This window comes from Idiomarina zobellii (assembly GCF_900100855.1).
Lineage (GTDB): Bacteria > Pseudomonadota > Gammaproteobacteria > Enterobacterales > Alteromonadaceae > Idiomarina > Idiomarina zobellii.
In genome coordinates this window covers 1-57671 of record NZ_FNCB01000003.1, presented here as the reverse complement: position 1 = coordinate 57671, position 57671 = coordinate 1, and the positions used below count along the sequence as shown (strand labels likewise).

The 57671-nt window shown below is 47.4% G+C and carries 54 protein-coding genes, 1 other RNA gene and 1 pseudogene (1 of these 56 running past the window's edge); 39 read left to right on the top strand and 17 right to left on the bottom strand.

The window, feature by feature from the left end; genetic code table 11:
- The 5 genes in view from mlaD to murA are tightly spaced (at most 35 nt apart) and all read left to right on the top strand, a layout consistent with a single transcriptional unit that may run on beyond the window.
- A protein-coding gene (gene mlaD, locus BLT32_RS04290) for an outer membrane lipid asymmetry maintenance protein MlaD (protein ID WP_053953064.1) crosses the window boundary here: on the top strand, window positions 1-459 show its 3' portion. Its footprint begins 9 nt before the window's first position; only the last 459 of its 468 coding nucleotides appear in the window; its start codon lies beyond the left edge, outside the window; it ends in the stop codon at window positions 457-459.
- Window positions 460-475: 16 nt separating this feature from the next.
- A complete protein-coding gene (locus BLT32_RS04285; RefSeq protein WP_053953063.1) occupies window positions 476-1147 on the top strand; it encodes an MlaC/ttg2D family ABC transporter substrate-binding protein in 672 nt (223 codons plus the stop codon).
- Window positions 1147-1449: an STAS domain-containing protein gene (locus BLT32_RS04280; protein WP_053953062.1), complete on the top strand. Its 303-nt coding sequence runs from the start codon at window positions 1147-1149 to the stop codon at window positions 1447-1449. Before BLT32_RS04285 ends, BLT32_RS04280 begins: the two co-directional genes overlap by 1 nt.
- 35 nt (window positions 1450-1484) lie before the next feature.
- Window positions 1485-1739, top strand: a complete 255-nt coding sequence (locus tag BLT32_RS04275) for a BolA family protein (protein WP_053953061.1) — start codon at window positions 1485-1487, stop codon at window positions 1737-1739.
- Window positions 1740-1752: 13 nt separating this feature from the next.
- Complete coding sequence (gene murA, locus BLT32_RS04270; RefSeq protein WP_053953060.1) at window positions 1753-3015, top strand: UDP-N-acetylglucosamine 1-carboxyvinyltransferase; 1263 nt, start codon at window positions 1753-1755, stop codon at window positions 3013-3015.
- A gap of 1 nt (window position 3016) precedes the next feature.
- Here the strand turns inward: murA and BLT32_RS04265 are convergent, their stop codons facing one another.
- The 3 genes from BLT32_RS04265 to BLT32_RS04255 form a co-directional block, all read right to left on the bottom strand.
- Window positions 3017-4057: a trypsin-like peptidase domain-containing protein gene (locus tag BLT32_RS04265; RefSeq protein WP_053953059.1), complete on the bottom strand. Its 1041-nt coding sequence runs from the start codon at window positions 4055-4057 to the stop codon at window positions 3017-3019.
- Window positions 4058-4129: 72 nt separating this feature from the next.
- A complete protein-coding gene (locus BLT32_RS04260) occupies window positions 4130-5491 on the bottom strand; it encodes a DegQ family serine endoprotease (RefSeq protein ID WP_053953058.1) in 1362 nt (453 codons plus the stop codon).
- 87 nt (window positions 5492-5578) lie between these two features.
- The gene (locus BLT32_RS04255; protein ID WP_053953057.1) at window positions 5579-6040 is read right to left on the bottom strand and encodes a Z-ring associated ZapG family protein; all 462 of its coding nucleotides are present in this window, start codon (window positions 6038-6040) and stop codon (window positions 5579-5581) included.
- A gap of 119 nt (window positions 6041-6159) precedes the next feature.
- Here BLT32_RS04255 and zapE point away from each other — a divergent pair, with 119 nt between their 5' ends.
- From zapE to BLT32_RS04215, 8 genes are all read left to right on the top strand, one after another.
- A complete protein-coding gene (zapE, locus tag BLT32_RS04250; RefSeq protein WP_053953247.1) occupies window positions 6160-7254 on the top strand; it encodes a cell division protein ZapE in 1095 nt (364 codons plus the stop codon).
- A gap of 197 nt (window positions 7255-7451) precedes the next feature.
- On the top strand, window positions 7452-7880 hold the full coding sequence (rplM, locus tag BLT32_RS04245) for a 50S ribosomal protein L13 (RefSeq protein ID WP_053953056.1): 429 nt from the start codon (window positions 7452-7454) through the stop codon (window positions 7878-7880).
- Between the two features lie 17 nt (window positions 7881-7897).
- Entirely contained in the window at window positions 7898-8290 is a 393-nt protein-coding gene (rpsI, locus tag BLT32_RS04240; RefSeq protein ID WP_053953055.1) for a 30S ribosomal protein S9, read from the top strand.
- Window positions 8291-8515: 225 nt separating this feature from the next.
- Window positions 8516-9106, top strand: a complete 591-nt coding sequence (gene petA, locus BLT32_RS04235) for a ubiquinol-cytochrome c reductase iron-sulfur subunit (protein ID WP_053953054.1) — start codon at window positions 8516-8518, stop codon at window positions 9104-9106.
- Window positions 9106-10374 carry a cytochrome b gene (locus BLT32_RS04230; RefSeq protein WP_053953053.1) on the top strand — a complete coding sequence of 423 codons (1269 nt, stop codon included), beginning with the start codon at window positions 9106-9108 and terminating at the stop codon, window positions 10372-10374. Before petA ends, BLT32_RS04230 begins: the two co-directional genes overlap by 1 nt.
- A complete protein-coding gene (locus BLT32_RS04225) occupies window positions 10371-11105 on the top strand; it encodes a cytochrome c1 (RefSeq protein ID WP_053953052.1) in 735 nt (244 codons plus the stop codon). Before BLT32_RS04230 ends, BLT32_RS04225 begins: the two co-directional genes overlap by 4 nt.
- An 81-nt stretch (window positions 11106-11186) precedes the next feature.
- The gene (gene sspA, locus BLT32_RS04220) at window positions 11187-11810 is read left to right on the top strand and encodes a stringent starvation protein SspA (RefSeq protein WP_053953051.1); all 624 of its coding nucleotides are present in this window, start codon (window positions 11187-11189) and stop codon (window positions 11808-11810) included.
- A gap of 37 nt (window positions 11811-11847) precedes the next feature.
- Window positions 11848-12279: a ClpXP protease specificity-enhancing factor gene (locus BLT32_RS04215; RefSeq protein ID WP_053953246.1), complete on the top strand. Its 432-nt coding sequence runs from the start codon at window positions 11848-11850 to the stop codon at window positions 12277-12279.
- Window positions 12280-12293: 14 nt separating this feature from the next.
- Here the strand turns inward: BLT32_RS04215 and dolP are convergent, their stop codons facing one another.
- Genes dolP through BLT32_RS04195 form a run of 4 tightly spaced genes read right to left on the bottom strand, consistent with a single transcriptional unit; the run spans window position 12294 to window position 15612 of the window.
- Window positions 12294-12872, bottom strand: coding sequence for a division/outer membrane stress-associated lipid-binding lipoprotein (gene dolP / locus BLT32_RS04210; protein ID WP_235443954.1), 579 nt, complete (start codon window positions 12870-12872; stop codon window positions 12294-12296).
- 1 nt (window position 12873) lies between these two features.
- Window positions 12874-13416, bottom strand: a complete 543-nt coding sequence (locus BLT32_RS04205) for an SIS domain-containing protein (protein ID WP_235443953.1) — start codon at window positions 13414-13416, stop codon at window positions 12874-12876.
- Between the two features lie 2 nt (window positions 13417-13418).
- On the bottom strand, window positions 13419-13769 hold the full coding sequence (locus BLT32_RS04200; protein ID WP_053953050.1) for a YraN family protein: 351 nt from the start codon (window positions 13767-13769) through the stop codon (window positions 13419-13421).
- Complete coding sequence (locus BLT32_RS04195; RefSeq protein WP_053953049.1) at window positions 13747-15612, bottom strand: penicillin-binding protein activator; 1866 nt, start codon at window positions 15610-15612, stop codon at window positions 13747-13749. Before BLT32_RS04195 ends, BLT32_RS04200 begins: the two co-directional genes overlap by 23 nt.
- A 76-nt stretch (window positions 15613-15688) precedes the next feature.
- Between BLT32_RS04195 and rsmI the strand changes: the two genes are divergently transcribed.
- Window positions 15689-16540: a 16S rRNA (cytidine(1402)-2'-O)-methyltransferase gene (gene rsmI, locus BLT32_RS04190; RefSeq protein ID WP_053953243.1), complete on the top strand. Its 852-nt coding sequence runs from the start codon at window positions 15689-15691 to the stop codon at window positions 16538-16540.
- 35 nt (window positions 16541-16575) lie between these two features.
- Window positions 16576-16925, top strand: an RNA gene (gene rnpB, locus BLT32_RS04185) — RNase P RNA component class A.
- A gap of 5 nt (window positions 16926-16930) precedes the next feature.
- Here the strand turns inward: rnpB and BLT32_RS04180 are convergent.
- Entirely contained in the window at window positions 16931-19072 is a 2142-nt protein-coding gene (locus BLT32_RS04180) for a putative bifunctional diguanylate cyclase/phosphodiesterase (protein ID WP_053953048.1), read from the bottom strand.
- A 222-nt stretch (window positions 19073-19294) separates the two neighbouring features.
- Between BLT32_RS04180 and mraZ the strand changes: the two genes are divergently transcribed.
- From mraZ to lpxC, 16 genes are all read left to right on the top strand, one after another.
- Complete coding sequence (gene mraZ, locus BLT32_RS04175; protein ID WP_053953047.1) at window positions 19295-19753, top strand: division/cell wall cluster transcriptional repressor MraZ; 459 nt, start codon at window positions 19295-19297, stop codon at window positions 19751-19753.
- Window positions 19753-20700, top strand: coding sequence for a 16S rRNA (cytosine(1402)-N(4))-methyltransferase RsmH (gene rsmH, locus BLT32_RS04170; RefSeq protein WP_053953046.1), 948 nt, complete (start codon window positions 19753-19755; stop codon window positions 20698-20700). Before mraZ ends, rsmH begins: the two co-directional genes overlap by 1 nt.
- A complete protein-coding gene (gene ftsL / locus BLT32_RS04165) occupies window positions 20693-21007 on the top strand; it encodes a cell division protein FtsL (RefSeq protein WP_053953045.1) in 315 nt (104 codons plus the stop codon). Before rsmH ends, ftsL begins: the two co-directional genes overlap by 8 nt.
- A complete protein-coding gene (locus BLT32_RS04160; protein ID WP_053953044.1) occupies window positions 21001-22734 on the top strand; it encodes a peptidoglycan D,D-transpeptidase FtsI family protein in 1734 nt (577 codons plus the stop codon). The genes ftsL and BLT32_RS04160 overlap by 7 nt, the downstream gene beginning before the upstream one ends.
- Window positions 22731-24197, top strand: coding sequence for a UDP-N-acetylmuramoyl-L-alanyl-D-glutamate--2,6-diaminopimelate ligase (gene murE, locus BLT32_RS04155; RefSeq protein ID WP_053953043.1), 1467 nt, complete (start codon window positions 22731-22733; stop codon window positions 24195-24197). Before BLT32_RS04160 ends, murE begins: the two co-directional genes overlap by 4 nt.
- Complete coding sequence (locus tag BLT32_RS04150; protein WP_053953042.1) at window positions 24194-25597, top strand: UDP-N-acetylmuramoyl-tripeptide--D-alanyl-D-alanine ligase; 1404 nt, start codon at window positions 24194-24196, stop codon at window positions 25595-25597. The genes murE and BLT32_RS04150 overlap by 4 nt, the downstream gene beginning before the upstream one ends.
- Window positions 25591-26673: a phospho-N-acetylmuramoyl-pentapeptide-transferase gene (gene mraY, locus BLT32_RS04145; RefSeq protein WP_053953041.1), complete on the top strand. Its 1083-nt coding sequence runs from the start codon at window positions 25591-25593 to the stop codon at window positions 26671-26673. The genes BLT32_RS04150 and mraY overlap by 7 nt, the downstream gene beginning before the upstream one ends.
- A gap of 5 nt (window positions 26674-26678) precedes the next feature.
- Window positions 26679-28055 carry a UDP-N-acetylmuramoyl-L-alanine--D-glutamate ligase gene (gene murD, locus BLT32_RS04140; RefSeq protein ID WP_053953040.1) on the top strand — a complete coding sequence of 459 codons (1377 nt, stop codon included), beginning with the start codon at window positions 26679-26681 and terminating at the stop codon, window positions 28053-28055.
- Window positions 28039-29265: a cell division protein FtsW gene (gene ftsW / locus BLT32_RS04135; protein WP_053953039.1), complete on the top strand. Its 1227-nt coding sequence runs from the start codon at window positions 28039-28041 to the stop codon at window positions 29263-29265. The genes murD and ftsW overlap by 17 nt, the downstream gene beginning before the upstream one ends.
- A complete protein-coding gene (murG, locus tag BLT32_RS04130) occupies window positions 29262-30350 on the top strand; it encodes an undecaprenyldiphospho-muramoylpentapeptide beta-N-acetylglucosaminyltransferase (protein ID WP_053953038.1) in 1089 nt (362 codons plus the stop codon). Before ftsW ends, murG begins: the two co-directional genes overlap by 4 nt.
- The gene (murC, locus tag BLT32_RS04125; protein WP_053953037.1) at window positions 30343-31809 is read left to right on the top strand and encodes a UDP-N-acetylmuramate--L-alanine ligase; all 1467 of its coding nucleotides are present in this window, start codon (window positions 30343-30345) and stop codon (window positions 31807-31809) included. Before murG ends, murC begins: the two co-directional genes overlap by 8 nt.
- On the top strand, window positions 31799-32728 hold the full coding sequence (locus BLT32_RS04120; RefSeq protein WP_053953036.1) for a D-alanine--D-alanine ligase: 930 nt from the start codon (window positions 31799-31801) through the stop codon (window positions 32726-32728). Before murC ends, BLT32_RS04120 begins: the two co-directional genes overlap by 11 nt.
- 2 nt (window positions 32729-32730) lie before the next feature.
- Entirely contained in the window at window positions 32731-33477 is a 747-nt protein-coding gene (locus BLT32_RS04115; RefSeq protein WP_053953035.1) for a cell division protein FtsQ/DivIB, read from the top strand.
- A 6-nt stretch (window positions 33478-33483) separates the two neighbouring features.
- Window positions 33484-34716: a cell division protein FtsA gene (gene ftsA / locus BLT32_RS04110; RefSeq protein WP_053953034.1), complete on the top strand. Its 1233-nt coding sequence runs from the start codon at window positions 33484-33486 to the stop codon at window positions 34714-34716.
- 37 nt (window positions 34717-34753) lie between these two features.
- Window positions 34754-35947 carry a cell division protein FtsZ gene (gene ftsZ, locus BLT32_RS04105; RefSeq protein ID WP_053953033.1) on the top strand — a complete coding sequence of 398 codons (1194 nt, stop codon included), beginning with the start codon at window positions 34754-34756 and terminating at the stop codon, window positions 35945-35947.
- A gap of 150 nt (window positions 35948-36097) precedes the next feature.
- Window positions 36098-37018 carry a UDP-3-O-acyl-N-acetylglucosamine deacetylase gene (gene lpxC / locus BLT32_RS04100; protein ID WP_053953032.1) on the top strand — a complete coding sequence of 307 codons (921 nt, stop codon included), beginning with the start codon at window positions 36098-36100 and terminating at the stop codon, window positions 37016-37018.
- On the opposite strand, the gene BLT32_RS04095 is transcribed toward lpxC, so the two are convergent.
- Window positions 37019-37459, bottom strand: coding sequence for a DUF721 domain-containing protein (locus BLT32_RS04095; protein WP_053953031.1), 441 nt, complete (start codon window positions 37457-37459; stop codon window positions 37019-37021).
- A gap of 35 nt (window positions 37460-37494) precedes the next feature.
- Between BLT32_RS04095 and BLT32_RS04090 the strand changes: the two genes are divergently transcribed.
- The 3 genes from BLT32_RS04090 to mutT all read left to right on the top strand — a co-directional run bounded on the left by BLT32_RS04090 (window position 37495) and on the right by mutT (window position 41644).
- The gene (locus tag BLT32_RS04090; protein WP_053953030.1) at window positions 37495-38421 is read left to right on the top strand and encodes a M23 family metallopeptidase; all 927 of its coding nucleotides are present in this window, start codon (window positions 37495-37497) and stop codon (window positions 38419-38421) included.
- An 85-nt stretch (window positions 38422-38506) separates the two neighbouring features.
- A complete protein-coding gene (gene secA / locus BLT32_RS04085; protein WP_053953029.1) occupies window positions 38507-41221 on the top strand; it encodes a preprotein translocase subunit SecA in 2715 nt (904 codons plus the stop codon).
- 6 nt (window positions 41222-41227) lie between these two features.
- Window positions 41228-41644, top strand: a complete 417-nt coding sequence (gene mutT / locus BLT32_RS04080; RefSeq protein ID WP_053953028.1) for an 8-oxo-dGTP diphosphatase MutT — start codon at window positions 41228-41230, stop codon at window positions 41642-41644.
- Window positions 41645-41653: 9 nt separating this feature from the next.
- Here mutT and yacG read toward each other — a convergent pair whose 3' ends face one another.
- From yacG to nadC, 8 genes are all read right to left on the bottom strand, one after another.
- On the bottom strand, window positions 41654-41848 hold the full coding sequence (gene yacG, locus BLT32_RS04075) for a DNA gyrase inhibitor YacG (protein WP_053953027.1): 195 nt from the start codon (window positions 41846-41848) through the stop codon (window positions 41654-41656).
- A complete protein-coding gene (zapD, locus tag BLT32_RS04070; RefSeq protein WP_053953026.1) occupies window positions 41845-42609 on the bottom strand; it encodes a cell division protein ZapD in 765 nt (254 codons plus the stop codon). Before zapD ends, yacG begins: the two co-directional genes overlap by 4 nt.
- Before the next feature lie 40 nt (window positions 42610-42649).
- Complete coding sequence (gene coaE / locus BLT32_RS04065; protein WP_053953025.1) at window positions 42650-43258, bottom strand: dephospho-CoA kinase; 609 nt, start codon at window positions 43256-43258, stop codon at window positions 42650-42652.
- A gap of 2 nt (window positions 43259-43260) precedes the next feature.
- Window positions 43261-44121, bottom strand: coding sequence for a prepilin peptidase (locus tag BLT32_RS04060; RefSeq protein ID WP_053953024.1), 861 nt, complete (start codon window positions 44119-44121; stop codon window positions 43261-43263).
- Between the two features lie 19 nt (window positions 44122-44140).
- Entirely contained in the window at window positions 44141-45313 is a 1173-nt protein-coding gene (locus BLT32_RS04055; RefSeq protein ID WP_053953023.1) for a type II secretion system F family protein, read from the bottom strand.
- Window positions 45306-46589: a GspE/PulE family protein gene (locus BLT32_RS04050; protein WP_082343155.1), complete on the bottom strand. Its 1284-nt coding sequence runs from the start codon at window positions 46587-46589 to the stop codon at window positions 45306-45308. Before BLT32_RS04050 ends, BLT32_RS04055 begins: the two co-directional genes overlap by 8 nt.
- Window positions 46589-47047 (bottom strand): pilin, encoded by a 459-nt coding sequence (locus tag BLT32_RS04045; protein ID WP_053953022.1) that lies wholly within the window; start codon window positions 47045-47047, stop codon window positions 46589-46591. Before BLT32_RS04045 ends, BLT32_RS04050 begins: the two co-directional genes overlap by 1 nt.
- An 86-nt stretch (window positions 47048-47133) precedes the next feature.
- The gene (gene nadC / locus BLT32_RS04040) at window positions 47134-47991 is read right to left on the bottom strand and encodes a carboxylating nicotinate-nucleotide diphosphorylase (protein WP_053953021.1); all 858 of its coding nucleotides are present in this window, start codon (window positions 47989-47991) and stop codon (window positions 47134-47136) included.
- 66 nt (window positions 47992-48057) lie between these two features.
- Between nadC and ampD the strand changes: the two genes are divergently transcribed.
- From ampD to BLT32_RS12805, 5 genes and pseudogenes are all read left to right on the top strand, one after another.
- Window positions 48058-48606, top strand: coding sequence for a 1,6-anhydro-N-acetylmuramyl-L-alanine amidase AmpD (ampD, locus tag BLT32_RS04035; protein ID WP_053953241.1), 549 nt, complete (start codon window positions 48058-48060; stop codon window positions 48604-48606).
- Window positions 48607-48616: 10 nt separating this feature from the next.
- Window positions 48617-49453 carry a beta-lactamase regulator AmpE gene (gene ampE / locus BLT32_RS04030; RefSeq protein ID WP_053953020.1) on the top strand — a complete coding sequence of 279 codons (837 nt, stop codon included), beginning with the start codon at window positions 48617-48619 and terminating at the stop codon, window positions 49451-49453.
- A 289-nt stretch (window positions 49454-49742) separates the two neighbouring features.
- A complete protein-coding gene (locus BLT32_RS04025) occupies window positions 49743-51557 on the top strand; it encodes an InlB B-repeat-containing protein (RefSeq protein WP_053953019.1) in 1815 nt (604 codons plus the stop codon).
- 25 nt (window positions 51558-51582) lie between these two features.
- Window positions 51583-56472 (top strand): RHS repeat domain-containing protein, encoded by a 4890-nt coding sequence (locus tag BLT32_RS04020; protein WP_161802656.1) that lies wholly within the window; start codon window positions 51583-51585, stop codon window positions 56470-56472.
- Between the two features lie 509 nt (window positions 56473-56981).
- Window positions 56982-57583 (top strand): annotated as a pseudogene (locus BLT32_RS12805) (IS3-like element ISIba1 family transposase); the annotation flags it as partial.
- Window positions 57584-57671: the final 88 nt, after the last annotated feature.

Sequence of the window (57671 nt, the reverse complement as noted above, 5' to 3'; positions counted from 1 at the left end):
AGAAAAACACAGTTATGGGTAGGTATTTTTGTTGTACTGGGCGTGTTGGCGCTGTCCTTTATCGCTTTACGAGCGGCCAGCGGCACCATGACAACATCAGGTGAAACCTACACGCTTTACGCAAAATTCGACAATATTGGTAGCTTGAAAGTACGTTCACCAGTGAAAGTAGGTGGTGTCGTTGTTGGTCGTGTTACCGATATTTCGTTGGCTGGTGACTACTATGAACCGTTGGTAGAAATGTCTATCAGTAAAGAGTATGACGAATTTTCCGAGACCAGTTCAGTTTCTGTTCTGACATCGGGCCTGCTAGGCGAGCAATACTTAGGCTTGCAACCGGGCTTTATTGACGACAGTGTCAGCATGCTTGAAGACGGCGATTCAATCACGGACACGAAGTCGGCGTTGGTTTTAGAGAATCTAATTGGTCAATTCTTATTTAGTCAGGGCAATGATTAGTTTAAAGGAGTCAATCATGTCATTTAAAAAGTGGCTGCTAGCGCTTGTCGCGATGGTCGTTGTGAGCTCAGCAGCAAATGCGGAACTTATTCGTAATGACGACCCGTACGAGTTGTTAAAAGAAGTAGCCGAAGTCACTTTTGAGCGTATTGAGAACGAGCGAGGCAAAATTGACGAAGACCCAAACCACTTAAAAGTTATCGTTAAAGACGAGCTTATGCCTTATGTGGATAGCTTGTATGCATCTAAAAAGGTGCTTGGTCGTTACTTAAGAGATACAACAAAAGAACAGCGTGAAGCTTTTTACCGTGCTTTTTATGATTATCTAGTGGCGACATATGCACGCGCATTTACACAGTACGACGAGAGTAAACATACCGTTTCTTTTGAGCCGGCAGCTGAGCTTCCGGACGACGCGCGGACGGCGGTTGTAAAAACACGAGTTAAGGAAACTGGACGCCCTGAGATACGCCTGGACTTTCGTATTCGTTATGACCGGGATGAAGACCTTTGGAAGGCTTATGACTTAGTGGTTGAAGGCATTAGTTTATTAAATAGCAAGCAAAGTGAAATTTCTGCTGTGATTCGTTCAAACGGCATTGATAAAACGATTGAGCTTATTGAACAAAAAGCTCAAGAGCCTATCAAAGCTGACGAAGAAATTGATAATCCAGCTGAGGGAATATAATGAGCACGGCACAGGCATCGGTGAGTCGAACAGAAGACAGTGTTATTGCCTTTAAAGGCTCGCTGACGCGTAACAGTGTCCCGACCTTGTGGAAGACCCGCGGACAGTGGCTTGGCGATGAGTTAGTGTCTGTCGACGTCAGCCAGGTTGAGGTTATTGATACTGCCGGTGTTGCGTTTCTACTGGAAGTAATGAAAGCAACGCAAGGTACTAATGCGCCACTAAAATGCATCGGTGCCTCTGAACAATTAAAGCAGATTGCCTCAGTCAGTGGCGTTGAGTCGCTGCTTTCGTTAAGCTAGTCGCCTTTGAAAGGAACATAAGCGGTTTATTAGATATGAATGAAGAACAGTTAAAAACATTGCTCAATGACGCATTAAACCTGAGTGAACTCTACGTAAAAGTTGACGGTGCTAATGTTGATATTATCGCGGTCAGTGATGACTTTGAAAGTATGAGCAAAGTGAAGCGTCAGCAAGCTATCTACGCACCGCTGAATCCTCATATTTCAAGCGGTGAAATCCATGCGGTATCAATAAAAGCGTACACGCCGGATGACTGGGCGCGTGATAAAAAACTGATGATGCCTTAAGGCCTGATTGTTGATGGATAAGTTTAAAATTAGAGGTGGGCAGGCGTTGTCCGGCACAGTAACTATTTCTGGTGCTAAAAACGCTGCACTACCTATTCTTATGGCAACGGTTTTGCCATCCGATAAAGTGACGTTATCGAACGTGCCGAATCTGCACGACGTCGATACTACTCTGGAACTGTTAGATTGCCTTGGCGTAACACACCGCCGTGTCGGCGAGACTGCAGTATGTATCGACCCAACTACCTTGAACCACTATAAGGCGCCTTATGAGCTCGTAAAAACAATGCGTGCGTCAATTTTGGTGTTAGGTCCTCTGCTGGCTAAAACAGGTAAAGCTGAAGTGTCATTACCCGGTGGCTGCGCAATAGGCGCGCGGCCTGTTAACTTGCACATTGAGGGCCTGAGAAAAATGGGCGCTCACATTGATGTCGAAAATGGCTATATAAAAGCATCGGTCAATGGACGCCTTAAAGGTGCCGAGATTCTTCTTGATACCGTCAGCGTTACAGGTACTGAAAACCTAATGATGGCAGCGGTGTTAGCTGATGGGCAAACGGTCATTGAGAATGCAGCCCGTGAGCCGGAAATTGTAGATTTAGCGAACTTTCTGAATGCACTGGGCGCAGATGTCAAAGGCGCAGGCAACGACACTATTTATATTAATGGCGTTGAATCTTTGTCTGGCGGTGAATACAGCGTAATGCCAGATCGTATAGAAACCGGGACTTTTCTCGTTGCGGCATTGGCCACAGGGGGATCAGTTCGCTGTGAGAATACGGACCCTTCCGCTTTAGATGCCGTTATTAAAAAGCTTGAAGAAGCCGGAGCAGACATTAAAAAAGGTGATAACTGGCTGTCTTTGAAAAGCACTAAACGACCTAAAGCGGTTAACATTATTACAGCACCTCACCCAGGGTTCCCGACAGATATGCAAGCGCAATTTTGCACGCTCAATGCCATTGCTGAAGGAACTGCCAATATTCGTGAAACGATATTTGAGAACCGTTTCATGCATATCCCTGAGCTGAGACGCATGGGGGCCAATGTCGACTCAGAAGGTAACACCGCTATTTGTCATGGCGTTGATAAGTTAACTGGCGCCGAAGTTATGTGTACCGACTTGCGTGCATCTGCCTCACTGGTTATTGCAGGGCTTGTTGCGACAGGCGAGACCACGGTTGAACGGATTTACCATATCGACCGTGGTTATGAGTCTATTGAGAAAAAACTACAAGCGCTTGGTGCGGACATTGTCCGCGTTAGCGAGAAGTAAATTATCGAGGGAGTTCAGAAACGGTGACGGTTGTTGCCATTTTTTGTTCTCCTCGGTAAAACTCGACTTCAAGTTCTTCGCCTGGCGGGGTGCTCGCCACTTTATCCAGTCCTTCTGGAGCAGAGCGAACCGGCTGGCCACCAATAGAGACAATAAAGTCATTACGTCTTAGCCCGGCTAAAGCGGCAGGACTGCCTCTTTCTACACCGGTGACATAAATACCGGACAAAGACTGCTGCTCACTAAAGTTAGGGTTCACAGTTATACCAATGTAGCCCCGTACCACTTCGCCTTCACGGATTAACGTATCCATTACCGATTGTGCGGTTGCATACGGCACTGCAAAATAAATGCCTTCACCTCCGTCATCCATTGACGAGTTGTATCGCGCGTTATTAATACCAATAAGTTCACCAGCAGTATTTACTAAAGCACCACCCGAGGCACCTTGATTGATAACTGCGTCCATCTGAATAAGGTCGGAATAGGAGTTGCTCACGCCCACGCGTCCGCCGGTTGCGCTAATGATGCCCTGAGTAATGGTCTGGCCAATATTGTAGGGGTTACCAATGGCTAAAACGATATCACCCACTTGCACACGGCGGCTTGACTGCACCGGAATGACCGGCAAGTTATTGGCATCTATTTTAAGCACTGCAAGATCGGTATATCTGTCACTACCAATGAGTTGCGCTGCGTATCGACGGCCGTCCTGTAGTGCGACTTCGATCTTATCGACGCTATCGACAACGTGATGAGCGGTAAGAATGTAGCCGTTAGAGTCCATGATAACGCCCGAGCCCAATCGCCAAACGCGCGATGACTGAGGCTGGTAGTAAGAGCCTTGAATTTCACCCATGCTGTAAATGTTGACGACAGCTGGCGCGGCCTTTTTGACGGCCTGGCTAAAAGAAATAACGTCGTTTTGTGACTGGCGGAAAGAGTTGCTTTGTCCCCAAAGGGGTTGAGTCAGTAAAACAATGGCGGCAACGACAAGACCTAAACCAACCGATTGAAACAAAAACCGTACTATTGGAGACACGCGTTACTCGCTTTTTATATTTATTATTAGGTGGCATCAGCATAGCACTGATGCCACTGAAATGTCACAACCTCAGTTTGCGTTACGCAGTACAATAAAGAGTGAACTGTCGCCACGCTTAACGTTGAGGGCTATGACCCCTTGCTTGTCTTCTATTGCTGCTCTTAGGTCTGCCACACTAGTGACTCGTTTGCGGTTAACACCTTGAATAATATCGCCTTCCTCAAGACCTATGCGGGCAGCGGGTGAACGCTCCTCGAGCTCGGTTATTTCAATGCCCTGCTGACCACTAGCCACCGCAAGGGTTGCTCCCTCAAGGGCGGGGTGTATGGCGGCAGCAGTAACAGCGGTATCTTGCGAGCCTAAGGTGACATCAACGGTCATCTCTTCGCTGTCGCGGATAATACCAAGCTCTATGTCCTGACCAGAACCAATGGATCCGACTAAAGCGCCTAACTCAGAGAATGAGCGAATGGCCTGACCGTTGACTTCAATAATAACGTCACCGGATTCAATACCAGCCTCTGCTGCGGCGCTACCCGGAATTACTTGAGACACAAAAGCGCCCCGGTTAACAGGAATATTCAGCGCCTGCGCAACATCGTGAGTGAGGTCGTTACCGCGTACGCCAAGCACCCCTCGACGCACTTCACCGAATTCAATAAGTTGTTGAACCAGGTTATTCATCATGTCTGAAGGAATAGCAAAGCCAATACCTATATTGCCTCCATTCGGTCCTAAAATAGCGGTGTTAATTCCTATCAGCTTGCCGTCTAATGTCACCAGGGCGCCGCCAGAGTTACCGCTGTTAATAGCAGCGTCGGTTTGAATGAAGTTTTCTAACTCTTCAATGCCTAAACCACCGCGACCTAACGCACTGACAATGCCTGAAGTGACGGTTTGGCCTAATCCAAATGGATTACCGATAGCGACAACAAAGTCTCCAACACGAAGTTCTGATGACTTGCCCAGTTCAATTTCGCTGAGACCTTCAGCGTTTTCGATTTTTAATAACGCAACGTCTGAACGCTCATCGGTACCTATCACCTTAGCATCCAATTCGCGGCCGTCTTTTAAAGTCACCAAAATCTCTGTTGCGTCATCAATAACGTGATTGTTAGTGACAACGTAGCCGTTCTCGGCATCAATAATGACGCCTGAGCCTAGTCCTTGAAAAGGGTGCTCGCGAACTTGTTCACGTGGTGCGTTGGGACCGAAGAAAAAGCGCAAGGCATCGGGCAGGCGCTGTCTTACTTCGCGTTTACCTTTTACTGAAATATTAACAACGGCAGGTGTGACTTCTTCAAGCATGGGAGCAAGCGTTGGCTGCTCGTCGTTTTTACCGAAAAATGGAATACCTGCACTTACGGGAGAGCTCAAGGTTGCCGATGTAACAATAACAAAAGCACTGAATAAGGCTAAGACTCGTTTCATGATTAGAGTAACTCCTTAAATAATCACCAACAAACGGTTCGTGTTTATGACCGCTTGTCAGTGATATGAGTTCACTCTAAAAATGTTTCAAGATATGTTGGACGTATCTTTTTTGTCGGACTCACGGCGATCATCAGAGAAAAGACTGCTTGAACCTTCCGTATAGTCACGCGGAATTTGTTCAGCCTCACGGCCATCTCGACCTGAGCGGTGATCTTGATTTAATGAGTTAGCAACCCGTAATTGCTTAATGGTATCTTCCGAGAAGAAGGGAAGGTCACCTTGAGAACCTGGCTGTTGGAGAAGTTCCGCGCTCTGATTCAGGTAGCTTTGCAACTTCTGCTGAGTGTCAGACAGTTGCTCCATCATTGCGTTAGCGGTAGCAAAATGTTCCGCAACTTCACGCTGGTACTCGCTCAACTGCTGCTGACTTTTCTCTACTTGCTCTTCAAGGTTGCCGGACTGGCCGTTTGTTTGAGTATAACGTGCAACAAAAAAGCCGATAATGGCTCCTGCTATCACTAATAAAACCCCAATAATCCAGCTCATAATTGACTCCTCAGCAAATGGCGACAGCTTTTCTTGATTGCTGCAAAACGCCTTCATGATAACATATTATTTATTAGGATAATCGCAACTGAGGTGAAGTGGTAGTGCCGCAACAGCAAATGTCGCCAATTGATCGTTATCGTTATGACATTGAGCACAATGGTTTTTCAGAGGATGCGGCACAGCTTAACGCTGTCGAGCATTTACAAAGACTTTACGAAGAACTCATTGCCTGGAATAACTATCAGCAGCTTCCAGCACTTAAACGCTGGTTATCAAAAGCTCCTGTTAAACCTAAGGGACTGTATTTCTGGGGCGGTGTCGGGCGTGGCAAAACCTATTTGGTGGATACTTTTTTTGAAAGTTTACCAATTGATGCGAAGTGGCGTATTCATTTTCATCGATTTATGCACCGCGTTCACAATGAGTTAAAGCAATTAGACCAGAAAAGCGATCCCCTAAAAATTATTGCCGATAAAATTGCAGACGAAACTCAAATTGTTTGTTTTGATGAGTTCTTTGTACAGGACATTACTGACGCAATGCTGCTCGGAACGTTATTTGAATATTTGTTCGAGCGAGGAGTAATTTTAGTCGCAACGTCAAATATTGTCCCAGATGATCTCTATAAAAACGGCCTGCAAAGGGCCCGCTTTATTCCGGCAATAAAACTGATAAAGGCCAACTGTGAGGTAGTGAATGTCGATAGCGGTATTGACTATCGCCTGCGTACACTGACACAAGCCGAGATTTTCCACTCGCCGTTAGACCCTCAAGCCGATGAAAACTTGTGGCAGTACTTTAAAGATTTAGCACCAGAGTGTCGTGACCAGTATGAATCTGACAGCATTGACATTGAAGGTCGGAAAATTGCCGTGAGGGCCGAATGTGATGACGTTGTTTTCTTTGACTTCAGAGATATCTGTAAAACGGCCCGCAGCCAAAATGACTATATGGAAATAGCGCAGCTTTATCATGCCGTTTTAGTCAGCAATGTCGAGCAAATGGGGGCAGGTAAAGACGATATTGCTCGACGCTTTATCGCGTTAGTGGATGAATTTTATGAACGCAAAGTGAAGCTTATTTTGTCTGCGGAAGTACCCATCGAGTCCCTTTATACCGAAGGGCAGCTGAGTTTTGAGTTCCGCCGCTGCGTGAGTCGCTTGCAGGAAATGCAAAGCCGTGAATATTTAGCGATGGAACACAAAGCATAAATTTCAAAAAATGCGTGATCTTTGACCGCATTTTTCCTATAATCCGCGCAGCCCACGTTACAGTCCATTACGTTAACTTCGGTTGAGTAATGGTTGCAGCAAGTAAACTAATGATTTTATTCATTATTTTATTGTTGTGATTCGCGGGGAAGCCCGGAATTACTGTCCGTGAACTTTTAAAATGTAGGTTTTATACAATGAAAACATTTGTAGCCAAGCCAGAAACGGTAAAACGCGACTGGTACGTAGTAGACGCTGAAGGCAAAACTTTAGGTCGTTTAGCTACTGAAATCGCTCGTCGCCTGCGCGGCAAGCACAAGCCTGAGTACACTCCTCACGTAGACACTGGCGATTACATCGTTGTTGTTAACGCTGAGAAAGTTGCTGTAACTGGTAACAAAGCTCAGGACAAGATGTACTACTCGCACACTGGATTTCCGGGTGGTATCAAATCAATCAGCTTTGAAAAACTGATTGCTAAGAAACCAGAAATGGTCATTCAGAAAGCGGTTAAAGGTATGTTACCCCGTGGTCCATTGGGTCGTGCCATGTTCCGTAAACTGAAAGTGTACGCAGGTGCTGAGCATAATCATAATGCTCAACAGCCGAAACAACTGGATATATAATACGGAGCAAGAACACTATGGCAGATAATCAATACTACGGTACTGGTCGTCGCAAAAATTCCACGGCTCGCGTATTCTTGCGTCCGGGTAGCGGCAACATCAAAATTAATCAACGTGAACTGAACGAATACTTCGGTCGTGAAACGGCACAAATGGTTGTTCGTCAACCATTAGAAGCTGTAGAGATGACTGAGAAGTTTGACCTTTACATCACTGTAAGCGGTGGTGGTACTACCGGTCAGGCTGGTGCTATTCGTCACGGTATCACGCGTGCATTAATGCAATACGACGAAGCGCTGCGTCCTGCGTTGCGTAAAGAAGGTTACGTTACTCGTGACGCACGTCAGGTTGAACGTAAGAAAATCGGCTTGCATAAAGCACGTAAACGCCCACAATTCTCGAAGCGTTAATTCGCTTTTTGTGTGGTGTCAAAAACCCGGCTTCGGCTGGGTTTTTTTATGCCTATTCCAATAGAGTTATACCTCAGTTCTCGACGCATTACTCTTGTAAAAAGTGTGTCTTTTCTTTATTATCTCAAAGCATTTTCTGTGATCCGCTAAAGCGGACAAAAGCAGCAGCTAATTCCGACTTCGCGGCAATGAACCGTGAAGCGTCCAAAACTGGAGAATAGATGGATGAGCAATGCGCCTGTAGATAAAGGTCGCCGTCGTTTTTTGACTGTCGCAACCTCAGTGGTTGGCGGCGCTGGTGCGGTGGGTGTCGCCGTTCCTTTCATAGCGTCGTGGAACCCGAGTGCGAAAGCGAAAAACGCGGGCGCACCTGTAGAAGTGAATATTCGTAAAGCTGAGCCGGGTCAGCTAATTCGTGTGAAGTGGCGTGGTAAACCTGTATGGGTTGTTCGCCGCACACCTGAAATGCTCGATGGGCTGTCCAAAATTGAAGACAACCTTCGCGACCCAAATTCAGAAGAGCCACAACAGCCTCCTTACGCACAGAATAAATACCGTTCAATAAAAGAAGAGTTCTTTGTTGCGGTCGGTATTTGTACTCACCTTGGCTGTTCTCCATCTTATCTGCCGAGCGGAATGGGCGAACACGTAGAAGGCGTGGAATCCGGCTTTTTCTGCCCATGCCACGGCTCTAAGTTTGATATCGCTGGACGTGTATTCGAGAGCGTTCCTGCACCATTAAACTTGGTTGTACCGCCGCATTACTTTGTCGACGAGAACACCATCTTGGTGGGTGAAGATAAGGGGCAAGCATAATGTTTAAGCGATTCGTAGAGTGGATGGATGCTCGCATCCCGATGACAAAAACTTGGAACATCCACCTGGCGCAGTACCCAGCTCCAAAAAACTTCAATATGTGGTATGTATTTGGTTTTTTGGCGACGATAGTTCTTATTAACCAAATACTGACTGGTGTTTGGCTGACCATGAATTACGTGCCAAGTGCTGAAGGTGCTTTTGCGTCAGTTGAATACATTATGCGTGACGTCGAATACGGTTGGTTATTGCGTTACATGCATTCAACCGGTGCTTCCGCATTCTTTGTCGTGGTCTATCTGCACATGTTCCGCGGCATGATGTACGGTTCTTACCAGAAGCCACGTGAGCTTATCTGGCTGTTCGGTATGTTTATCTTCTTGGTGCTAATGGCGGAAGCCTTCATGGGCTACTTGCTGCCTTGGGGACAAATGTCCTACTGGGGCGCACAGGTAATCATTTCATTGTTTGGTGCTATTCCGGTTATTGGTGATGACCTGACATTATGGATTCGTGGTGACTACGTTATTTCCGGCGCAACCCTGAACCGATTCTTTGCACTGCACGTTATAGCCTTGCCTTTAGTGTTGGTTATTTTGGTGTTTTTACACATTGTTGCGCTGCACGAGGTTGGTTCGAACAACCCCGACGGTGTTGATACCAAAAAGCCAAAAGGCACAGTGCCAGATGAAGAAAAGCCGAAGTTCAAATTTCACGAGCGCTTTACAAGTAAGAAAGACATTGTCGACTCAATACCGTTCTTTCCTTATTACATTATTAAAGATATGTTCGGTTTCGGTGTGTTTCTGTTTGTTTTCTGCTACGTCATTTTCTTTAATCCGGAAATGGGCGGATTTTTCCTGGAGCCACCAAACTTTGAGCCAGCGAACCCTCTGAAGACACCAGAGTATATTGCGCCTGTTTGGTATTTCACTCCGTTCTACGCAATTTTGCGTGCGGTACCCGACAAGTTATTCGGCGTTATTTTAATGTTCGCAGCGATTGTTTTCCTGGCGCTGTTGCCATGGATAGATCGTGGTAAAGTTCGCTCAATTCGCTTCCGTAGCGTATTGCACAAACTGAACTTAACCGTATTTGCGATTAGCTTCATTGTGCTTGGCTATTTAGGTACTCAGCCAGCGACGCCTGTAGCGACTATTTTTGCGCAAATATTTACGTTCCTATACTTCGCTTTCTTCGGGTTACTGTGGTTTTACAGTAAACGTGAGAAGACGAAACCGGTTCCAGAAAGGGTGACGTCGAAATGAAAAAATTGTTAATCGCTCTTATGACTTTGGTCCCGTCGCTGGTTTTCGCGGCGGGTCCAACCGTACCTTTGGACGAAGCTGAGGTTGACCTGCACGATAAAGCATCACTGCAACGTGGCGCACAGTTATACATGAACTACTGCTTGGGTTGTCACCAATTGCAGTATCATCGTTATAACCGAACCTTTGAAGATCTTGGCATTCCACAGGAGCTGGGTGAAGAAAACCTGCAGTTTACTGGTCAAAAAGCGGGTGATCGTATTACCAATAATATGAGCACCGAAGCAGCATCTAACTGGTTCGGCACTGCAGCACCGGATTTAACCAACGTGGCTCGTGTACGTGGAGCGGATTGGATATATACGTATCTGCGTTCGTTCTATACAGACGACAGCCGTCCGTTTGGTGTGAATAATGCCGTGTTCCCGAATGTGGGCATGCCGCACGTATTGCAAGAGCTTCAAGGTGTACCGGAGAAAACATACGAAGAACGTATGATCGACGGGAAGATGAAGGACGTTTATGTAGGAATTAAAACCGATGGTAGCGGTCGCTTATCAGAGAGCGAATATGATCAGGCGGCGCTTGATTTGACCTCGTTCCTGGTTTACATGGGCGAGCCAATGCTATTAGAGCAACGTCGTATTGGATGGTTTGTATTCGGATTCCTACTTATATTTACGCTTTTAGCCTGGTTCTTGAAAAAAGAGTTTTGGAAAGATCTTAAGTAATTAGGTCTGTTTGTCCGCAAAAGCGGAGTTTAAAAGGGTGGCTTGCCACCCTTTTGCCGTTGATATTATCTGGAGAAAGGAATGGCTGTAACAGCAAATAAACGCTCAGTAATGACGTTATATTCAGGAAAAGATGATTTAAAAAGTCATCAGGTGCGTTTGGTTTTAGCTGAAAAAGGTGTCGGTGTTGAAATCACATTCGTGACGGAAGACTACACCCCGGAAGATCTATTGCAGCTTAACCCTTATCCTGAAGCGGCACCAACGCTTGTTGACCGTGACTTAGTGCTATATAACGCACAAATCATCATGGAGTATTTGGATGAGCGTTTCCCACATCCGCCGCTTATGCCTGTTTATCCTGTCGCACGAGGCACTAGCCGCTTAATGATGTACCGTATCGAGAGAGATTGGTACTCGTTGGCAGATAAAATTGCCAAAGGCGACGCACAAGCGAAACAGGAATTGAAAGAAGGCATTCTCTCTTTGGCGCCTGTTTTTGCCGACGCGCCTTATTTCATGAGTGAAGAGTTTAGCTTGGTTGATTGCTACCTGGCACCGCTACTTTGGCGTTTACCAGCTTATGGTATTGAGTTAGACGGTCAGGGCGCAAAAGAGATTAAGCAATATATGGTTCGTTTATTCGAACGGAAGACTTTCCAGGACTCGTTAACCGAAGCTGAAAGAGAACTTGCACGCGGCTAATTAATGCCTAATCGCTTCAAAGGTGGAGGAAGTAATGATGACACCTAAACGTCCCTATTTACTGCGAGCACTCTATGAGTGGATCGTTGACAACGAGCTCACTCCTCATTTGGTGGTTGATGCAACCATAGTAGGTACCGTCGTCCCTCAGAACTTTGTCAGCGATGGCCAGATTGTTCTCAACATATCACCATCGGCTGTACAAGGGCTGCAGTTAGCCGACGCTGAAGTCAGGTTTAATGCTCGCTTTGGTGGCAAACCAATGCAGGTTGTTGTTCCTATGACAGCTGCATTGGCTATTTATGCTCGTGAAAATGGTGCTGGAGCCATGTTCGAAGCGGAACCAGAGCTTGATAAGATGCCTGACCTTGATGATGAAGCCGAAGAGTCAAACAGTGCTTCAAAAGAGGGCGGTGAGAGCACTTCAGATAAGCCGAAAAAACGCGGCCATCTTAAAGTCGTCAAATAGTGTAAGCTAAGGCATTAACCTTTAATCGTTAATGCTTTGATGACTCTCTCGACACCGTCAACATTTCTGGCAATGTCGATAGCCGCATTTGCTTGTTGTTGAGTGACATTTCCTAACAAGAAAACTTCACCATTTTCTGTAACTACTTTAATGCTAGTAGCTGGCACAGCATCATTGCTGGCGAATTTAAGTTTTATCTTGCTGGTTATCCAGCTGTCCCCAGCTAAAACCCCTGGGCTAGCCTTAGAGCCAATACGGATCTGATTAAATATATTATTAATGCCATTGGTATCGCGAATAGTGTCTTCTGCGAGGCGCTTTAGCGCTTCTGTTGGAGCTTGTCCTATAAGAAGCACATTGTTGTTGTAGCTAACTGCAATGACGCGAGCTTCGTTAAGCTTTTTCTGATTGCCTAATTTGGCGTTAGCTTTCATTTCAATGGTTTGATCATCGATTTGCGTGCCGATAGTGCGAGGGTCGCTGGCGGAGCTAACGCCCACGGCAGCAGCTCCCACTGCTACGGCCGCACAGCCCTGAAGAAACGCTAAACAAAGCGCTGTTACAATGAGAATATGACGACTTTGGTTCATCATTTTAATGCTCCTCAGGAAAAATAGTCGATTCAATTTGCTCGCACAGGCTGTGCAGTATAAATAATTGTGTTTCCAGCACTCGGGCTGCATTTAAACTGGGCACTCGCAATTCAACGTCATTTGGCCCCAGCAAGCCCGACACTAGCTCATTTCCTTCACTGGTCAGTGCGATAATAATCATTTCCCGGCTAATTGCGCTTTCCATTACACCCGTCAGTTGATCGGAGTCTCTATCCGCAATAACGAGCAAGATATCGCCGGACTGGCCGAGTGCCGCAAGCTGTTTTTTGGGGCTCGATGTCAGACTTATTACCGGAAAAGGCGGACGCTCTAATTTCATGCCTTCCGTCATTAGGTGGACAAAATGACCAGCCAGTGAGCTACTTGTGTCCGTTCCGGAAATAAAAACACGCTGACCGTTCAGAAGATGTCCAACGAGTAGCTCAACGGTTGCCAGCATGTCTTCAGAGAGGCTTTCGACAGCCGATATTTGGGTTTGAATGCTCTGTGTAAAAAGCGCTTTAATAGACTCGTCAGTCATCATTATTAAAAGGCGTCCTTAATCCATTCTATGTTAAGCGAACCTCCGCTAATGCCAATAACATCAAATCTTATTGCTGCGGTATGTTCATCTATATTATGAGTCATTAAATAATGGCGCGCAGTATAGCGAATTCTACGACATTGTTGGGGCGTTATTTGTTCCAGTATTGACGCAAACTTTTCATTTGCACGATACTTTACTTCTACAAATATCCAAACGTCTTTATCTCTGGCTATTAGGTCGACCTCTCCACCGTCAATACGATAATTCCGCTCGACAATGCTAATCTGATGCTTGGCCAGAAACTCGGACGCTATGGACTCCGCTTTATTACCGGTTGTTTTTTCCTGCATTGGGCTGCTCCTCTAGCACGGTGATACTCCCGTTTTTAAATGCAGCCCATTGTAACTGTCTATTCACGACTTGGTTTTCTACACTCAGAACGCCACTTAAACCTTTCCAGTGTGTTCCTGGCATACGTTGCATTATGGGTAAACGTTGTAACAAGTCGACGCTATCGTAACCCATAGCGGCTAAACGAGCTTGTGAGAGCTCCCACCCTGAACGAGCGTCAAGCCATTGGTTTAGCAAAACATTTTGGCCGCCGTTCTGGACTAACCAAGGTGTTTCAGAAAATATAAGACCGTTGAGATCGTTGTCGCCAAGTTGATTCGTAAGCTCGTGTGCAGACGAGGTTCCATAAACAGGAATACGTTCAGCAAAAGGTGAAATGCTGACATCAATAAAGGGTTTTAACAGACGAACTTGTTGGAGGTTTCCGGGCAAATAAATACCACTTATATCACGTCGGCTACGCTCTTGCTCATCAACGATGATTTTGCCTGCAGCAATTTTTACTGCCCGAATTCGCTCTTTACTGCCCACGAGTCCCAGCGATGCTTCCACCGCCGACTTCATGTCGTCCCTTTGGCTGAATAAGCTCACCGAAGGCTCGTTAATACCTGACCAGCTTTCTTTATAGCGCTCAACCATGCGTTGCGAACCAGGGGTATTCGCTGCCAAAACCAGCGGACGCTTCGTTCGGCTCGATGCAGAGCTCATAAACTCAGACGCTTGCTCTGCTTCTGTTTCAGGGTTTAGCGCAAAGAAAATGGAGTGGCTATTTGCCGTCGCCTCTGAGGTATCTGCATCAATTTGGTTAAGAAAGACCTGAGGAGTATTTAAACTTGTCTGTCGAACCCATTCGGTAACAGAGCCTTTTAACAGAGGACCAATAACTCCCGCTGGCTTTAACTCTTCTAGCTTGGACTGCTGTTCTTCGAAGCTTAGCTGGTGAGTATCGATAAAAACCAGCTCATAGCTCTTGGTTTCACTAACTTTGGCAATAATGCCGTCACGCACCGCTAGACCCTGCGCTTCGTATTGACCGGATAATGGCAGTAAAACAGCAATGATTGTATTTGTACTTTTGTCGACTTCATTGCTTTGGCTATCGGAGCTAACCCAGGAGTTGACGCGTTCACGCGCAGGGTGATTCGGAAAACTGTTTTGCCAATTGTCTAACAACGCTGAAAAAGCGCTTGGTGACGTCATTGCCTGATGATGGTTATCGATTAGGCGCCACCAACCGGCTAAAACGAGATCTCTAGGGCGTTCCGCTGGCAACTGCGATTGTGTCACCTGACTGGCTGTTTGCCATAATGCATTAGGCGATGGTTCGTCGGAGTAGCGTTGAGCTTCTACTTGCCACGCCAGTGCCTGCCAATACTGATGCCGTTCTCCAGCAGCAAAGGCAAGTAATTCCAGAGTTAGGCGTTTATATTCTTTTTGAGTGAACTGCTCAGGTAGCCCTTCTAGCGTTTTGTAAACTTGAGGCCACTGTTGATTGTGTGCATACCAACGGCCTTTGGCCAGTCGGAAATAACGGTTAGCGTCATTAGTCAGCTGGTTTTTGTCCAGGCGCGCAAGTATCGCTGCCGATTTCTGCCATTCTTTCTCGTCCTGAAGAGTCAGCGCCGCCTGCACTAATGCTGAGTTCTTGGCGATATCATTGGGGGCCTGCCATGCTTCTTCCAGCCAGTCAGCAGAGCTTTTTGCGTCTTCTAAATCGAGCGTCTGCTGCTGAACATCCGGTCGCTCTTGTGGCGTTTGGGTGCGTTTTGGCACTGACGTACATTGTGTCAGAGCAAAGCAGGCAATAATGGCGATAAAAACAAAACGATACGCTTTAAACACAGTAAGATTCCGCATTGACGACTATTCGGTGATACTATAAACCGCATTGAACATGGACACAAACGAAGGCGCTTTTATGTCGGAACCAGGCACCCTTTATATAGTACCTACGCCAATTGGAAACCTCTCGGATATTACCGAACGAGCACTCACGGTGTTTAAGGAAGTGGACGCAATTGCAGCGGAAGACACACGTCATACTCGTAAATTACTGGAACATTATGGCGTACAGGTTCCTGTCTTTGCATTTCACGATCACAATGAAAAAGCAAAAGCTGAACAACTGATTGAGCGGGTGATAAATGGTGAGTCGATAGCTTTGGTTTCTGATGCGGGCACGCCGTTAATTAGTGATCCGGGCTATGCGCTGGTAAGTTTGTGTCGGAAACAAAATGTGAAAGTCACTTCGTTGCCAGGAGCTTGTGCGCTGACAGTGGCGCTTTCAGGGGCTGGTTTGCCGACCGACAGTTTTCAATTCGAGGGTTTTTTACCGTCTAAGCCGGCACAACGTCGAGCAAAGCTGGAGAGCTTGGTGAACACACCGCGTACTTTAGTGTTTTATGAAAGCCCACACCGAATACTGCACACTCTGGAAGCGATGGCGGATATTTTCGAGGACGAGCGGCAAGTGGTGTTAGCGCGCGAGCTTACCAAACAATTCGAGACTTATTTAACAGGCTCGGCTGGGGAGCTCATAACACGCTTAAACGAGGATCCAAACCAGCAGCGCGGGGAAATGGTTCTGTTGGTTGAGCCGTTTCAGGCGCCTAAGGACACCTCTGGTCCAGGTGAAGATGCGAAACGCACGTTGCAAATACTGCTTGAAGAACTGCCTTTGAAAAAAGCCGCGGCGTTAAGTGCGAAGCTTCATGGTGAGCGAAAAAATGAATTGTACCAGTGGGCGTTAAGTCAGAAAAACAACGATTGAGTTAGTGCGCCACACAGCGTAGAATCCGTCGCCGGAGAGTTGGCCAGACAATCGCTGCCTGTTTACAGGGGGAGGAAAGTCCGGGCTCCATAGGGCAGGGTGCCAGATAACGTCTGGGCGGCGTAAGCCGACGACTAGTGCAACAGAGAGCAAACCGCCGATGGCTGCTTGCAGCACAGGTAAGGGTGAAAGGGTGCGGTAAGAGCGCACCGCGCGGCTGGTAACAGTTCGCGGCACGGTAAACTCCACCCGGAGCAAGGTCAAATAGGGGTTCATTGGCGCGGCCCGCGTTGAACCCGGGTAGACTGCTTGAGGATCAGGGCAACCTGATCACTAGATGAATGATTGTCCACGACAGAACCCGGCTTATCGGCCGACTCTCCCCTTATTTTAAAATTGCCACTGTTTTAAGAAACGTGTGAGCTCTTCAATACCCAGGCCGGGACTAATGTAGTAGCCCTGTGCAAAGTCGCATTTCTGGTGTTGGAGAAACTCCCATTGCTCTTTGTTTTCAACGCCTTCGGCAATCACATCAATATCTAATGCGCGGGCCACTCGCAGCAATGCCTCAGTCAAGGCAACTTGTATTCTATCGCCAGGTGCGTGGTTCAGAAAGCTCCGATCAATTTTCAGGTAATCAACCGGGTAACGCTGAAGGTAATTGATACTGGAGTAGCCAGTCCCAAAGTCATCAATCGCAATTTTAACGCCGTTTGAACGCAAGTAATGCAGAATGTGAATCTGTCGCTGTTTATTGCTCATTAGCAGTGACTCAGTAATTTCAAAGGTCACTTTGTCCGCCGGTAACTGGTGCTGACTAATACATTCAAGCCATTGTTTGGCGGCATTTAAATCATTAAGCTCCCGTTCGGAGCGGTTAATGGACAAGCCTATATGAATGTCGTTGCTCTGCAGTAAATTCCAATCAGCGCAGGCTTGCTCTAAAACAAACTGACCAAGTTCGTGTATTAAACCGGTACTTTCGGCAACCGGGATAAATTCCGCAGGGGATATGACATTACCGTTGTCGTCTGTCCATCGCAGCAGAGCTTCACACTTTTCAACTTTGCCGTTACCAAAATTAACGATAGGCTGATACACCAAACGAAACTCACGGTTTTTCAGCCCTGCTCGCATACGGTTATGTATTGAGCTCTGGTGCTCCGAACGCCTGCGAAGCTCTTCATTGAAGAAGTAGTGCGTGCGTCGCCCAGCTTCTTTCGCTGCATACATCGCCAAATCGGCATTTTTAAGTAACTGCTCGGTAGTCAGGCCATCGTCTGGGTAAAGTGCAACGCCGATACTGCATGAGGTTTGCACTTGGCTATGACTTAACGCAAAGGGTTTATTCAACGCGTTATTTAGTTTCAGAGCTAATTGGTCAATAACGTCTTTTGATTTCAGCCGGTTAATGACAACAACAAACTCGTCGCCGCCCAAACGAGCGATAAAGTCCTCCGCTCTAAGCTCTTTTCTTAAACGTGAGCCCGCCACCTTTAATAACTCATCACCAGAGTCATGCCCGAGGCTGTCATTCACCTCTTTGAAGTGATCTAAGTCGATAAATAGAATTGCGAAATGATTGTATTTAGCCGCTTTGCCCGTTAAACGGTTGAGGTGTCTAATAAAGGAACGTCGATTGTGCAACTGTGTGAGTGAGTCAAAGCTGGCTTGTTCATCAATAATGGTAAGGGCTTTGCGCAGTCGCATTTGCGTATAAAAAAGGTAATACATAAAGGCATTCATTAAGGCTGCCAATATGAGACCAAAAACGACAATGCTCCAGTAGACGAAACCTTTGGGGACCCAATTTCCATCAACCGGCGCTGTTGCCAGTAGCCACTGCCCAGCGGAAAGTGAGACGTCGCTAGAGACATGATCTTTCTTCCAAACAGACGGATCGCCGAATTGAAATTCCCGGTCGCCGACCGTATTGAGTTTAGCTAATGCTGTTGCGTAAACTCCTTGTTCAGAGCTTAAGCCACTGTTAGCCATAAGCTCATCAATTTGAATAACAACTGCAATGACACCCCATAAGTCGTTTTCTAAAACAACGGGCGCTCGCGCAATTAAAGCTAAACCGCCTTGTACTAACTCGACGGGGCCATCTATAACAACGTCGCCGTTTGTAATGGCCTTTTGTACGCCCTCAAGCTGGGCTTGCGACTCTCTGTAATTAAAACCAAGAGCTTGTTCGTTCCCCTTCAATGGGTGCACAAATTGAATAACCAGGTCAGGTGCTAAGGCAACATGGCGGATGGGGACATCTTGGGTGATTAACTCGGTCATCAACGCGTTAAACCGAGCATTAGAAATATTGGGAGACAGTTTAATTTCAGCTCGCAAAGCGCGCACAGTGACTAAGGAGGAATTCAGTTGTCCCTCTAACGCAGCACGCAATTTACCAAGGCGCTCGGTTGCTGTGCGCTTTCGGGCTTCTACGGTTTGAGCGTGTTGGTTTTCGGCAAACCAAATAACACCGGTACAGGCAACAGCAAAGCTAAAAATAATGAAAAGCCAAAAACGCTTCATGCGCGAATTCACCTCAAATGTGACTCACCTGAGTATTACACAAATTAATCCCAGGCTCTAACACTGCTATTTCATACGTTTCTTCAATAGCTTAGTTGTTATCGGCCAGAAACCCTGACAAATAGAACGGTTTTTTTCTTGACAGTGGGAAACAGTGGAACCTAGACTGTAACATTGTGGGGATTTGTGGATAATAGTGGATCTTAATGATCAGGTGGGATCATGTTCCGAGGAGCAACAACACTCAGTCTTGACAGCAAAGGGCGCTTAGCAATCCCAGCTAAGTATCGCCAAGCCTTGTCTTTAGACTGTGAAGGGAAAATGGTATGCACGATTGATATTAAACAACCGTGCCTGTTGTTGTACCCGCTTCCCGAGTGGCAAATCATTGAGCAGAAACTCACCCGTTTATCGAGTATGAACCCCGCAGAACGCCGCTTGCAGCGGTTGTTACTCGGCCATGCAGACGACTGTGAAATGGATAAAAACGGTCGTTTACTGATATCAGCACCTTTAAGACAACATGCAGGGCTCGAGAAGAAGCTTATGTTGGTTGGTCAGCTGAACAAATTTGAACTGTGGGATGAAGACGCTTGGCATGACCAAGTGGCTCAGGATATGGACGTTGAGCGCGAGGGCGACTTCACCCTAAACGAAAGACTGGAAGACTTCTCTCTATAATGATAACAACGTCACCGCAACACGTTTCGGTGCTACTGGAAGAGTCCATCAACGCTTTAGTGACTGATACAGCAGGCACCTATATTGACGCCACATTTGGACGTGGTGGTCACACGCGTGCGTTGTTAGAAAAGCTAGGCAATGACGCTCAGGTTATTGCGTTAGACCAAGACCCACAAGCTATTGAAGCCGCTAAAACACTGCAAGACGACCCACGTTTTGACATTATCCACACTCCTTTCTCAAACCTGCAACAGGTACTTGAACAGCGGCAATTAACCGGAAAAGTCACCGGTATTTTATTCGACCTTGGCGTGTCGTCCCCACAACTCGATGATGCCGAGAGAGGTTTTAGCTTCATGCGCGACGGACCACTCGATATGAGAATGGATACCACGCGCGGTGAAACAGCCGCCGAATGGCTGAACCGAGCTGAAAAAGATGAGATAAGCTGGGTACTTAAAGAATATGGCGAAGAGCGTTTTGCGCGAAAAATTGCCAGCGCCATTGTTATGGATCGCGAGAAAGAGCCTTTTGTGCGCACGAAACAACTGGCGGATATGATTGCCCGTGTCAGCCCGGTAAAAGAAAAGCATAAGCACCCGGCAACGCGGACATTCCAGGCTATTCGAATTCATGTCAACAAAGAGCTGGAACAAATAGAGCAGGCGCTTGAAGCCTCTCTGTCGGCCCTAAAGCAAGACGGACTTCTAGTCGTTATTAGTTTCCATAGCCTGGAAGACCGATTGGTTAAACGTTTTATTCGCAAACACAGCGAAGGCAAGCAGGTACCAGCCGGACTACCTGTTACTGATGCCGAGATAAATAAAGACAAGTCATTAGAAAAAGTGGGTAAAGCCATAAAACCAGGCAAACACGAAGTCTCACTAAACCCTCGGGCACGCAGTTCAGTGCTGCGTATAGCAAGGAGGGTTTACCATGACTAAACAACGCTATCCCAGCTTAACCAAAATGGTGCTGCAAGATTTAGTGCAGCATAAGTGGGTTGTGCTACTGGGCGTGGTGGTCGTTTTTAACGCACTAAGCATTGTTTATGTGGCTCACTTGAACCGTCAGCTGACAGCTGAACGTGATGATCTGTTGTCTTACCGCGACACGCTTGACCGCGAGTGGCGACATTTAGTGATTGAGCAGAATGCACTGACAGAGCACAGCCGGGTTGAACGTATTGCTCAACAGCAGCTTGGAATGCGTGACGTAACATCCGAAACGGAGGTTATGGTCTCATGGTAATGGCGAAGCGTAAAAAACGGACTGAACCGGCTGGTACTCGCTGGCGTTTTTATATCGCAGTGACCGTGCTGTTCGGTGTTTTCTCCGTTTTGGTTGCGCGTGCAGCTTATATACAAGTTGTTAGCCCTGAACGCTTCTCCTTGCAAGGCGATATGCGTAGTTTACGCTCTGATAGCTTGCCAGTGCAGCGAGGCAGTATTGTCGACCGTCACGGCCGCGAGCTTGCTGTTAGCGTCCCGGTAGAAACTGTCTGGGCTGACCCTAAACGTATTGATGAACATAATGCGTTGGCAGATAACCGGCGCTGGCAGGCATTGGCAGAAACCTTTCGAATGAACCGCGAAGCCTTGGTTGATAAAGTCGATGATCCAAGCAAACGCTTTGTTTATTTGCAGCGAAAAGTCACACCGTCGGAAGCGGATTACGTCAAGCAGCTAAAAATTCCGGGCGTTTATTTAAAAACAGAGTCTCGCCGTTATTACCCAACCGGTGAAATTGCTGCCCATTTAGTGGGTCTGACAAATATTGATGGTGAGGGTCAGGAAGGACTCGAGTTACTGTATGACGAACACTTGACCGGACAACCGGGCAAGCGAGTTTACCGCAAGGACGCGCAAGGGCGGGTTGTTGAGGAAATTAGCCAGACAGAGGCGCAACAACCAAAACAATTAACCTTGAGTATCGATCAGCGGATTCAGGCGACTGCCTATACAGAGCTTAAAAAAGCCGTGCGCTACAACCAGGCAACGTCTGGCTCCGCTATTGTACTCGATGTTGATACTGGTGAAATCCTGGCAATGGTCAACAGCCCGTCCTTTAACCCTAACAATCGTGCCGATTTGCAGTCATTCAGAATGCGAAATCGGGCGATTACCGACAGCTACGAGCCAGGCTCGACGGTCAAGCCTTTGGTGGTGCTGAGTGCGCTGGAAAACGGCCGTCATAAAGCCGGTGACATTATTGATACAAGTCCGGGCTGGATGCGCTTGGGTGGACGCCGCGTGAGTGACCCGCGTAACCGCGGAGAGCTTACCCTGACAGAGGTCCTTAAGCACTCGTCAAACGTGGGTGTGACGAAAATGGCGCTGGACTTAGGTGTCGACTCGTTACTACAAACCTACGCGGATGCTGGCTTTGGTAGTGATACAGGAGTTGCCTTACTGGGCGAGGGTATGGGGCTGCTGAGCGATCGGCGTCGTTGGTCTGAGTTTGAAATAGCCACATTGTCCTATGGTTATGGCTTGTCTGTTACGACCCTACAGCTAGCTAAAGCTTACAGTATTATAGCCTCCGGTGGTGTGAAGCGGCCGCTGACCATATTCCGTCAAGAATCACCGCTACCAGGCGAGCAAGTCTTTAATCCTGATAATACGCTTGCCGTTATGCATATGATGGAAGAAGTTGTTCGTGACGGCACTGCAAAACAGGCTCAGGTACCGGGATACCGAATCGCTGGGAAAACCGGTACCACGCGGAAAACGAAAGCAACGGGTGGTTATGGTGATGAATATGTCGCGTTGTTTGCCGGCATTGCGCCAGTGAGCAACCCAGAAGTAGTGGTTGTTGTGACAATAAACGAGCCGGGAACTGATGACTATTACGGTGGTACCGCGGCCGCCCCTGTATTCTCAAATATCGTCGCGCAAACCATGCGCTTGTTGAACGTGCCGCCGGATAACCCGGATGACACAGAAATTCGCGCAGCAGGCTTCGGAGGTCAGCAATGAAAATGCTTTCTGAACTTCTAAATATGTTGCCTGCATCATTAAATATTCCAGATGTGACCGTCTCGGGCGTAAAACTGGATAGCCGTCAGGTCGCTAACGGTGATTTATTCATTGCAATACCTGGGTACGAAACCGATGGTCGTGCTTATATCGACGCGGCTATCGACCAGGGCGCTGTTGCGGTGATTGCTGAGTCTCCGGGCTTAGCGGTAGAGCAGCGTCGAGGTGCCGTTGTTGTCGGCTTTAGTGGGGTTCGCGAGCATTTGTCTGAAATTGCCGGAAACTTCTTCGAGCACCCGTCAAAAGGTATGACCGTTATCGGCGTTACCGGTACTAACGGCAAAACATCGGTCACTCATATTATTGCGCAACTTGCTCAACGCTTGGGTTATGAGTCAGCCGTTATTGGCACAACAGGAAGCGGCTTAATTGGGCGGCTGTTACCAGAGCGCCATACCACACCGGATGCGGTTACTATTCAGCAGCGGCTGGCTACGTTGAAAGCGGAAGGGGCTGAGTTGGTGGCTATGGAAGTGTCGTCTCATGCGTTAGTGCAGCGCCGGGTAGACGCCCTTCAATTTGCGGCTGCCGCTATTACCAATATTAGTCGTGACCACCTGGATTACCACGGTACGATGGACAATTATGTTGCTGCAAAGCAACGCCTATTTACGGACTTTGGTGTTCAGCACCGAATTGTGAATGCCGACGATACGGTATTGGCGAACTGGTACAAAGAACATGGTGCCGAACTCTGGGTGACATTAAACGACTCATCCTTGGAGCCAAGCCTAAAAGCCTCAGGACTGCAATTCCATGAAGAGGGCTCGACGTTTGAGTTGAGCTGGCAGGGACAGTCTTACGCAATAGAAACGCCGCTATTAGGGCGCTTCAATATCTACAACGTGTTAACTGCGATAGCGACGCTGCTCGCTCTAGGCTACAAGCTGAGTGACTTAGCCAATGCCTGCAAGCTGTTAATGCCAGTGCCGGGTCGTATGGAGGCTTTCCACAATCAGCATTCGCCATTGGTTGTCGTTGATTACGCTCACACACCGGACGCTTTGGACCAAGTGCTAAGAGCGCTGCGACTGCATTGCAAAGGCAAACTATGGTGTGTGTTTGGATGTGGCGGAGACAGAGACCGGGGCAAACGCCCGCAAATGGGGAAAGTCGCAGCAGACTCAGCCGATGTTGTCGTTGTTACCGACGACAACCCGCGTACTGAACCCAGTGAACAGATTATTGATGACATTCTTGCCGGCATTGCTGAAAAGGACAAAGTGAAAGTATGGCCGGGTCGCCGGGAAGCCGTGATTCGGGCCATGCAAGAAGCCCAGCAGGATGATGTCGTACTTCTGGCTGGCAAGGGGCATGAAGATTATCAAGTAATAGGCACACAGCGTGTTGATTACAACGAACGAGCGGTTGTCAGCGACTGGCTGCAAGGAGACTGCGCATGATTTCTGTAACCTTAACCTGGATAGCAGAGAAAGTCGGTGGGCGTCTTGTCGGTGAAGACAAAACAATCAGTAAGGTATCAACGGATACGCGTGACGACTTAACCGGGGCGCTATTTATTGCGTTAAAGGGGCCTAATTTCGATGCGCATCGATTTACCGAGCAAGCTCGACAAGGTGGTGCTGAAGCCTTGCTTGTTGAGAAGCCGCAACAAACCGAATTAAGCCAAATTGTCGTTGAGGATACGCGCTATGCATTGGGACTACTCGGTGCGGCAGTGAAAGCAGAAGTGGCTCCAAAAACCGTTGCTATTACCGGTAGTAACGGAAAAACCACAGTTAAAGAAATGCTGTCTTCCATTCTGTCGCTTAAGGACAGTACTCTGGCAACAGCCGGTAACTTCAATAATGACATTGGTGTGCCGCTGACATTGTTACGCCTTGGAAAGCAGCATAAATACGCGGTTATTGAGTTGGGCGCGAATCATCCCGGAGAGATTGGTTACACCACTAACTTAACTAAGCCTGATGTAGCAATACTGAATAATGTCAGCGCTGCGCATGTTGAAGGTTTTGGCAGTGTGCACGGTGTTGCGCGCGCTAAAACTGAGATTTTCCGTGGTCTGGGGAGCCAGGGAGTGGCGATTACCCCACTAGAGTCTGATTACAGTTCGAGTTGGGAGTCAGTGTGCGCTAACTACCACTGGCAGACGTTCGGTTTATCTGAGCAAGCTGATGTGTATGCAACAGACATTCAACTCAACGATGAAGGCCACCCAACCTTTTCCTTACATATTGACGGCCAAGCCGAGGCAGTGACTTTACAGTTAAGTGGCCGCCACAATGTGCTTAATGCGCTGTCAGCCTCAGCAGCGGCTTATCAGCTAGGCGTTCCTCTGACTGACATTATTAGCGGCTTAGAGCTGGTAACTCCTGCTAAAGGTCGTCTAACCACCATCAAAGTTAGTGAGCACTTACGTATTATTGACGACACCTATAATGCGAGCGTTGCCTCAACAAAAGCTGCGCTGGATTTACTGGGTAGCTACAGTGGTTATCGAATTTTTGTCCTGGGCGACATGGGAGAGCTTGGGGCTGATGCCCGCGCTTATCATGAAGAAATAGGCGAGCACGCTATAGGTACGGGCATTGATAATTTATACAGCCTGGGCGTACTCAGCCAAAGCGCCAGTGAAGTGTTTAATGGTCACGGAGGCAAGCATTTCAGTCAACTGGATGCCCTAGTGCAGGCGATTTTACAAAGACTTACAGAACAACAGGGTAAGCAGCCGGTCACAGTGCTGGTTAAAGGCTCACGGTCTGCGCACATGGAGCGCGTCGTAGCGGCGTTGCAAAGCGCTGTAGAGAGCCACAGCAGTATAGGGGATAAACACGCATGTTAGTTTGGTTGGCTGAGTACCTAATGCAATTTGAAAGCGCGTTTAACGTGTTTTCTTACCTAACGTTGAGAGCAATATTAAGCATCTTAACGGCATTGGTACTATCGCTCTGGTTAGGTCCAACATTAATTCGTCGTCTGCAGCTTCTGCAAATTGGGCAGACCGTAAGAGATGACGGCCCACAAAGTCATTTAAGTAAGAGCGGAACCCCAACCATGGGGGGAGTCTTAATTTTGGCGGCAGTGCTTGGCTCTTCATTACTCTGGGCTGACTTAGAAAACCGTTATGTCTGGGTTGTGCTACTGGTCATAACAGGTTTTGGCATTATTGGCTTCATCGACGACTACCGTAAAGTTGTGCGTAAAGATCCAAAAGGCCTCATTGCCAAGTGGAAGTACTTCTGGCAATCCGTTATTGCCAGTGCAGCGGCGGTATACCTGTATTGGAGCAGCACCATGGGGGCTGAAACTGCCCTGCTAGTACCGTTCTTTAAAGATGTCATGCCGCAGCTGGGCATGCTTTACATCCTTATGGCCTACTTTGTCATGGTGGGTACCAGTAATGCGGTGAACTTAACCGATGGCCTGGACGGCTTGGCCATCATGCCAACCGTTATGGTGGCAGCGGCGCTGGGTATTTTTGCTTACGCCTCCGGTAATGTGAACTTCGCCGATTACTTACAAATTCCTTATTTACCACTAACCGCAGAATTACTGGTTGTTTGTGCCGCTATTGTGGGAGCCGGTCTTGGCTTCCTTTGGTTTAACACCTATCCGGCACTGGTATTTATGGGCGATGTTGGCTCGCTGGCGCTTGGAGCTGCACTTGGCATCATTGCCATTTTGGTTCGTCAGGAGCTGGTGCTGTTCATTATGGGTGGTGTGTTCGTCATGGAAACCGTGTCGGTCATGCTTCAGGTTGGCTCATACAAGCTTAGAGGCAAACGAGTCTTCCGTATGGCACCTATTCACCACCATTACGAGCTAAAAGGGTGGCCAGAGCCACGAGTTATCGTGCGCTTTTGGATATTGTCTTTAATTTTCGTGCTAATTGGTTTAGCAACACTGAAACTTCGGTAATAACAATGACAACGATAAACTGGCAGAAAACAAAACACATCATGGTGCTTGGTCTGGGTAAGACTGGGGTATCGGTTGTGCGTTTTCTGGCAAACAAGCCGTCGTTAATTGCTGATGTGCGAGTGTTTGATTCCCGTGAAAATCCGCCGGGTCTCGAAGATGCGAAAGCGATAATGCCGGGCGCTGAGTTCAACACTCGCCGTTGGGAAATAGAGGACACGTTAGCTGCCGACTTGATTATCACAAGCCCTGGTATCGATTTGCGAGAAGAGCCGCTGACGCTAGCTCGCGATGCGGGTATACCCGTCGTTGGGGATATTGAAATCTTTGCTCAAAACGTCGATTTTCCACTGGTGGCTGTGACCGGTTCAAACGGTAAGTCGACAGTAACCCGACTGGTTGAGTTTATTGGCCAGCAGGTCGGAAAGAATGTGGTTGCTGCAGGAAACATTGGCTTACCTGTGCTAGACCTGCTACAGCTGGATAACAAGCCAGACGCTGTCGTGCTTGAGTTATCGAGTTTTCAGCTGGAGCTAACAGAAAAGTTAAAACTGAAAGCCGCAGTATTGCTGAATATTAGCGCTGATCACCTCGACCGTTATAATGCGCTTGAGGATTATATTGCTGCTAAGCAGCGTATATTTAATAACGCAGATACCTGGGTGTTGAACCGTCAGCAACAGGATACCTGGCCTCACCCTATCACCGGTAAAGTAGTGAGCGTTGGCAAAGACGCTCATCCCAATGATTTCGGCTTGCTAGGTGGCAATGTTGATAAATCAAGCGGTCCCGTTGCCATTACTTATGCCGGGGAAGTGGTTCTGCGGGCAGATCAGCTGCAGTTACAGGGCGTTCATAACTTATTGAACGCTCAAGCTGCACTGGGACTGGCTGTGTCGCTCGGCATTTCAATAGAAGATGCAGTAGAAGCAGCTAAAAACTTCACCGGTTTAGAGCACCGTTGCCAGTTAGTGAGTCAGGAATCAGGCGTGTTATGGGTAAATGACTCAAAAGCCACCAATATTGGTGCAACCGCTGCGGCGGTCGAGGGGCTGCGACCGGCAATTACCGGTAGATTACTCCTCATTGCAGGTGGCGACGGCAAAGGTGCTGACTTTAAAGAGTTAGCAGAGACTTTAGATAAAGTCGACATACTGCTGACAATAGGTAAAGACGGTCCGAAAATTGGCAAGCTGTTTAATGGCTCAAGACAGGTTAACAGCCTGGAGCAGGCCGTAGAGCTTGCTAAGTCACTGGTGCAGCCCGGCGACATGGTGTTGTTATCGCCAGCATGTGCAAGTTTTGACCAGTTTAATAACTTTGAGCATCGCGGTGGCGTATTTTGTCAAGCGGTGGAGGCAGCCAATGGCAACAGTGCGTGAAGAACAATTAGCGCTTGAAATGCCAGCCGCCAAAGCTCCGCGCTGGCAGCAACTGGTTGAATGGTTTAAACCGCCAACCAGTCAGGCTCTTTACGACCGCGTGCTGCTAACGGTGTCACTCGCATTGTTAGCCTTTGGATTTATTATGGTGTATTCAGCGTCATTACCAACGGCTGACCGGTTGACCGGAAACCCATTTCACTTTGCAATTCGACATGGCATTTATATTGTTATCAGCTTATTGGTAATGCTGGCGTCCTTGCGGATTCCTACCACGCTATGGAATGAACATAGCGGTAAGCTCTTGTTGGTTGGATTGGCCATGTTGCTGGTTGTTCTCGTTGTTGGGCACGAAGTGAACGGCTCGCAGCGTTGGATAAAAGTCGGCCCCATTACCGTGCAAGTAGCGGAAATGGCTAAGTTGTTTTTCTACGTGTACATGGCCAGTTATCTGGCGCGTCGTGAAGACGAAGTCCGGGAAGCTATTAAAGGTTTCATCAAACCTTTGGCCTTGTTGTTTATCGCAGCGGTATTGCTGCTGATGCAGCCCGACTTTGGAACCGTCGTTGTGTTGTCAGCGACGACTGTTGCCATGCTTTTTCTGGCAGGAGCTAAACTTTGGCAGTTTTTCGCGGTATTCATTACTTGTGTGCTGGCAATGATACTGCTGATTATTGTTGAGCCTTATCGAATGCAGCGCTTTTTGACCTTCCTTGAGCCCGAGAAAGACCCATTTGGCGCAGGGTACCAGCTAATGCAGTCGCTTATTGCCTTTGGACAGGGGCAATTTAGCGGTGCAGGTTTAGGGAATAGTATCCAAAAATTGCAGTACCTGCCCGAGGCTCATACCGACTTTATCATGGCCGTTGTTGCCGAAGAGCTTGGCTTTGTAGGCGTCATGGGCGTGATAGCGGTCGTATTAATGTTGGTTTGGCGCGCTTTAATTATCGGGCGCCGCTGCCTAATGGTCGACCAGCGCTACGGCGGGTATTTGGCCTATGGCATTGGCGTTTGGTTCAGTATCCAGGCCTTTGTGAATATCGGTGTGGCATCTGGTGCGTTGCCGACAAAAGGCTTAACACTGCCATTAGTAAGTTACGGTGGTACTAGCTTGGTTGTGTCTGCACTGGCTATCGGATTATTGCTGCGTATTGATCATGAGCGCCGAATGAGCGGTCGCAAAGTTGCGCCGCGCGGAGGTGCTGAATGAACCGTGCACTGATTGCGGCGGCTGGTACTGGCGGCCATATTTTCCCAGCACTGGCCGTGGCTGAAACCTTACGAAATGACGGCTGGCAGGTTGACTGGCTGGGAACTCGGGAAGGGCGTCTTGAGTCCAGAGTTATTCCGGCCGCAGGCTTTAGTTTGCATAGCATCAGCATGACCGGAGTTCGCGGACACGGGTTATTGCGCAAATTGAAGATGCCGCTGGTGCTGGCCAAAGCTGTCCTGCAATGTCGTCGGCTGTTAAAGCAGTTACAGCCGAACGTTGTTGTGACTTTTGGTGGTTATGTTTGTGCGCCGATTGGCATTGCCGCAAAAATGATGGGCATTCCACTGTTAGTGCATGAACAGAATGCAGTACCGGGTATGACAACCCGCTTACTGGCGCCTCGGGCAACCAATGTATTTTTAGGTTTGCCGGTGGCGACGCCTCAATGGCGCCGATACTCGGTGGTTGGCAACCCGCTGCGTCAGGCTTTTACTGAGGTTGTAAAAACGCATCAGGAAGATAAGAGCATTGCAGGGCCTATAACGATATTAGTTGTCGGCGGAAGCCTGGGCGCAAAAGTGTTGAATGAGCAAGTGCCACAAGCGGTTCAGCAGTTAGCGGATGTAGAGCTCAATGTGGTTCACCAATGTGGTCAGGGTAACGAAGTCAGCACTAAAGCAGCGTATGCCGGAGCTGAAGCCATAAGTTCGTTGGCCGTACATGAATTTATTGACGACATGGCATCGGAATTTGCCAAGGCAGACCTGGTTATTTGCCGCGCTGGAGCGTTAACTGTGTCGGAGCTAGCAGCCGTTGGTGTCGCTTCTATTTTGGTGCCACTGCCGCATGCAGTGGATGATCATCAAACAGCGAATGCAAAGGTTTTGGAAAGTTGTGGTGCGGCACTATTAATGCCGCAAAAAGAGTTAGAAAATGGGGCTTTAGCCATCCACTTAAAACGTTTATTGCATGACAGGCAACAACTGTGGACAATGGCGCGTTTCGCCCGCGAGCGTGGGATGCCAGAAGCGACCCAACGCTTAGCGAATGAATGTAAAAGATTTGAGAAGAGCGATGACTAGCATGACCGCAACCAAAGCACAGCCCTTTACCATAGTGAATGTACCTGAAATGCGTCGGGTGCAGCGCATTCACTTTGTCGGTATCGGTGGCGCCGGCATGGCCGGAATAGCAGAAGTGTTGCTGAATCAAGGCTACCAAATATCGGGCTCTGATATTGCTGAAAATGCCAATACGGAACGCCTAAGAGTGCTAGGCGCGACTATTGTGTTAGGTCACATGGCGAACAATATCGAAGGTGCCAGCGTGGTTGTGGTTTCAAGCGCTATAAAGCAGGACAATGCTGAATTATTAGCGGCACATGAGTTGCGGGTCCCCGTTGTGCGTCGGGCGGAAATGCTGGCCGAATTAATGCGCTTTCGACATGGAATTGCGGTGGCAGGAACCCATGGTAAAACCACCACCACTTCATTGGTGGCGAGTATTTTTGCCGAAGCCGAGAGAGATCCAACTTTCGTTATTGGTGGCTTGCTGAATAGCGCAGGTTCCAATGCTCGTCTGGGCAGCAGCAAGTATTTAATTGCAGAAGCGGATGAGAGCGATGCCTCCTTCCTTCATTTGCAGCCTATGGTCGCAATAGTGACGAATATTGAAGCGGACCACATGGACACCTATGAAGGTGACTTTAATAAGTTGCTGGATACTTATGTGGAGTTTCTGCACAACTTACCGTTTTACGGATTAGCAGTTATGTGTGCTGATGATGACGTTGTGTCAGAGCTTATTCCACGGGTTGGGCGTCAGGCAATAACCTACGGCTTTAGTGAATCGGCTGATGTGCGTGCCGTTGACTATGAACAAACAGCAAGTCAAAGCTGCTTTACCATCTTACGTAAAGACCGGGAGCCGTTCCGTGTCTGCCTGAATATGCCAGGGAAACATAACGCACTGAATGCACTGGCGGCTGTGGCCGTTGCAACGGATGAAGGTATAGACGACGAGTCTATTAAACGAGCCCTGACAAAATTTGAAGGTATTGGCCGTCGCTTCCAGCATTATGGAAACTTCCCCGTACCTTCTGACTCGGCGCAAGAGGGTGAAGTCATGTTGGTGGACGACTATGGACACCACCCGTCGGAGGTCGCTGCGACGATAAAAGCCGCACGCGAAGGTTGGCCTGAAAAGCGTCTGGTCATGGTGTTTCAGCCGCACCGTTATTCGCGCACCCGGGACTTGTATGAAGACTTCGTCAATGTGTTGTCGCAGGTCGATGTATTGATAATGCTGGAAGTATATAGCGCAGGTGAAGCAGTCGTGCCCGGTGCAGACGGTCGTTCACTGTGCCGATCAATCCGTCAGCGCGGGCAAATTGATCCGGTTTTTGTGGGTTCACCGGAAGAAGTACCACAAGTGTTGAAATCGGTACTGGCGGGGAACGACTTATTACTGACCCAGGGAGCCGGTAATGTAGGCGCCCTGGCGAAACAAATAGCTTCAGAGGTATTGAATAATGACGCCTGAGGCCTTCGGAAAAGTCGCGGTTATGCTTGGCGGTTATTCTGCCGAGCGTGAAGTGTCGCTTAAGTCCGGAATGGCGGTGTTAAAGGCGTTAGTGGCTAAAGGTATTGATGCACATGCATTTGACCCGGCAGCCCATGACTTACATGAGTTAATTGAAGAGCGTTACGAGCGAGTGTTTATTGCTTTGCATGGTCGCGGAGGTGAAGACGGCAGTATGCAGGGCGCACTGGAAGTGCTGGAAATGCCCTACACCGGCAGTGGTGTTTTAGGCTGTGCCTTAGCAATGGATAAAGTGCGTTGCAAACAAATTTGGCACGCACTACAGCTCCCGACAGCGCCATGGCGGGTGGTTCGGGCGTCGGAACTCGACCAGGTAGACGGCGAAATCTTATTAGAAGAGCTCGGTGGACGGGTTATTGTTAAACCAGCAAGGGAAGGCTCATCAATAGGTATGAGTATTGCTGATACTGCTGAGCGTTTAACCTCGGCGTTAAAACATGCCGTTCAATTTGATGAACAAGTTTTAGTCGAAAAGTGGATAAAAGGTAAAGAATACACCATTGCTTTGTTGGATAATAACGCGTTGCCGGTTATTCGTCTGGAAACACCGCATGAGTTTTATGATTTTGAAGCAAAGTACCAGGCAAACGACACCCTGTATCATTGTCCGTCCGGTTTAGACAATGACGATGAAGCCTACCTAAAAAACTTGGCTGAAGACGCTTTTAAAGCGGTTGATGGTAAAGGGTGGGGACGCATTGATGTCATGCGATCGAACGATGGGCATTGGTATTTGTTAGAAGCGAATACAGTACCGGGCATGACAGAAAAAAGCCTGGTGCCAATGGCAGCGAAAGCATCAGGTATTGATTTTGGTGAGCTGGTGCAGCGCATATTGGCGCAGACGCTGGAGCAGTAGATATGGCCGCTGAGCAGCGCCTTAAGTTGGTTAACTTTTGGTCTGGCGTCATCGTGTTTTGCTTGACTTTGATAGGTTTAGGCGTCGGTATTTATCAGTTAAATGAAGTACTGACAGATGAACAGCAAGTGCCTATAGCCAGTTTGAGTGTGCAGGGCGAGCTTATTTATACCGACAAAAGTGAGATAAGACAGGCACTTTTGTCAAAGCCGTTAGGCAGTTTTTTTACGGCCGACGTCGACAGTTTAAGGCAGCGAGTGGAAGCGCTGCCGTGGGTACAAAAAGTATCCATACGGAAAGTATGGCCCGACCGTTTATCGGTATTTGTTTCGGAGCATCAGCCGCAAGCGCTTTGGAATGCGGACCGGCTGATCAACGAACAAGATGAAGTGTTTCGGGCTGACGTGACAAAAGTGAGTGCGCAGCTACCCCAACTTTTTGGGCCTGAGCACGCGGTCGAGGACACGCTAAGCGAGTTCTACCGATTACAAAAGATGTTGTCGGTGAATGGTTTTTCGATAAGAGCCTTACGTTTAACCGACCGCTTTGCTGTCAGTTTGGTGCTGGAGCAAGGTATTGAAATTAAGTTAGGGCGGGAAGCCACCCTGGAACGCATTAAACGGTTTATCGACTTGTTTCCAAGCATGATGAACCACGAAAACAGTAAAGAGAACAAAGTCGACACAGTGGATTTACGATACGATACCGGGGCGGCAGTAGCCTGGCGTGAAGCAAAAAGTGAGAGTTAGACAGATATGTCGAAAACATCGGAACGCAATATGGTAGTAGGTCTGGACATAGGTACGAGCAAAGTGACCGCTCTTATCGGTGAGTTGTTGCCGGACAATGAAATCAGCGTTGTAGGCGTTGGTACTGCGGTTGCTCGTGGCATGGACAAAGGCGGCGTTAATGACCTGAATTTGGTCGTTCAGTCGGTTCAACGAGCTGTGGACGAAGCCGAATTGATGGCTGACTGCCGAGTTGCATCTGTTTACTTGAATATCTCTGGTCGCCACATCTCGTGCCAGAACGAAAGCGGCATGGTGCCGATTAATGAAGCGGAAGTGACACAGGACGATGTCGACAGTGTGATTCATGCAGCGCAGTCCGTGCCGATTGCAAAAGAGCGTCGCATTCTGCATGTGCTGCCGCAGGAATACGTGATTGACTCGCAGGAAAGTATTCGCAGCCCCATTGGCATGTCGGGCGTGCGTATGGAGTCAAAAGTCCACATTATTACTTGCGCTAATGACATGGCCAAGAACATTATCAAAGCCGTGGAACGCTGTGGTTTGTCGGTCGACAAACTGATTTTTTCAGCGCTGGCATCCAGCATCTCGGTATTAACCGATGACGAAAAGGACCTAGGCGTGGCGTTGGTCGACTTAGGCGGCGGTACTATTGATATCTGCATCTATGCAGGCGGGGTGTTGCGTCACACCGCTGTGATCCCGGCGGCGGGTAATCAGGTCACCAGTGATATTGCAAAAATATTCCGCACACCAACGAATCACGCGGAAGAAATTAAGACCAAGCACGCTTGTGCGTTGCGGCAAATGGTCAGCATGGAAGACACCATTGAGGTGCCGTCGGTGGGTGGTCGCCCTTCGCGTGTTATGTCTCGGCATACCCTCGCAGAAGTGGTGGAGCCGCGTTACCAGGAACTGTTTGAGTTAATCAGAGATGAAATTCAGCAAAGCGGTCTGGACGAACAAATAGCTGCTGGTGTGGTTATCACTGGTGGTAGCGCGAAAATGGAAGGCTGCGTTGACTTTGCGGAAGAGATATTTCAAATGCCGGTGCGCGTAGGTGTGCCGCTTGGTATGAAAGGTTTACGGGACTACGTAGAAGACCCGGTTTATGCGACAGCGGTCGGACTGTTACGGTATGGACAGGAAGACGCCGCTGTATCACAAAAAGAAAGCTCTAAAACTGACGTTATCGGGCTCTGGCAAAAAGTGCAGAGCTGGTTTAAAGGTGAGTTTTAACTTGGGGTAGCAAAAAAAGCAGGTAGGGAGAATTATTATGTTCGAACTGATGGATAATTACGAAAGCGAAGCCGTCATTAAGGTGATAGGCGTCGGTGGTGGCGGCGGTAACGCTGTTCAGCACATGGTAAAAGAGTCAATTGAAGGCGTGCAGTTTATTGCGGCGAACACCGATGCGCAGGCATTGCGTAATCACACCGCAGACGTGACCGTTCAATTAGGTCAGGACATCACGAAGGGACTTGGTGCTGGCGCTAACCCGGAAGTGGGTCGCCAATCAGCGGAAGAAGACCGCGAAAATATCCGTATTCAATTAGAAGGCGCGGATATGGTCTTTATTGCAGCCGGCATGGGCGGCGGCACTGGAACCGGAGCAGCACCTGTGGTTGCTGAAGTCGCCAAAGAGCTGGGTATTCTGACAGTTGCGGTTGTTACTAAACCCTTCCCGTTTGAAGGTAAGAAGCGCATGGCCGTTGCCGATGAAGGTATTCACGCGCTAGAGCAAAGTGTGGACTCGCTTATTACAATTCCTAACGAGAAACTGTTGAAGGTTATGGGCAAAGGCACTTCGTTGTTAGATGCCTTCAGCGCCGCCAACAACGTGCTACTGGGCGCGGTACAGGGCATTGCCGAGCTAATTACCCGTCCGGGTCTTATCAACGTTGACTTTGCCGACGTTCGTGCAGTGATGAAAGAAATGGGTACTGCGATGATGGGTACCGGCGCCGCAAGCGGTGAAGATCGTGCGCAGGAAGCGGCGGAAATGGCTATCAACAGCCCGCTTCTGGAAGACATCGACCTGTCAGGCGCGCGCGGTGTCTTGGTTAATGTAACCGCTGGCATGGACATGAGCATTGACGAGTTCGAAACGGTAGGTAACACCGTGAAGGCGTTTGCGTCAGATAATGCGACCGTAATTGTGGGAACCGTTATCGATACTGAAATGTCTGATGAATTAAGAGTAACCGTTGTTGCGACAGGTATCGGCGCAGAGCGTAAACCAGATATTTCTCTGGTCAACAATGCGCAAAATGCACCTAAGCGTGAACCGCAACCTACGTATCGTGCGGACATTGACCGCGGCGCTACAGCTCCTCGTTACGAAGAGCAGGAAGAGGCTCAGGCAGAGCCGAAACCAGAAGCGAAGCGTCAGGCGGCGGCGAAGCCAAAGCAGGACAAAGAACTGGATTATTTGGATATTCCGGCATTTTTGCGCAAACAAGCGGACTAAATTACCGCTAAGCCAGTGTAATTATGCGTAAAATTTGATCGGACCATGACAAATGTCGTATAATATGCGGCCGCTTAGGTTTGAATGGTCGTTTTTTGACCATTGACCGTATAAAGCGAACCGATTTTATAAGGTAGGTGAATAAAACTCATGATTAAGCAACGTACATTGCAACAAGCGATATCAGCAACAGGAATTGGCTTGCACAAGGGCAACAAAGTGAACTTAACTTTGCGTCCGGCGCCGGCTAATACTGGGTTGATCTTTCGCCGTACTGACTTAGAGCCGGCAGTGGATATCCCTGCGCGTGCTGACTGGGTTCGTGATACGCAGTTGTGTACGTGCTTAATTAATGAAGAAAATATTCGCATATCGACAGTCGAACACTTACTCGCTGCGCTTGCAGGAGTTGGCATTGATAACGCCATTATCGAAGTCGACTCTCACGAAATACCTATTATGGATGGTAGCTCTCACCCGTTTGTTTACCTGCTACAAAGTGCGGGCATTGAAGAGCAGTCAGCAGCGAAGAAGTTTATCCGAATCAAAGAGCCGGTGCGCGTCGAAGACGGTGACAAGTGGGCGGAACTGCTACCCCACGATGGTTTCCGTATCGACTTTGCTATCGACTTTGACCATCCGGCTATCGCAGACACAGGGCAAACTGTCAGCATGGACTTCAGTGCTAATGCCTTCATTAAAGACATTAGCCGTGCGCGTACCTTTGGCTTTATGAAAGACATTGAGTACTTGCGCAAAAATAACCTGGCACTTGGTGGCAGTTTTGATAACGCCGTGGTTCTGGATGACTTCCGCGTGTTAAATAATGACGGCCTGCGTTATGACGACGAGTTTGTGAAACATAAAATGTTGGACGCTGTGGGCGATCTCTACATGGGCGGTCATAGTATTTTGGGCCATCTGCGTGCATACAAGTCAGGCCATGCGTTAAATAACCAATTACTTCAGGCGGTACTGGAAACTGAGTCTGCCTGGGAGTTCGTGACCTTTGAAGATGAGCAGGCAAAAGAGCCTATCGCATTTTGGTCACCAGCTAATACTACGGCTTAATTAGCCTTTATTGTTGGCGGCGTTGTTATCAAACTTCGCCGCTAATGCTTCTAACTGAAGTCGCAGCGGCTCGCTGCAACCCTCCGCCATATTCCTTAGCCTTTGTGCGTTGTCATTTGTGGTGTTTACATTCGGTGACACTTTCACGCTCAGCTTGTTGACCGGCACCGTCGCATTGTTTTGAAAATACGTTATAATGGCCGCTTGTTGGAATTTAAGTTTTGTTGACCAGCTGCCGCTGCCAGCCTTTACAATAAGCTCGCCGTCGCGAATATTCACAAGCTGACAATGTTGAGCGGTTGCTTTGTCCACGCAGTTTTTAAACAACTGTTGCCATTGAGAGAGTTGAGCGGCAAACTGTGCATAATGTCGCAACGTTTCAGCCATAGGTTGCTGGCCAGTACGTAGCAATTCAGATGGCGTTTTCGGTTGTCGGGACATAAGTGGTGTAGTCAACAAATAATAAGAGAGTTCAGATGAGTTTATCAGTCTTTTATCGAGGCTCCAAAATTCGTTTTCGCGTTAATTTAAGTCGTAGACGGATGTTGTCTTTCGCCGGTATAGCTACCTTTATTGGGCTTGTTACTTGGCAACCTTGGGAATACCGGGGAGTTGATCCAGAGTTCGCGCAGGCACAAATCACCGAAGAGCAAAAAAACCTTATTCTTCAGCAAAAAGCCGTCAAAGCGTTGAAAGAAGATACTCAAAAACAATTGGGTGCTATGAAGGTTTATTTAGGTGAGTTGCGGGCACAAATGCGGCGCTTAGATGCCTTAGGTGAGCGTTTAGCGGGTGTGGCGAACTTGGACAATGGCGAGTTCAATTTCCAGCAGGGAATGCCCATCGGCGGACCTGAAATAGAAGTCGCTGAGTTACCTCAGGCCTCAGGATCCGATGTACTTACCGACATTGAAGACATGTTGTCGAAGATATCGGACAAGCAAAAACAGCTATCTCTCCTTGAATCTGTGATGATGAATCACCAACTTAATAATGATGCATATATTGCTGGGCGCCCTATCTCCGATGGTTGGCTCTCTTCGCAATATGGTATTCGTAAAGACCCTTTCAATGGCACTCCGGCCATGCACAAGGGTTTAGACTTTGCGAGTTATAACGAAGATGTGCAAGTGGTCGCGACCGGTGCTGGTGTTGTCACTTGGGCAGGCGACCGTTACGGCTATGGTCAGTTGGTTGAGATTGACCACGGTGGTGGCTTAAAAACTCGCTATGGGCACAATCACGAATTATTAGTAAACGTCGGCGACGTGGTAACACGAGGCCAGCAAATTGCAGAGATGGGTAGCAGTGGTCGTTCAACCGGACCGCATGTGCATTACGAAGTTTTACGTAATGGTAAGCAGATTGACCCGAACCAATTTGTGTACCGAAAAGCCGACTAATACATCTGAACATTAAGAGAATAAACGCAAGCGGTACTGAGTACCGCTTTTGTTGTTAAAAAGTAACACAGGATATATCAAACTCATGCTAGGCAGTCTGTTTCGAAAAGTTTTTGGAAGTCGCAACGATCGCATACTCAAAAACATGCAAAAAGATGTTGATCGGATTAACGCGTTAGAACCCGAATTTGAAGCATTGAGTGATGCCGAATTAAAGGAAAAGACCGCCGAGTTTCGTAAGCGTCTGAACGAAGGTGAAAAACTCGATAAGTTACTTGTTGAAGCCTTTGCTACGGTTCGTGAAGCCAGTAAACGTGTATTTAAAATGCGTCATTTTGACGTCCAGCTTATCGGCGGTATGGTTTTGAATGAAAACCGTATTGCGGAAATGAAAACCGGTGAAGGTAAAACTTTAACTGCAACCCTAACTGCCTATTTAAATGCCTTGCCGGGCAAAGGCGTGCATATTATTACCGTGAACGACTACTTGGCAAAGCGTGACGCGGAGTTTAACCGTCCTCTGTTTGAATTCCTGGGCTTGAGTGTTGCTTTCAATATTCCGGGCATGAATCCGGAAGATAAAAAAGCTGCTTATCAAGCTGATATTACCTACGGCACCAATAACGAGTTTGGCTTCGACTATTTGCGCGACAACATGGCATTTTCGCCTCAAGATCGCGTGCAGCGCGACCTTTACTATGCGCTAGTCGATGAGGTTGACTCCATTCTTATTGACGAAGCCAGAACACCGCTGATTATCTCTGGGCCGGCTGAAGACAGCTCAGAGATGTATCGCAAGATGAACGAGCTGGTGCCGCACTTAGTGCGTCAGGAAAAGGAAGATACCGAGGAAGAGAAAGGCGACGGCCATTTCACCATTGATGAAAAGGCGAAGCAGCTTCACCTGACTGAAAATGGCCAAGAGCATATCGAGTCGCTACTCAAAGAAAAAGGCATGCTGGCTGATGATGACTCACTGTATTCCGCAGCCAATATTAGCTTGCTGCACCACATTAATGCGGCGCTAAGAGCACATCACCTATTCCAGAAAGATGTCGATTACATTGTTAAAGATGACCAGATCATTATTGTTGATGAGCACACAGGTCGTACAATGGAAGGGCGCCGTTGGTCTGAAGGTCTGCACCAGGCGGTAGAAGCCAAAGAAGGTGTGCCTATTCAAAATGAAAACCAAACGCTTGCTTCCATTACCTTCCAGAACTATTTCCGTTTGTATGACAAATTGGCGGGTATGACAGGTACAGCCGACACCGAAGCCTTTGAGTTCCAGTCAATTTACGGGCTTGAAACCGTTGTTATTCCAACTAATAAACCAATGGTTCGTGATGATCGCGCTGACTTGATTTACCTAACGGCAAAAGAAAAATACGAAGCTATTGCTGAAGATATCGAAGAGTGCCGTAAACAAGGACGCCCAGCGCTGGTTGGTACGGTATCTATCGAAAACTCGGAGTTGTTGTCGAGCCTTCTGAAGAAGAAGAAAATACCGCATGCGGTGTTGAACGCTAAGTTCCACGAACAAGAAGCCGATATTATCGCTCAGGCGGGCCGTCCAGGCGCCGTAACTATTGCGACCAACATGGCCGGGCGCGGTACTGACATCGTGTTAGGCGGCAATTGGATGGTCGAAGTAGAGAAACTGGAAGAACCATCTAACGACAAAATAGATGCTATTAAAGAAGAATGGCAGAAAGTGCATGACAAAGTCATCGAAGCAGGCGGCTTGCACATTATTGGTACGGAGCGTCATGAATCTCGCCGTATTGATAATCAGCTTCGTGGTCGTGCTGGTCGTCAGGGTGACCCGGGTTCGTCTCGTTTCTATCTATCACTGGAAGATCCACTAATGCGTATTTTCGCATCGGATCGTATCGGTACCATGATGAAACGCCTTGGTATGAAAGAAGGGGAAGCTATTGAGCACCCTTGGGTGACACGCGCCATCGAAAACGCACAACGTAAGGTTGAAGGGCGTAATTTCGATATCCGTAAGCAACTGCTTGAATACGATGATGTGGCGAATGACCAGCGCTCGGTGGTTTATGAACAGCGAAACGAGCTGCTTGATGAAGGCGATATCTCTGAAACCATTACTGCAATTCGCGAAGACGTTGTTAATGCAGTTATTGACGAATATGTGCCGCCACAGTCGCTCGCTGAACTTTGGGACTTAAAGTCACTGGAAGAACGCTTGCGCGCTGATTTCCATATTGAGCTACCTTTACAACAGTGGCTTGAAGATGAAGAGCACTTCCACGAAGAAGTTCTTCGCGAACGTGTATTGGAAGAGCTGGTTAAGACTTATCAGGAAAAAGAAGAGTTGGTCGGCCCGGAAGTTCTGCGTCGCTTTGAAAAGTCGATTATGTTGCAAAGCCTTGATCAGCACTGGAAAGAGCACTTGGCAGCAATGGATCATTTACGGCAGGGCATTCACTTACGCGGTTACGCACAGAAAAACCCTAAGCAGGAATATAAGCGCGAAGCGTTTGAGTTGTTCAGCGAAATGCTTGAAAACTTGAAGTTGGATGTTGTGACTATTTTAAGTCGTGTCAAAGTGCGTGCTCAGGAAGATGTCGATGCCGTTGACCAACAGCGTAAAGCTGCCGACAGCGCACCTCGTGAGTTTAAACACGAGCAGACAAAGCCAGCGACTCAAGAAGAGCAACCGCGGGAGCAGGGGCAGCCACAACCGGCCAGAACTGAAAAGAAAGTCGGTCGTAATGAACCTTGTCCATGCGGCTCAGGTAAAAAATACAAACATTGTCACGGTAAACTGTAGGTTAATATGACCACCCAAAAACCTCCCGCTGTACATGTTGCAGTGGGAGTTATTGAAAACTCGAATGGCGAAATCTTTATCGCACAACGGCTGCCAGAACAGCATCAAGGCGGCAAATGGGAGTTTCCCGGTGGTAAAGTTGAGTCAGGTGAAAACGTTCAGGAAGCCTTAGTCAGAGAGCTCAAAGAAGAGTGTGGCATAGATGTTACTGACATGGCGCCACTGACAGTTATCGAACACCAATATTCCGACAAACGCGTATTATTGGATGTTTGGTGGATTTTGTCCTATCAAGGCGAAGCTACCCAGCTGGAAGGGCAGAAATGGTGTTGGGTTGATAAAAATCAGTTAGATGCCTTTCAGTTTCCTGATGCAAACCAACCCATTGTCGACTGTATTATGCAGTCAATGAATACTTACTAAATGTAGGGCCTAAAAACCGTCGCCCTCGTTAATGTAGTCATCGTTGGCGACAGGAGCAGGCTCTCCAGGAATACTTTTTTCTTCATTTGCCCACTCGCCTAAGTCAATGAGCTTGCAGCGCTCGCTGCAAAACGGACGAAATTTTGAGGTCTCTTTCCATTCGACTTCTGTTTCACATGTTGGACAGTTGACCGTTAAACTCATTGTGCACACCTGGCTATTTCTAATTGAACTGACTGGATTGATTGAGTGTTACTGATACCCGGTAACGGCATGAATCTTACCGTAAAGCGTTGTTTATGCCCACTAATAACCGGGTAAACGGAAGACTCTTTAGGGACTTTAATTCGTAGCATAGCTAACGGCTGCTCAGAGCTCTCCTGCATAAACCCACTGGTCAATGTCATCTCAGAGAAAGTGGACTGTTCACGCATTAAGGTGAGTTTTAGTTGTACTGCTTTTTCAATAGGCTGAAATAACTGACACCATGCATCGCATTGTTGCTGTTGGAGCTCATTCTCCTGACTTAACCAGAGTTGCAGTTGCGGCAGTTCGAAAAGGCCACTAATACCCGGTTGGCTAAAACGTTGTCTTATACTCGCCAGTAGTGCATCGTCTTTAATTTCTCGCAATACCTTAGGAATGTCCGGTAAAAATTGTTGGCAGTCGCCAATTTCTTCAATAGTGGTCCGCAACGCCTGTCTATCGACTTGCGGGTGCTGCTCCCATTGTTTCAGGCGCTGTTGCTGTGCATCGAGATCTTTTGAAAGCTCAGTGCGAATGTCGACCCTTTCAAGGAGATCGCTGAGTGAAAACAGAGACTGGAAAAAAGCATCAGGCTGTTGTTGAAACAACTCTCTATTGACGTTGAGCTGCTCAAAGCCGTGCTCGAGTCGTAAATATGTGCGGACACGCTCCTGAAGCGGGTATTCATAAATAATGTGCTGGTTATCCGTGAACGCCATAATGTCAGTAGTTAAAGGGTAATGCGCCTATAATAGCGCATTAAGATGGGTGTGCAATGGCTGCTTCCAGATACCTTTTGTGTAATTCCTGAACCTGAGTGTGAAGTGCGTTTAAAGTGGTGTCATTAACAATAATATCATCCGCTTTTCGGCGTCGCTCTTCACGGGTCATTTGAGCGTTTAAAATGGCTGCAACCTGTTCTTCAGACGTGTTGTCACGAGTAACTGTGCGTTCAACTTGTAATGATTCTGGTACGTCTATAACTAATACTTGGTCACAGTATTTATCCAATCCATTTTCCAGCAGTAATGGAGCGGATAAAATCACATACTTGGAAGACGCATTATTTAACTGAGCGAGTATTTGTCGACGAATTTCAGGATGCAATAACTGGTTCAGCCATTCCTTTTCGTCGTTATTACTAAAGACTTTTTCACGCAGCGCTTTACGGTCTAAGTGGCCGTCACTTTGAATCACTTCTGGGCCAAAGTGGTGTTGAATTTCTTTTAGGCACACAGAGCCTGGCTCCACAACTTCGCGAGCAACAACATCTGCATCTATCACGTCAATGCCTAGACGTTGAAACTCGTCTGTGGCGGCGGTTTTACCGCTGCCGATACCACCGGTTACACCAACAACATAAGTCATGCTTACGCCCCTCCTAGCCAGGACCAATAAGCATATAGCAGCTCGTGTCCCCAAAAGTAGCTTATGATCCCTCCCCCAATTAGAAAGGGGCCAAATGGAATCGGCTGAGCCCGGCCGCTGAGTTTAATGTAAACAATACCAACAACAGCGCCACACAGTGACGCGGCCAATACGGTCACTGGCAATACTGTTGCGCCGGTAAACGCAGTGAGTGCCGCCAGCAATTTAAAGTCGCCATAGCCCATCCCTTCTTTTTTGGTCAGAAGTTTAAACACCCAATAAACTGACCATAAGCTGAGGTAGCCCACGACCGCACCGATGAGCGCCTGCTCTGTGGTTATGGAACTGTACTCGGACAACGACCAGAGTAAACCGAGCCAGAGTAGGGAGTAATTGAGCACGTCGGGCAATAGTTTGTGATGTAAATCGATGACAAAAAGGCAAATTAATAAGCTTGTGACTACGGCGTAAAACAGTGCTGGCACAGTGATGCCATATTGCCAGCCAATTAGCCCGAAACTGATGGCTGCGATAATTTCTACCGCCCAGTAGCTGATTGAAATCGGTGTTTTGCAATGGCGGCAGCGAGCTCTTAAAAGCAGGAAGCTCAACAGTGGGATATTGTCATACCAGGCAATAGCGGACTGACATTTCGGGCAATGAGACGCTGGGAAAGCGAGATTAAAGGGTTCGACTTGATTTGCAGGTGTGCCGTTTGCCTCGGCACATTCCAGTTGCCACTGTCGCTGCAATTGAATAGGCAGGCGATGAATAACAACATTCAAAAAACTGCCAATAACAGCCCCCAGTATGACTGATAAGATTAGCATTGCGATTGTGTGAGCTGCGAATAATTCGGTCATTCGATAGCGTCCTGCTTAATTAAAATTGCTCGCCCAATGAGAATAAAGGCAAGTACATAGCCACTAAAAGAGTGCCTATAATGCCGCCTAAAATAAGCATCAGCAAGGGCTGTGAGTAACTTGAAATACGCTCAGAATAAAGAGTGAGCTGCTTTTGCTGGTACAACGCCAACTGCTTAAATGCTTGCGCCATACGGCCGGACTTCTCTGCTGACTGAATAAAGCTCATGGTTTTCGGCGTATTCAATGCCGACGATCTGAACGCCTTAGACCAGCCTAAGCCTTTTTCTAAATGGTAACTAATAAGGTGAAGCCGGCTTTTATAGACCGGGCAGCTCAGGTTATTTGTCGTAAGCTGTAGGGCATGAATAGCATCAATGCCTGCTTCTAGCGATAAACCAAGCTGATAATAAATTTGTTGTTCGCGTGAGCCAATTACTAATTCCCTATAGACCGGCAGCTTTAGCGTGCAGTGTCGCCAAAATGCAGGAAATTGGTGTCTAATCAGCCGGCAGGAAAGGTAGAGTAGACAAAAAGCGCTGCCGATAAAAACAGCGTGTTGGCTTACGAATTCTGAAATTGCGATAACCTTTTGAGTCAACAGCGGTAAGTTGGCATTCCCAAAAAGCTTCTGAAACTGGGGAAGTACCCAAGTCATCATGAGTAAGGCAACGGCACAGGCAAATGCCGCAATAATTAGCGGGTAACGAAGTGCTTTGGTGAGTTGTTCCTTTAGTGCCATTTGCTGCTGCTTTAACGTCAAAATATTGTGCAAACCACTGACCAAATGACCACTCGACTCGGCCCATTCAATGGTTTGTATGTCAGCAGCGGGCAGCCAATCTGAGTATTGCTTAAGCGCACTCGAAAGTGGGCGTCCCAACTTTATTGTCGCAAGGCAGTCATTCACTAGCCAAGTCATTGCCTTTGAAGAGTGCTGATTAACACTATGCTTTAATGCGTCGGGTAAAGGCAGACCGCACTCGAGCAGTTCAAGCCACTGCTCTATAGTTTGCAGCCATTCTTTATCAGCGGGCTTAGGTGTTTTTATAAGGTGTTCGCGCTGTACTGAAATACGACTCAACCCTCTTTCCGACAAAAGTCGAATGGCGTGCAATTGACTGGTGGTATGTATTAACCCAGTCTGTCCGGCACTTTTCCAGCGCCAGCGAGTTACTTTTTGCTCAGTCATTAATGCTGACCTTGTGTCTTTCGTAATAGGCTCTTGCCTGCTCAAAAGTTGGCAGTTTTACGTGCTCTAAATAGTTGGCTTTATCGGTACCGGATGCTCTGGAGTTAAGCAGCGGGCTGGCCTCCTGTCCCCAGGGCAGCACCTCAAAAATCGCCTGTCTATGAGGCTGGAAGTTATTGTCAAACGCTGGAAGTAAGCGCTGACTAACAATTAGAGTGAGCGCGCTAGCAATATCTAGCGGATTAACGCCGAGCGACTTTAAACGAGCGAGCGTTTCCAACGACCCATTGGTATGCATAGTAGTTAAAACAAGGTGACCCGTTTGAGCCGCTTGCAGGGCTATTTTAGCGGTCTCTGCATCGCGAATTTCGCCAATCATAATGACATCGGGGTCTTGTCTTAGCAGCGCTCGCAACAGCGAGGCAAACGACAGTCCTTTGCGCTCATTTACCATGAGTTGTGTGCTCCCGGCTAAAGGAGATTCAATTGGGTCTTCCACCGTGCAGACGTTGAGTTTTTGAACATTAATGGACTGAAGTGCGCTGTATAACGTCGATGTCTTTCCGCTCCCGGTTGGCCCTGTGACAATAATAAGCCCCTGAGTCCTTGATAATGCCTGCTCGAAGCATTGATACTGGCACTCTAACAGTCCTGTATCTGCCAACGGTAAAATGTGTTCTGAAGATTTTAGGCAGCGCAGTACCAATTTTTCACCACCGAGGGCTGAACAGCAATTCAACCGAAACTCAAAGTTCTGATGGGTCGCTTTGTGTGCGACCGTTAAGCGGCCATCTTGCGGTATTGGTTGTTCGGTCAGATCGAGATCAGCCAGTACTTTTATTCGAGCAATAACTTGCTTGGCAAAAGACACCTGAAGAGCGTCTTTGGTGTCTAAATCGCCTCCTGAACGCGTCCTCACGCGATAACTGCTCTGGTAAGGCTCTATATGAATATCTGAGCCTCCGTTAAGTGCGCATTCACACAAGAGCTGCTCGACGTAATCGACAGCGGAGTTTTGTAAAGGCTTATAGCCTGAAAGCGGGTGAGAGTTTCTAACAACAAGCACTTTTTTGTCACTGAACAGGCTTAACAGAACGGGCTCAACCGGTTTGCACTGAGGATCCTGCGACAGCAATATCCACTGCTCATCTTCAGCAATCCGTGTTAGCCCGTGTTGTTTTAAAAAGCCCTCATTCTGGTTCGTCTCTGTTAGCTCGCTGTTTGCTAACAAAGCTATATCAACTTCAGCGGTAAGGCAGGTTGCGACGTAACTCATTATTCACCAATACCTTGCTGGCAGCCGCTAACAACACTTCGGCTTTGCTGATAGTCAGAGCAGCCGACGTTCCATTCCAAATGGGTGTTCGACGGAACTGGGGTCAATTCAACGGACAATGGTTGTTCATCTATGGTTACAGAGGCTAATTGAAGGCTAATACGAGCGTCCTCACCAATGCTGAGACTGGCTACGTCATCCGGTAGCGGCGTCGGCACATTGGGCAGACCGTTTTGGCCTGGTTGGGCACAGTCTGAAAGTTGCCCTTCGGTTTGCCAGCATAGCGCAATGGATAGCTGGAATGGTTGAGCATGTGCTAACGCTTTAGTGACTTTCGCTTGCTGTGTGTAATGGGTGTAGGAGGGAACAGCAATGGCCGACAATATCGCTATGATAGCAACCACCACCATCATTTCTATAAGACTAAAACCGTTGTACTGAGTATTTGCATCCTGCATAAGACAGCTCCTGATAAAAAGTCAGGAAACTGTCGTCTATTAAGCAGAATTTGTCGAATGTATTTATTTGTAAGTTATTGACGAATTTAGGAAATTCGCATTGAAAGATCAATGGCTTGAATGTTTTTGGTCAGTGCGCCAGAGGAAATAAAATCGACGCCGGTGGTAGCTAACTCAGCCAAACGTTCGTCAGTAATGTTACCGGATACTTCCAGCTTGGCTTTATGTTCAGCCTTATTATTGGTCGCAACTGCCGACTCAATATCGGCTAAACTGAAGTTGTCCAGCATAATAATGTCAGCTTCGGCTGTCAGTGCTTGCTCAAACTCGTCTAAGTTTTCAACTTCCACCTCAACGGTTTTTCCGGGGTTAAGCTGCTTGGCTTTTTTGACTGCCTGCTCGATACCGCCGCAGGCAAAAATATGGTTTTCTTTAATTAAATAAGCGTCGTACAAGCCAATACGATGGTTTGCCCCGCCGCCACAGCGAACCGCAAACTTCTGTGCCAGACGCATGCCAGGAAGCGTTTTACGGGTATCCAGCAGTGTCGTATTGGTGCCTTCCAGAAGTCGGCTGTATTGGTGCGTTAACGTTGCGGTTGCTGACAAAGTCTGCAAAAAGTTCAAGGCAGTACGTTCGCCAGTGAGTAACACACGGCTTGGGCCTTCTAAATCACACAGCGTCGTATTCGGCTCGACCAAGTCACCATCTTTAACATGCCAGCTCAGAGACACTTCTTGACCGAGTTGTCTAAACACCTCGTTGACCCATTCCACACCACATATAACCGCTTTGTCGCGAGTGATAATGGTCGCTTTAGAATGGCTGGTAGGGCTAATTAACTGGGCGGTAATGTCCAGGCTGGCATCTTTTTCCGACAAATCTTCGACCAGTGCGTTACGAACACCTTCCTGAATGGCGAGTTGCAATTCGTGCTGACTCATATTGGCTTTACCTTTTTACAGACAATACGGATACTAGGGGGCAAACTTTACCGTTTTGTTGAGCCTGTGAAAAGCGAACAACTGAAAAACCATAAAATAACTCACGCTATACAGCATGCGTCGCCGCACTTTGACGAGCGGCCTGACGAGTCTGACATCAGTCTGCTGGTGATTCATTGTATCAGCTTGCCCGAGGGTGAGTATGGCACGCCTTATGTCAAAGACCTGTTTATGGGGGAGCTACAGATCAATGCACACCCAGACTTTGCGCCTTTAGAAGGGCTGCGAGTGTCAGCGCATTGCGTCATTCGCCGGGACGGCACGTTAGAGCAATACGTACCTTTCGATAAGCGCGCCTGGCATGCCGGACAATCACGTTACTGTGGTCGCAAACGCTGCAACGACTTTAGTATTGGCATTGAACTAGAAGGCACCGACCAGAGTGCCTATACTGATAAGCAATATCAGTGTTTGGTGGAGGTGACGGAGCTTTTATTGACGCACTATCCAAAACTGAACCGGCGACGCATTATTGGACATGAACACATAGCGCCTGGCAGAAAGACAGACCCGGGCAGCGGTTTTGACTGGCCGAGATATTTGAATCAATTATAAGGAGCATTTGATGGTTCTCATCGCGTTGCTAATTGCATTGAGTATTGAACGGCTTTACCACAGCCCTGACGCTTTGCATTGGCAGTTTTACCTGAGTCGTTGGCAGCATTGGAGTGCTTCAAAGCTGAGCGATGAAAAATGGCAAAGTGCTCCGGCAACCTTTTTGAGAACCATAGCACCTGCACTTTTTGTAGGGCTGTTAATACAGTTGCTCGATAATTTGTTGGTAACCTTTTTAGTGAGCATTGCCGCTTTATTGTTAGCGATAAACTGTGAGCCTGCCCGAGTTTCCTATAAAACCTATTTAAAAGCCGCAAACCGAGGTGACGATGAAACATGCCAGGAATACCAGCGTGCGTTATCACAATATGCGGGACTGGGTGAAAAGACATCCGTTAATCAGTCTCTGATTTGGATGAATTACCGGCATTATTTAGCGGTGATGTTTTACTTTGTGTTATTTGGAAGTTTTGGCGCGCTGCTTTACGCGACGTTTCGAATAGCCGCTGACACTGAAAATAACTCAGAATCACAAGATAATTCAAAGTCTTACTGGTCAAGACTGCTATGGTTCGCTGATTGGGTACCGGCGCGTTTGGCTGCTTTTGGGTTATTAATTGTTGGACACTTTTCACGGGCGTTCCCGGTTTGGGTCAAGCACAGTCTGAACCCGCAGGCCGAACCGGATAAACTGCTTTTTAATGTCGCCTGCAAAGCAGAAGACAGCCCTCAGCACCCCGACGACAGGACCGAGCACATTGCTTGCCAGTTGCGTTTAATGCGTCGCCAGCAGATTTTCTGGGTGTGTGTTATTGCCGCGCTTACGTTGTGGGGAACGGTTAATTAAATAGTAAAATAAAGTTTCCTGATAAAGGTTCTTACGATAGCGGAAGGAGCCAATCTTTGATTGGCTCCAAAATGAGCTAAAAGAGAAATAATCATAAAAGAGTAATCCACACAAACACAAAAGTTACTTAAATTTAGTCCATTGAATAATCAAAAAAATCTCTCTGTTTGCCCTTTCTCCCTCTTCTAATACTTCATCAGAGTCTTCCAATAATAATTTCGCAGATCACACTATTCACTTCTGGATTATTATGATGTATAAAAAGTGTTATATATGATAAGGGCGATTTATGATTTTTTATTCTCGGAAACCTATCGTTATTTTAGGTATAACTATTGCTATTTTTTCTAGTCTCCCGGTTTTTGCTCAGGAGACAACTGAAGCCGATGAAAAGGTAAAGGCGTTTGCGATAGATTTGCCAGGGGGAAACCCGACAGTCCCTCCATCAGTAAGACCTGTCACTGTACCGTCAACGAGCAACGGCGACTTTACTATTTCATGGAGTAACGTTGGAGCGCAGTCCTATGAAATTTATATGAGTCCAAATGGTGGTTCGAGCTATGGTAAAATCCAGACTTTAGGATCTGGGTATTCAAACTATTCTGTCAATAATTACGAAGCAGGAACGTATCGGTTTCGCGTAACGGCCTGTAACAGTTCTAATCGATACTATTGTAGTCATACCTACAGCAATAATGTCACCGTCACGCTGCCAAAGTATACCGTGTCTGCCAGAGTAGATGGGGGAGGCGGTTCTGTTTCACCTGCTACGCAGTCAATTCAGAAAGGTAAAAGAACAACCATTAACGTTAGCAAAAATACAGGTTATGAGATCCATTCTATTACAGGATGTAATGGTAGTCTGAGTGGCGGAACTTATACAACAGGCAAGATCACATCCAATTGTTCGGTTACCGCACGTTTTAAAAAGAAAACCTTTTCTGCAACTTCCATAATCAAGGTTGAAAATGGCGACATCAGTCCTCTTGCAAGAACAATAGAATACCAAAAAACTGGAAAATTCACTCTGACTCCCGACTCTGGCTATCGCAGTTCCTCCGTAATTGGGTGCCCTGGTCAGCTCAATGGCAATACTTTTACGACCGCTCCTATGACGGCGTCATGTTATTTAAATCCGCAGTTTGTCAAAGTATTTAGTGTTACTACTGAAGCCAGCGCTGGGGGGAGAATAGATCCAGTCTCAAGGGTGGTCGATTCAGGGATGGAAGCTGAGTTCACTATCATTCCCGATTTGGGATATGAAACCCAAAGTGTATCGGGATGTTTTGGCGAGTATAGCAAACCCGTTTATACAACAACGCCCGTTAGTAGTGCATGCACAGTTAAGGCTAAGTTTGTGAAAAAGACCTATGATGTTAATACTAATATCGGCACTGGTGGAAAAGTTAGACCTGAGCATGCAGTGGTTGATGCCGGAGATAGATTATCACTCACTATTTCCCCCGATATTGGCTACAAAATTTCGGAGGTTAATGGGTGTGGCGTGACATTTAATGGAACAGCTTATACCACCACAGAGATGACGGTCGATTGCACAGTTAATGCTACATTTGAGAAAATAGATTACGAAATAAGTACGATTGTCGAGGGCTCAGGAGGCATTGTTAGCCCGTCCCAAGCTATATTAAATTATGGTGAAAAACAGACCTTTCATATAATTGCAAATAGCGGCTACCGAGTTTTGTCAACCCATGGTTGCCATGGTTCTTTACATGAAGGCAACTTATTTGAAACCGGAGCTATTACCGAGGATTGCAGCGTTACATCAACGTTTCAAAAAACTTACCAAGTTAAAACAAATACAAGTGTAGGAGGAAGTGTTATGCCACTAAAGAGAATCGTCGATTCTGGTGGTAAAGCCTCTCTCACAATAGTACCCGCCTTAGGTTATAGCATTTTGTCCGCAAATGGTTGCAAGGGGGAGCTTAGTGGCAACGTTTTTACAACGAGTGAAATAAATTCTGATTGCTTAGTCAATGTGACTTTTAAATTAGATACAACGGAGCGTCGGGTTGTTTTTATCCATACCGATTTACAAGGCTCTGTGGCAGCCGAGTCGGATGAAAACGGCAATGTTCACTAACCGGTCGCAAGCAAAGGATTTGTCAATGAGTCATTATTACCACAAAAAGTTTAGTCTGGCATTATTAGTGTTATTACCTCTTGCTGGTCATGCGAGTGATGATCAAGAAACACTTCGATCGCCTGCTGTAGTGGAAACACATATGCTGAGTCGTGCTATTCATTTTAGCCACAACCAGAATACGGCTGATTCATCAGCACAAAATGTCACAACTTCAGCAGCGAATATTGATTCTCCCGGTGGGACAAACTCGAATTTAGAGCCGTACCAGGCGAAAAGTATTATCCCAAAACTGAAGGTTAACGAGTCGGTCACACCGGATACCACGGACTTACTTGGTGAAAAAATTGATTTAAACACAGGCTCCGTTAGTTTTCATCAAGCCGATATTCGCCTTCCAGGGAATTCAGCGCTAGAAGTTGCCATTCGCCGCGTTTACCGGGGCAATTACTGGCAGTTTCAAAACTCAGCTGAATTTGGTGACTGGAAACTCAGCATTCCTAATATCAGCACGACGCTAATGACCAAACCGGGCTATATTTCCGGAGCCTGGGGGCAGGGTCAAGAGTGCAGCGGATCGTTAAATCCTGGGGCGTTTTATGCAGGAGGAGAACTACTGGAGAGTTATCAGTATTGGAATGGTGACTCGCTGAATGTGCCGGGACAAACCAATGAAAAGTTACTTGTTCCATCTTCCCATCTGCTCACAAGTAGTGAAGTAGGAACTTACCAACGGGTAACGAAAAGCAATTGGCGAATTTCTTGTTTTGATCGATACGATGAAAATAATGTCGTTGTGGGCGAAGGGTTTAGCGCTGAAGCTCCCAATGGAGATACTTACACGTTTGATCAGCTTCGTCTGGTTGAAGCAAAGCCATCAGGCAATAAAACGTGGGGCGGAGTGGTTAAGTATAATGCGTTTATGCTGGTCTCGAAGGTTGTCGATCGCTTCGGGAACTGGGTACGTTATCACTATAGTGATGATGGTTATTTAACCCGTATTACGGCAAATGACGGACGTACTATAACGCTTGAATACAATGATCCCGGTTATCCGCACTTAGTTACCTCGATAACAGCCAATAACCGTGAATGGGAATATAACTATGTAAACGAATACTCCGATCGGCAATTGCGGAATGTTATTTTGCCTAATGGGCAATCATGGACTTATACGTTGGCACCAATTTCAAAGCATGAGCCTAACCCGGGTAATGAAAGCCTGCTTTTTTGTGGACGAACGCCCGACAGCAGTCAGTATAAAGGAACGATTATTCACCCAAATGGTATGACAGGTGAGTTTTATGTTCAGGAAGTCATTCATGGTGAAACCAACGTTCTGCATTATCCGAATCAGTCGGGCAATATTCCTGAGTGTTTTTCTACGATGTCTCTGGTCAGTAAAAGCTTATCAGGTGATGGACTGGATACGGAACTTACCTGGCATTATGACTATTCACAAAACATAGGAACATTCAGTACGGACACAACGGCTCCGAGTGAAGCCCGCCTTAAACATAATAATTTACCTTACGGTGTTGATGCGGTTAATAACAAAACTACAACGATTACCGCACCGGACGGAAGTAAATCCCGATATTTTTATAATCGTGACTGGTCTTCAGCATCAGAAGGTTCGTTAACAGCGGTACAGAATTTTGATACCGATGGTTTTTCGCTCTTAAAAAGCAAAATCCTCGATTATCAGAAGAGTCCCTCTATTGGGTCGACTCATATGAACTCTTCTAAAACAAACAGCAGGCCACACAGGTACCGGCTCGATTTAGTCAGTGAAAATATAGTGACAACCCATTCGGACGGCGAGACTCATTATCTGACAGAGTACTCGGATTATAACCTTTATGGGAAACCCGGACTTAAAAAAGAGTCGGGTCCGTCAGGAACCAAGTATACAAAGTTCGAGTTTATTAATGATCGCGCGAACTGGACACTGAACTTACCGACCAAAGTTTCAATTAGCGCAAACGGCAGTTCATATAGCCCGATAAGAGAAAAAACATACAAGAGCCTCTCTCAGAGTAATGAGGGGGTGAGTTATGATGTGCTTGTTCCTCATCAGAATAAGGTTTATGGGACCTGGCGCTCGCGTTATTCTTCGTATCACTCCGATGGAAATGTGAAAGAAATTGAATACAATCAGCCCTTAATTAAAAGTGATGGACAGACATTCTCGTCAGAGTTTCGTTATAAAATTCTCAGTGCCTACCGCCGCGGTCAACCGCAGCATATCACGGTTCCTTCCCGTTACAGTAGCTCAGACACGATGAGTGCAAGCCGGGTGGTTGATGATAATGGGTGGGTAACGAATGTGACCGACTTTAACGGAAACTCGTATGGATACGGTTACGACGTGCTTGGGCGGCTTCTGTTTATTGATTTTCCAAACGATGCGAATCAATGGCTCGACACCTACTTTCAGTGGAGTGATGAGCCGGGCTTTGCCATCACGCGAACCGCGATGCGGTGTGAGCTAAATTCTGCCCGGACAGGGTGTGGAGGAAGCGTTACCAGCTCAAGTGAGTTACGGTTTGACGCATTGATGCGCAATATTCTGACTATTAAGACGGATCGTACGACAAATAATCAACGGTATCAGCGCAAAATGTTCGATGCGTATAATCAGGAAACCTTTGTTTCTCATTGGTCTGACTACCGTACGGAACAAAATGGTTTGTCATTCGAATACGATGGCTTGAATCGGATGATAAAGGAAAAACAAAGCGGTCTGGATGGCAAATTTATTGACTATTTGTCAGACAATACAATGCGTCGTACGGACGGGGAAGGCAATGTCACACGGACGCGTTACCGGGCTTTTGGCTCACCCTCGTATGAGCAGGCCGTAGTCATCAATTCGCCGGAAAACGTACGCACAGAGCTCTCTGTCAATATTTTTGGTGATATTACAGCCATTACTCAAAGTGGTCCGTTAGCCGCTTCTCAGACTGAATACCGGGCCTACGATGAGAGCCATAACCTCTGTAAAGTCTCCCGGGCGGACGTCGGCGTCAGCGTTTATACTCATAATGCACTGGGAGAGCCCACTTCGCGGGCAGAAGGGGTAGCCAGTGCATCGGTTAATAGTTGCATCAGTAGTGGGGCGGACGACAAGCGCATACAGCAAGTCGCCGATAATGTGGGTGACGTTTGGCAGGTAGACTACCCGGAAGAAGGAGCTTTTCCTTCACCGGATAAAGTCTATAAACGCGACAACAACGGCAATTTGCAGCGCCTTGAAACAGGCTCGGTGATTCAGACGTATTCCTTCAACAGCTTAGGTCAGCCCACAGCCGAAAGCCTCTCCGTTAACAGTCGTGATTATACGGTGCAGTACGGCTATAATCGTCAGGGTGATACCTCCTATTTCACGTACCCGGATGGTTATCAGGTGCACTTCGGGCCCAACGGTTTTGGTGAGCCGACCGGGTCGCGGCGCGTTAAATCGGGCGAGCCGGACTACATTTTTGCCGACGAAGCGAGTTACTATCCGAACGGGATGCTGAGCGGCTTTACCTATGGCAATGGTTTAATTCATGAGATGACACTTGATACCGCCAGGCAAGTTCCCACACGACTGAATGACTCAGGTGATAATGCCACGGCGTTAGATTACCAGTTCGGCTACGATGACAACCTTAATATTGTTTATCAGCATAACCTTGTGAATAGCGACTATACGTTAACCCAGCTGGCTTATGATGGCCTGGATCGGCTACTGTTTGTGAATGGCGGAGCCGGAGTCGGCACCTCGGAGTTAACCTATGACGGGCTGGGCAATATTCGGTCATACCATCAGTCGCTGTCAGACCGGGAGCTGAATTATCATTACAGTGACTCAACCAACCGATTAAGCGCTGTTGATGGGGCTGGCCCGGCTTATGATGCGTTTACTTACGACGCGCGCGGTAATGTAACTGACAACGGCACACGGTCATTCACTTATAACCGCGCCAACCAATTGGTGCAGTCCGGCGACATCCGTTACCGCTATGACGGGCATAACCGGCGGGTGATGGAAACCCGTAACGGCAGCCACCGTTACAGCTTTTACCGGTTAGACGGCACGCTGGTGTATCGGGAAACCGAGGCTGGTAGTATCAATTACGTCTACCTAGGCGATAAACTCATTGCCAAAGACGGTTATATTCCAGAAGACAGCGGTACGCAGCATTACCAGCCTTTTGGTGAGAGTATCGAAGGCGCGGTTGATGATGTCGGGTACACGGGTCACCGTTTTGATGCCGATACCGGTTTAGTTTATATGCAGGCACGATACTATGATCCAGTGATTGGGCGGTTTTATTCGAATGATCCGGTTGGATTTAAAGGTGTCCATAGCTTTAATCGGTATGCTTACGCAAATAATAATCCGTACAAGTATATTGATCCCGACGGAAGAGAAGTGAAACTTCAGTGGCATGAAGTTTCTATAGCAGGCATAGGGTCAGGAAAAAATCATTCTTTGTTGACTATCATACCGAATGAGCCAAGCCACTTTAATAATGCAAAAAGGATATCTTCCATAGGTCAGTTGACTAATTCTCAGGGACAGAAATATGGGACGATGGGGGCTGGCCCAAATGGGTCATGGAATTTAGAGAGTAACTACAACAGATCGAGCGATGCGGCTGAACATACTGGCGGAATAACTATTACTCCACCTAATGGAATGTCAGAAAATGATTTCGTTGATAATCTAATGCAGCTGGATGCTAACTATCAAGATAATTTGGAATACTCGTTTGATCCCAACGGTAGTGATACGTTTAATTCAAATTCATATGTTTCCGGTTTACTCAATGCAGCCGGTGTGGATATGACCAATATAAAAGTTCCAGAAGGCCAAGGTTTTGACAAGCCAGTTCCAAAAGAAAAATTTGAGAAAAAACAATAATGATTAAACTTCTAAAGCATTTCTTTTTAACATGCACAGTGATAAGTCTTGGAGCTTCCGTACTTATTGAGTCGTTTGACTTGCAATATGATGATGGTAGTTTTGGAGGGGTACTTTTTTTTATCTCTTTTATTACTGGCTTTATTCGATTTCTAGTGCAAGACATTTTGAGCTTTATTTCTATAAATATACAAGGGGTGTTTATTGAGTCAATATTGTCAGTGTTCTTGGCGATATTCTTAGATTTTTGTATGCGTATCGTAGTTCATAGGTATTGTAAGCGAAAAACGATTCATCCATAGTAAAGATGGCTCTTTGAATCCAAAGCCTCGCCCTCGCGGGGCTTTGTTTTTTTGCTCACATCAAGACAAGTCGTAGCTGTTCACTATTCAGATGTGACGGTGCAAGGTTTCTTATCAATGCCATGCTTGGTGGTGACCTCTCCCCCAAAAATAGGACCATGACATCGATGAGATTTCCATTAAAATGGGTCAAGTGGAGATCTCGATATGAAAAAACGTTACAGCGAAGAGCAAATCATCAAGGCCATCAAAGAGCATGAGGCCGGTGCAAAAGTTGACGAAATTTGTCGTCGCATGGGCATTTCCAGCGGCACGTTTTATAACTGGCGTAGTAAATACGCCGGAATGGAAGTGAATGAGGCCAAGCGTTTAAAAGAGCTTGAGTCTGAGAATAGCAAGCTTAAAAAGCTACTGGCGGAGAAAATGCTTGAGACAGAAGCCTTAAAGGACGTCGTCTCAAAAAAGTGGTGAAGCCCGCCAGCAAGAAGCGTGTCGTAGAGCACTTAATCTCTGCGTATAAGCTAAGCGAGCGCCTTGCGTGCAAGTTGGTCGGGCTGAGCCGAACAGCGTACCGATATAAGCCAAAGCAACGAGATGACGAGCGGGTAACAACTCGCCTAAAGGAGCTTGCCGTGGAATATCCACGGTATGGCTATTTACTGCTGCATGGGCTGCTTAAGCGCGAGGGGCTTGTAAAGAATAAGAAGCGAACCTATCGCCTTTATACCGAACAAGGGCTTCAGGTTCGGACCAAGAAACGTAAAAAGCTGACACGACCGCGTGTCGTTATGGACGCACCGCAGTGCGTATTTCGGTCTATCCGGACAGCGATTCCGGCATCATTCGGACAAGCGTTCCGGTGTCGTCCGGACAAGTTAATTCTCACCTCGCATGATT

What these genes read in the sequence shown, in the direction of transcription:
- murG (WP_053953038.1), top strand. Translation starts at nt 29,262, where the DNA reads ATGAACCGTGCACTGATTGCGGCGGCTGGTACTGGCGGCCATATTTTC.
- BLT32_RS04280 (WP_053953062.1), top strand. Translation starts at nt 1,147, where the DNA reads ATGAGCACGGCACAGGCATCGGTGAGTCGAACAGAAGACAGTGTTATT.
- BLT32_RS04095 (WP_053953031.1), bottom strand. Translation starts at nt 37,459, where the DNA reads ATGTCCCGACAACCGAAAACGCCATCTGAATTGCTACGTACTGGCCAG.
- BLT32_RS04260 (WP_053953058.1), bottom strand. Translation starts at nt 5,491, where the DNA reads ATGAAACGAGTCTTAGCCTTATTCAGTGCTTTTGTTATTGTTACATCG.
- ftsZ (WP_053953033.1), top strand. Translation starts at nt 34,754, where the DNA reads ATGTTCGAACTGATGGATAATTACGAAAGCGAAGCCGTCATTAAGGTG.
- zapD (WP_053953026.1), bottom strand. Translation starts at nt 42,609, where the DNA reads ATGGCGTTCACGGATAACCAGCACATTATTTATGAATACCCGCTTCAG.
- BLT32_RS04200 (WP_053953050.1), bottom strand. Translation starts at nt 13,769, where the DNA reads ATGCAGGAAAAAACAACCGGTAATAAAGCGGAGTCCATAGCGTCCGAG.
- BLT32_RS04020 (WP_161802656.1), top strand. Translation starts at nt 51,583, where the DNA reads ATGAGTCATTATTACCACAAAAAGTTTAGTCTGGCATTATTAGTGTTA.
- BLT32_RS04225 (WP_053953052.1), top strand. Translation starts at nt 10,371, where the DNA reads ATGAAAAAATTGTTAATCGCTCTTATGACTTTGGTCCCGTCGCTGGTT.
- BLT32_RS04025 (WP_053953019.1), top strand. Translation starts at nt 49,743, where the DNA reads ATGATTTTTTATTCTCGGAAACCTATCGTTATTTTAGGTATAACTATT.
- BLT32_RS04060 (WP_053953024.1), bottom strand. Translation starts at nt 44,121, where the DNA reads ATGACCGAATTATTCGCAGCTCACACAATCGCAATGCTAATCTTATCA.
- ampE (WP_053953020.1), top strand. Translation starts at nt 48,617, where the DNA reads ATGGTTCTCATCGCGTTGCTAATTGCATTGAGTATTGAACGGCTTTAC.
- lpxC (WP_053953032.1), top strand. Translation starts at nt 36,098, where the DNA reads ATGATTAAGCAACGTACATTGCAACAAGCGATATCAGCAACAGGAATT.
- rpsI (WP_053953055.1), top strand. Translation starts at nt 7,898, where the DNA reads ATGGCAGATAATCAATACTACGGTACTGGTCGTCGCAAAAATTCCACG.
- mraZ (WP_053953047.1), top strand. Translation starts at nt 19,295, where the DNA reads ATGTTCCGAGGAGCAACAACACTCAGTCTTGACAGCAAAGGGCGCTTA.
- ftsL (WP_053953045.1), top strand. Translation starts at nt 20,693, where the DNA reads ATGACTAAACAACGCTATCCCAGCTTAACCAAAATGGTGCTGCAAGAT.
- BLT32_RS04045 (WP_053953022.1), bottom strand. Translation starts at nt 47,047, where the DNA reads ATGCAGGATGCAAATACTCAGTACAACGGTTTTAGTCTTATAGAAATG.
- murE (WP_053953043.1), top strand. Translation starts at nt 22,731, where the DNA reads ATGAAAATGCTTTCTGAACTTCTAAATATGTTGCCTGCATCATTAAAT.
- nadC (WP_053953021.1), bottom strand. Translation starts at nt 47,991, where the DNA reads ATGAGTCAGCACGAATTGCAACTCGCCATTCAGGAAGGTGTTCGTAAC.
- zapE (WP_053953247.1), top strand. Translation starts at nt 6,160, where the DNA reads ATGTCGCCAATTGATCGTTATCGTTATGACATTGAGCACAATGGTTTT.
- sspA (WP_053953051.1), top strand. Translation starts at nt 11,187, where the DNA reads ATGGCTGTAACAGCAAATAAACGCTCAGTAATGACGTTATATTCAGGA.
- ftsA (WP_053953034.1), top strand. Translation starts at nt 33,484, where the DNA reads ATGTCGAAAACATCGGAACGCAATATGGTAGTAGGTCTGGACATAGGT.
- mutT (WP_053953028.1), top strand. Translation starts at nt 41,228, where the DNA reads ATGACCACCCAAAAACCTCCCGCTGTACATGTTGCAGTGGGAGTTATT.
- ftsW (WP_053953039.1), top strand. Translation starts at nt 28,039, where the DNA reads ATGGCAACAGTGCGTGAAGAACAATTAGCGCTTGAAATGCCAGCCGCC.
- murC (WP_053953037.1), top strand. Translation starts at nt 30,343, where the DNA reads ATGACTAGCATGACCGCAACCAAAGCACAGCCCTTTACCATAGTGAAT.
- rplM (WP_053953056.1), top strand. Translation starts at nt 7,452, where the DNA reads ATGAAAACATTTGTAGCCAAGCCAGAAACGGTAAAACGCGACTGGTAC.
- BLT32_RS04150 (WP_053953042.1), top strand. Translation starts at nt 24,194, where the DNA reads ATGATTTCTGTAACCTTAACCTGGATAGCAGAGAAAGTCGGTGGGCGT.
- secA (WP_053953029.1), top strand. Translation starts at nt 38,507, where the DNA reads ATGCTAGGCAGTCTGTTTCGAAAAGTTTTTGGAAGTCGCAACGATCGC.
- mraY (WP_053953041.1), top strand. Translation starts at nt 25,591, where the DNA reads ATGTTAGTTTGGTTGGCTGAGTACCTAATGCAATTTGAAAGCGCGTTT.
- BLT32_RS04115 (WP_053953035.1), top strand. Translation starts at nt 32,731, where the DNA reads ATGGCCGCTGAGCAGCGCCTTAAGTTGGTTAACTTTTGGTCTGGCGTC.
- BLT32_RS04285 (WP_053953063.1), top strand. Translation starts at nt 476, where the DNA reads ATGTCATTTAAAAAGTGGCTGCTAGCGCTTGTCGCGATGGTCGTTGTG.
- rsmI (WP_053953243.1), top strand. Translation starts at nt 15,689, where the DNA reads ATGTCGGAACCAGGCACCCTTTATATAGTACCTACGCCAATTGGAAAC.
- rsmH (WP_053953046.1), top strand. Translation starts at nt 19,753, where the DNA reads ATGATAACAACGTCACCGCAACACGTTTCGGTGCTACTGGAAGAGTCC.
- BLT32_RS04090 (WP_053953030.1), top strand. Translation starts at nt 37,495, where the DNA reads ATGAGTTTATCAGTCTTTTATCGAGGCTCCAAAATTCGTTTTCGCGTT.
- BLT32_RS04050 (WP_082343155.1), bottom strand. Translation starts at nt 46,589, where the DNA reads ATGAGTTACGTCGCAACCTGCCTTACCGCTGAAGTTGATATAGCTTTG.
- BLT32_RS04275 (WP_053953061.1), top strand. Translation starts at nt 1,485, where the DNA reads ATGAATGAAGAACAGTTAAAAACATTGCTCAATGACGCATTAAACCTG.
- BLT32_RS04215 (WP_053953246.1), top strand. Translation starts at nt 11,848, where the DNA reads ATGACACCTAAACGTCCCTATTTACTGCGAGCACTCTATGAGTGGATC.
- BLT32_RS04055 (WP_053953023.1), bottom strand. Translation starts at nt 45,313, where the DNA reads ATGACTGAGCAAAAAGTAACTCGCTGGCGCTGGAAAAGTGCCGGACAG.
- BLT32_RS04120 (WP_053953036.1), top strand. Translation starts at nt 31,799, where the DNA reads ATGACGCCTGAGGCCTTCGGAAAAGTCGCGGTTATGCTTGGCGGTTAT.
- coaE (WP_053953025.1), bottom strand. Translation starts at nt 43,258, where the DNA reads ATGACTTATGTTGTTGGTGTAACCGGTGGTATCGGCAGCGGTAAAACC.
- BLT32_RS04205 (WP_235443953.1), bottom strand. Translation starts at nt 13,416, where the DNA reads ATGATGACTGACGAGTCTATTAAAGCGCTTTTTACACAGAGCATTCAA.
- BLT32_RS04230 (WP_053953053.1), top strand. Translation starts at nt 9,106, where the DNA reads ATGTTTAAGCGATTCGTAGAGTGGATGGATGCTCGCATCCCGATGACA.
- yacG (WP_053953027.1), bottom strand. Translation starts at nt 41,848, where the DNA reads ATGAGTTTAACGGTCAACTGTCCAACATGTGAAACAGAAGTCGAATGG.
- BLT32_RS04160 (WP_053953044.1), top strand. Translation starts at nt 21,001, where the DNA reads ATGGTAATGGCGAAGCGTAAAAAACGGACTGAACCGGCTGGTACTCGC.
- murD (WP_053953040.1), top strand. Translation starts at nt 26,679, where the DNA reads ATGACAACGATAAACTGGCAGAAAACAAAACACATCATGGTGCTTGGT.
- petA (WP_053953054.1), top strand. Translation starts at nt 8,516, where the DNA reads ATGAGCAATGCGCCTGTAGATAAAGGTCGCCGTCGTTTTTTGACTGTC.
- BLT32_RS04255 (WP_053953057.1), bottom strand. Translation starts at nt 6,040, where the DNA reads ATGAGCTGGATTATTGGGGTTTTATTAGTGATAGCAGGAGCCATTATC.
- dolP (WP_235443954.1), bottom strand. Translation starts at nt 12,872, where the DNA reads ATGATGAACCAAAGTCGTCATATTCTCATTGTAACAGCGCTTTGTTTA.
- murA (WP_053953060.1), top strand. Translation starts at nt 1,753, where the DNA reads ATGGATAAGTTTAAAATTAGAGGTGGGCAGGCGTTGTCCGGCACAGTA.
- BLT32_RS04180 (WP_053953048.1), bottom strand. Translation starts at nt 19,072, where the DNA reads ATGAAGCGTTTTTGGCTTTTCATTATTTTTAGCTTTGCTGTTGCCTGT.